Source organism: Frigidibacter oleivorans, from assembly GCF_003993775.1.
Taxonomy (GTDB): Bacteria; Pseudomonadota; Alphaproteobacteria; order Rhodobacterales; family Rhodobacteraceae; genus Frigidibacter; species Frigidibacter oleivorans.
On record NZ_RJRZ01000014.1, the window covers coordinates 1 to 54,981 of the forward strand.

Annotated in this window: 53 protein-coding genes (1 of these 53 only partly in view); 27 read left to right on the plus strand and 26 right to left on the minus strand. The window is 70.0% G+C overall.

All coding sequences use genetic code 11. The features are described from left to right. The first annotated feature begins 266 nt into the window (after positions 1–266). Positions 267–1,139 carry a hypothetical protein gene (locus EEY80_RS15130; RefSeq protein ID WP_126977835.1) on the plus strand — a complete coding sequence of 291 codons (873 nt, stop codon included), beginning with the start codon at positions 267–269 and terminating at the stop codon, positions 1,137–1,139. A gap of 3 nt (positions 1,140–1,142) precedes the next feature. Continuing rightward, on the plus strand, positions 1,143–1,670 hold the full coding sequence (locus tag EEY80_RS15135) for a hypothetical protein (RefSeq protein WP_126977837.1): 528 nt from the start codon (positions 1,143–1,145) through the stop codon (positions 1,668–1,670). Between the two features lie 109 nt (positions 1,671–1,779). Here EEY80_RS15135 and EEY80_RS15140 read toward each other — a convergent pair whose 3' ends face one another. Beyond that, a complete protein-coding gene (locus EEY80_RS15140; protein ID WP_126977839.1) occupies positions 1,780–2,406 on the minus strand; it encodes a DsbA family protein in 627 nt (208 codons plus the stop codon). A 125-nt stretch (positions 2,407–2,531) separates the two neighbouring features. Between EEY80_RS15140 and EEY80_RS15145 the strand changes: the two genes are divergently transcribed. Next, positions 2,532–3,710, plus strand: a complete 1,179-nt coding sequence (locus tag EEY80_RS15145; RefSeq protein WP_126977841.1) for an AGE family epimerase/isomerase — start codon at positions 2,532–2,534, stop codon at positions 3,708–3,710. A 12-nt stretch (positions 3,711–3,722) separates the two neighbouring features. On the opposite strand, the gene EEY80_RS15150 is transcribed toward EEY80_RS15145, so the two are convergent. Then, positions 3,723–5,354, minus strand: a complete 1,632-nt coding sequence (locus EEY80_RS15150) for a P-loop ATPase, Sll1717 family (protein WP_126977843.1) — start codon at positions 5,352–5,354, stop codon at positions 3,723–3,725. Positions 5,355–5,464: 110 nt separating this feature from the next. Between EEY80_RS15150 and tgt the strand changes: the two genes are divergently transcribed. Further along, entirely contained in the window at positions 5,465–6,592 is a 1,128-nt protein-coding gene (tgt, locus tag EEY80_RS15155; RefSeq protein WP_126977845.1) for a tRNA guanosine(34) transglycosylase Tgt, read from the plus strand. On the opposite strand, the gene EEY80_RS15160 is transcribed toward tgt, so the two are convergent. Continuing rightward, complete coding sequence (locus EEY80_RS15160) at positions 6,589–7,296, minus strand: exopolysaccharide biosynthesis protein (RefSeq protein WP_164738274.1); 708 nt, start codon at positions 7,294–7,296, stop codon at positions 6,589–6,591. The genes tgt and EEY80_RS15160 overlap by 4 nt on opposite strands. Positions 7,297–7,476: 180 nt before the next feature. Here EEY80_RS15160 and EEY80_RS15165 point away from each other — a divergent pair, with 180 nt between their 5' ends. Then, positions 7,477–8,580, plus strand: a complete 1,104-nt coding sequence (locus tag EEY80_RS15165; RefSeq protein WP_126977849.1) for an alkene reductase — start codon at positions 7,477–7,479, stop codon at positions 8,578–8,580. A gap of 108 nt (positions 8,581–8,688) precedes the next feature. On the opposite strand, the gene tyrS is transcribed toward EEY80_RS15165, so the two are convergent. Beyond that, positions 8,689–9,939: a tyrosine--tRNA ligase gene (gene tyrS, locus EEY80_RS15170; RefSeq protein ID WP_126977851.1), complete on the minus strand. Its 1,251-nt coding sequence runs from the start codon at positions 9,937–9,939 to the stop codon at positions 8,689–8,691. A gap of 65 nt (positions 9,940–10,004) precedes the next feature. Here tyrS and EEY80_RS15175 point away from each other — a divergent pair, with 65 nt between their 5' ends. The 4 genes from EEY80_RS15175 to EEY80_RS15190 all read left to right on the plus strand — a co-directional run bounded on the left by EEY80_RS15175 (position 10,005) and on the right by EEY80_RS15190 (position 13,397). Beyond that, complete coding sequence (locus tag EEY80_RS15175) at positions 10,005–11,138, plus strand: anhydro-N-acetylmuramic acid kinase (protein ID WP_126977994.1); 1,134 nt, start codon at positions 10,005–10,007, stop codon at positions 11,136–11,138. Between the two features lie 85 nt (positions 11,139–11,223). Then, positions 11,224–11,745 (plus strand): PRC-barrel domain-containing protein, encoded by a 522-nt coding sequence (locus tag EEY80_RS15180; protein WP_164738275.1) that lies wholly within the window; start codon positions 11,224–11,226, stop codon positions 11,743–11,745. 68 nt (positions 11,746–11,813) lie between these two features. Beyond that, the gene (locus EEY80_RS15185; RefSeq protein ID WP_126977855.1) at positions 11,814–12,626 is read left to right on the plus strand and encodes a sulfotransferase family protein; all 813 of its coding nucleotides are present in this window, start codon (positions 11,814–11,816) and stop codon (positions 12,624–12,626) included. Between the two features lie 105 nt (positions 12,627–12,731). After that, positions 12,732–13,397 carry an ankyrin repeat domain-containing protein gene (locus tag EEY80_RS15190; RefSeq protein ID WP_126977857.1) on the plus strand — a complete coding sequence of 222 codons (666 nt, stop codon included), beginning with the start codon at positions 12,732–12,734 and terminating at the stop codon, positions 13,395–13,397. A gap of 54 nt (positions 13,398–13,451) precedes the next feature. On the opposite strand, the gene eno is transcribed toward EEY80_RS15190, so the two are convergent. The 3 genes from eno to EEY80_RS15205 all read right to left on the minus strand — a co-directional run bounded on the left by eno (position 13,452) and on the right by EEY80_RS15205 (position 16,523). Continuing rightward, the gene (eno, locus tag EEY80_RS15195; RefSeq protein ID WP_126977859.1) at positions 13,452–14,729 is read right to left on the minus strand and encodes a phosphopyruvate hydratase; all 1,278 of its coding nucleotides are present in this window, start codon (positions 14,727–14,729) and stop codon (positions 13,452–13,454) included. A gap of 77 nt (positions 14,730–14,806) precedes the next feature. Then, the gene (locus EEY80_RS15200) at positions 14,807–15,664 is read right to left on the minus strand and encodes a DMT family transporter (RefSeq protein ID WP_328590532.1); all 858 of its coding nucleotides are present in this window, start codon (positions 15,662–15,664) and stop codon (positions 14,807–14,809) included. 97 nt (positions 15,665–15,761) lie between these two features. Continuing rightward, positions 15,762–16,523, minus strand: coding sequence for an endonuclease/exonuclease/phosphatase family protein (locus EEY80_RS15205; RefSeq protein WP_126977863.1), 762 nt, complete (start codon positions 16,521–16,523; stop codon positions 15,762–15,764). Positions 16,524–16,572: 49 nt separating this feature from the next. On the opposite strand from EEY80_RS15205, the gene EEY80_RS15210 reads away from it, so the two are divergent. Continuing rightward, the gene (locus tag EEY80_RS15210; protein WP_126977865.1) at positions 16,573–17,265 is read left to right on the plus strand and encodes a hypothetical protein; all 693 of its coding nucleotides are present in this window, start codon (positions 16,573–16,575) and stop codon (positions 17,263–17,265) included. Positions 17,266–17,269: 4 nt separating this feature from the next. On the opposite strand, the gene EEY80_RS15215 is transcribed toward EEY80_RS15210, so the two are convergent. The 4 genes from EEY80_RS15215 to mazG all read right to left on the minus strand — a co-directional run bounded on the left by EEY80_RS15215 (position 17,270) and on the right by mazG (position 21,737). Beyond that, on the minus strand, positions 17,270–18,724 hold the full coding sequence (locus tag EEY80_RS15215) for a protein adenylyltransferase SelO (RefSeq protein WP_126977867.1): 1,455 nt from the start codon (positions 18,722–18,724) through the stop codon (positions 17,270–17,272). Between the two features lie 52 nt (positions 18,725–18,776). Continuing rightward, positions 18,777–19,718 (minus strand): nucleoside hydrolase, encoded by a 942-nt coding sequence (locus tag EEY80_RS15220; RefSeq protein WP_126977869.1) that lies wholly within the window; start codon positions 19,716–19,718, stop codon positions 18,777–18,779. A gap of 117 nt (positions 19,719–19,835) precedes the next feature. Then, on the minus strand, positions 19,836–20,846 hold the full coding sequence (locus tag EEY80_RS15225) for a Fe(3+) ABC transporter substrate-binding protein (RefSeq protein WP_126977871.1): 1,011 nt from the start codon (positions 20,844–20,846) through the stop codon (positions 19,836–19,838). 102 nt (positions 20,847–20,948) lie between these two features. Continuing rightward, entirely contained in the window at positions 20,949–21,737 is a 789-nt protein-coding gene (gene mazG / locus EEY80_RS15230; RefSeq protein ID WP_235829873.1) for a nucleoside triphosphate pyrophosphohydrolase, read from the minus strand. Between the two features lie 157 nt (positions 21,738–21,894). Here mazG and EEY80_RS15235 point away from each other — a divergent pair, with 157 nt between their 5' ends. The 3 genes from EEY80_RS15235 to EEY80_RS15245 all read left to right on the plus strand — a co-directional run bounded on the left by EEY80_RS15235 (position 21,895) and on the right by EEY80_RS15245 (position 25,976). After that, a complete protein-coding gene (locus EEY80_RS15235; protein WP_126977875.1) occupies positions 21,895–23,058 on the plus strand; it encodes a M20 aminoacylase family protein in 1,164 nt (387 codons plus the stop codon). A gap of 126 nt (positions 23,059–23,184) precedes the next feature. Further along, entirely contained in the window at positions 23,185–23,943 is a 759-nt protein-coding gene (locus tag EEY80_RS15240; protein ID WP_126977877.1) for an RNA methyltransferase, read from the plus strand. A gap of 248 nt (positions 23,944–24,191) precedes the next feature. Further along, positions 24,192–25,976, plus strand: coding sequence for a sensor histidine kinase (locus EEY80_RS15245; protein ID WP_126977879.1), 1,785 nt, complete (start codon positions 24,192–24,194; stop codon positions 25,974–25,976). 20 nt (positions 25,977–25,996) lie between these two features. Here the strand turns inward: EEY80_RS15245 and EEY80_RS20680 are convergent, their stop codons facing one another. Then, entirely contained in the window at positions 25,997–26,416 is a 420-nt protein-coding gene (locus EEY80_RS20680) for a hypothetical protein (RefSeq protein ID WP_328590531.1), read from the minus strand. A gap of 229 nt (positions 26,417–26,645) precedes the next feature. Between EEY80_RS20680 and lipA the strand changes: the two genes are divergently transcribed. From lipA to EEY80_RS15265, 3 genes are all read left to right on the plus strand, one after another. Next, a complete protein-coding gene (gene lipA / locus EEY80_RS15255) occupies positions 26,646–27,596 on the plus strand; it encodes a lipoyl synthase (RefSeq protein WP_126977881.1) in 951 nt (316 codons plus the stop codon). 77 nt (positions 27,597–27,673) lie between these two features. Next, positions 27,674–27,928 (plus strand): type II toxin-antitoxin system CcdA family antitoxin, encoded by a 255-nt coding sequence (locus tag EEY80_RS15260; RefSeq protein WP_126977883.1) that lies wholly within the window; start codon positions 27,674–27,676, stop codon positions 27,926–27,928. A gap of 3 nt (positions 27,929–27,931) precedes the next feature. Continuing rightward, complete coding sequence (locus tag EEY80_RS15265; protein ID WP_205749138.1) at positions 27,932–28,225, plus strand: CcdB family protein; 294 nt, start codon at positions 27,932–27,934, stop codon at positions 28,223–28,225. A 34-nt stretch (positions 28,226–28,259) separates the two neighbouring features. On the opposite strand, the gene EEY80_RS15270 is transcribed toward EEY80_RS15265, so the two are convergent. The 6 genes from EEY80_RS15270 to EEY80_RS15295 form a co-directional block, all read right to left on the minus strand. Further along, the gene (locus EEY80_RS15270) at positions 28,260–30,368 is read right to left on the minus strand and encodes a DEAD/DEAH box helicase (protein WP_126977885.1); all 2,109 of its coding nucleotides are present in this window, start codon (positions 30,366–30,368) and stop codon (positions 28,260–28,262) included. Between the two features lie 212 nt (positions 30,369–30,580). Beyond that, on the minus strand, positions 30,581–30,964 hold the full coding sequence (locus EEY80_RS15275) for a hypothetical protein (RefSeq protein ID WP_126977887.1): 384 nt from the start codon (positions 30,962–30,964) through the stop codon (positions 30,581–30,583). A gap of 150 nt (positions 30,965–31,114) precedes the next feature. After that, positions 31,115–31,999 carry a 3-hydroxyisobutyrate dehydrogenase gene (gene mmsB, locus EEY80_RS15280; RefSeq protein WP_126977889.1) on the minus strand — a complete coding sequence of 295 codons (885 nt, stop codon included), beginning with the start codon at positions 31,997–31,999 and terminating at the stop codon, positions 31,115–31,117. 3 nt (positions 32,000–32,002) lie between these two features. After that, positions 32,003–33,040 carry a 3-hydroxyisobutyryl-CoA hydrolase gene (locus EEY80_RS15285; protein ID WP_126977891.1) on the minus strand — a complete coding sequence of 346 codons (1,038 nt, stop codon included), beginning with the start codon at positions 33,038–33,040 and terminating at the stop codon, positions 32,003–32,005. After that, positions 33,037–34,182 carry an acyl-CoA dehydrogenase family protein gene (locus EEY80_RS15290; protein ID WP_126977893.1) on the minus strand — a complete coding sequence of 382 codons (1,146 nt, stop codon included), beginning with the start codon at positions 34,180–34,182 and terminating at the stop codon, positions 33,037–33,039. The genes EEY80_RS15285 and EEY80_RS15290 overlap by 4 nt, the downstream gene beginning before the upstream one ends. Before the next feature lie 65 nt (positions 34,183–34,247). Beyond that, on the minus strand, positions 34,248–35,747 hold the full coding sequence (locus EEY80_RS15295) for a CoA-acylating methylmalonate-semialdehyde dehydrogenase (protein WP_126977895.1): 1,500 nt from the start codon (positions 35,745–35,747) through the stop codon (positions 34,248–34,250). A 108-nt stretch (positions 35,748–35,855) separates the two neighbouring features. Here EEY80_RS15295 and EEY80_RS15300 point away from each other — a divergent pair, with 108 nt between their 5' ends. The 4 genes from EEY80_RS15300 to coaD all read left to right on the plus strand — a co-directional run bounded on the left by EEY80_RS15300 (position 35,856) and on the right by coaD (position 39,114). Continuing rightward, positions 35,856–37,037, plus strand: a complete 1,182-nt coding sequence (locus EEY80_RS15300) for a glycosyltransferase family 4 protein (protein WP_126977897.1) — start codon at positions 35,856–35,858, stop codon at positions 37,035–37,037. Continuing rightward, positions 37,034–37,942 carry a LysR family transcriptional regulator gene (locus EEY80_RS15305; protein WP_126977899.1) on the plus strand — a complete coding sequence of 303 codons (909 nt, stop codon included), beginning with the start codon at positions 37,034–37,036 and terminating at the stop codon, positions 37,940–37,942. The genes EEY80_RS15300 and EEY80_RS15305 overlap by 4 nt, the downstream gene beginning before the upstream one ends. Before the next feature lie 104 nt (positions 37,943–38,046). Beyond that, the gene (locus EEY80_RS15310; RefSeq protein WP_126977901.1) at positions 38,047–38,481 is read left to right on the plus strand and encodes a CBS domain-containing protein; all 435 of its coding nucleotides are present in this window, start codon (positions 38,047–38,049) and stop codon (positions 38,479–38,481) included. A gap of 135 nt (positions 38,482–38,616) precedes the next feature. Next, positions 38,617–39,114: a pantetheine-phosphate adenylyltransferase gene (gene coaD / locus EEY80_RS15315; RefSeq protein WP_126977903.1), complete on the plus strand. Its 498-nt coding sequence runs from the start codon at positions 38,617–38,619 to the stop codon at positions 39,112–39,114. Here coaD and EEY80_RS15320 read toward each other — a convergent pair. Then, entirely contained in the window at positions 39,111–41,831 is a 2,721-nt protein-coding gene (locus EEY80_RS15320) for a cation:proton antiporter (protein ID WP_126977905.1), read from the minus strand. The two genes, coaD and EEY80_RS15320, sit on opposite strands and share 4 nt — an antisense overlap. A 236-nt stretch (positions 41,832–42,067) precedes the next feature. Between EEY80_RS15320 and EEY80_RS15325 the strand changes: the two genes are divergently transcribed. Continuing rightward, positions 42,068–42,556: a VOC family protein gene (locus EEY80_RS15325; protein ID WP_205749139.1), complete on the plus strand. Its 489-nt coding sequence runs from the start codon at positions 42,068–42,070 to the stop codon at positions 42,554–42,556. 39 nt (positions 42,557–42,595) lie between these two features. Further along, positions 42,596–43,213 carry a YdeI/OmpD-associated family protein gene (locus EEY80_RS15330; RefSeq protein ID WP_126977907.1) on the plus strand — a complete coding sequence of 206 codons (618 nt, stop codon included), beginning with the start codon at positions 42,596–42,598 and terminating at the stop codon, positions 43,211–43,213. On the opposite strand, the gene EEY80_RS15335 is transcribed toward EEY80_RS15330, so the two are convergent. Next, positions 43,210–44,190, minus strand: coding sequence for a DUF808 domain-containing protein (locus tag EEY80_RS15335; protein ID WP_126977909.1), 981 nt, complete (start codon positions 44,188–44,190; stop codon positions 43,210–43,212). The two genes, EEY80_RS15330 and EEY80_RS15335, sit on opposite strands and share 4 nt — an antisense overlap. Before the next feature lie 243 nt (positions 44,191–44,433). Here EEY80_RS15335 and gap (EEY80_RS15340) point away from each other — a divergent pair, with 243 nt between their 5' ends. The 3 genes from gap (EEY80_RS15340) to gap (EEY80_RS15345) all read left to right on the plus strand — a co-directional run bounded on the left by gap (EEY80_RS15340) (position 44,434) and on the right by gap (EEY80_RS15345) (position 46,736). After that, entirely contained in the window at positions 44,434–45,438 is a 1,005-nt protein-coding gene (gene gap / locus EEY80_RS15340) for a type I glyceraldehyde-3-phosphate dehydrogenase (protein ID WP_126977911.1), read from the plus strand. A gap of 45 nt (positions 45,439–45,483) precedes the next feature. Continuing rightward, positions 45,484–45,627 carry a hypothetical protein gene (locus EEY80_RS20150; RefSeq protein ID WP_164738276.1) on the plus strand — a complete coding sequence of 48 codons (144 nt, stop codon included), beginning with the start codon at positions 45,484–45,486 and terminating at the stop codon, positions 45,625–45,627. A gap of 107 nt (positions 45,628–45,734) precedes the next feature. After that, positions 45,735–46,736 (plus strand): type I glyceraldehyde-3-phosphate dehydrogenase, encoded by a 1,002-nt coding sequence (gene gap / locus EEY80_RS15345; protein WP_126977913.1) that lies wholly within the window; start codon positions 45,735–45,737, stop codon positions 46,734–46,736. Positions 46,737–46,814: 78 nt separating this feature from the next. Here gap (EEY80_RS15345) and tkt read toward each other — a convergent pair whose 3' ends face one another. After that, the gene (tkt, locus tag EEY80_RS15350; protein WP_126977915.1) at positions 46,815–48,833 is read right to left on the minus strand and encodes a transketolase; all 2,019 of its coding nucleotides are present in this window, start codon (positions 48,831–48,833) and stop codon (positions 46,815–46,817) included. 229 nt (positions 48,834–49,062) lie between these two features. On the opposite strand from tkt, the gene EEY80_RS15355 reads away from it, so the two are divergent. Both EEY80_RS15355 and EEY80_RS15360 read left to right on the plus strand, forming a co-directional pair. After that, positions 49,063–49,638, plus strand: a complete 576-nt coding sequence (locus EEY80_RS15355; RefSeq protein ID WP_126977917.1) for a hypothetical protein — start codon at positions 49,063–49,065, stop codon at positions 49,636–49,638. Then, positions 49,631–50,032: a cell division protein ZapA gene (locus EEY80_RS15360; RefSeq protein WP_126977919.1), complete on the plus strand. Its 402-nt coding sequence runs from the start codon at positions 49,631–49,633 to the stop codon at positions 50,030–50,032. The genes EEY80_RS15355 and EEY80_RS15360 overlap by 8 nt, the downstream gene beginning before the upstream one ends. 65 nt (positions 50,033–50,097) lie before the next feature. Here EEY80_RS15360 and grxD read toward each other — a convergent pair whose 3' ends face one another. The 5 genes from grxD to EEY80_RS15385 form a co-directional block, all read right to left on the minus strand. Continuing rightward, on the minus strand, positions 50,098–50,502 hold the full coding sequence (gene grxD / locus EEY80_RS15365; protein WP_126977921.1) for a Grx4 family monothiol glutaredoxin: 405 nt from the start codon (positions 50,500–50,502) through the stop codon (positions 50,098–50,100). Between the two features lie 58 nt (positions 50,503–50,560). Continuing rightward, complete coding sequence (locus tag EEY80_RS15370) at positions 50,561–50,803, minus strand: BolA/IbaG family iron-sulfur metabolism protein (RefSeq protein ID WP_126977923.1); 243 nt, start codon at positions 50,801–50,803, stop codon at positions 50,561–50,563. Positions 50,804–50,922: 119 nt separating this feature from the next. Continuing rightward, positions 50,923–53,082, minus strand: coding sequence for a phosphoribosylformylglycinamidine synthase subunit PurL (purL, locus tag EEY80_RS15375; RefSeq protein ID WP_126977925.1), 2,160 nt, complete (start codon positions 53,080–53,082; stop codon positions 50,923–50,925). A gap of 306 nt (positions 53,083–53,388) precedes the next feature. Next, a complete protein-coding gene (locus tag EEY80_RS15380) occupies positions 53,389–53,817 on the minus strand; it encodes a hypothetical protein (RefSeq protein ID WP_126977927.1) in 429 nt (142 codons plus the stop codon). 390 nt (positions 53,818–54,207) lie between these two features. Continuing rightward, a protein-coding gene (locus tag EEY80_RS15385) for a LysR family transcriptional regulator (RefSeq protein WP_126977929.1) crosses the window boundary here: on the minus strand, positions 54,208–54,981 show its 3' portion. 135 nt of this gene lie beyond the right edge of the window; 774 of the gene's 909 nt are visible here — the last part of the coding sequence; its start codon lies off the right edge, out of view — the gene reads right to left on this strand; the stop codon is at positions 54,208–54,210.

Sequence of the window (54,981 nt, forward strand, 5' to 3'; positions counted from 1 at the left end):
ACGGTGCCGCGCTGCCCGGCCGGGCGGAGGCCGCGGCGCTGCTGGCGGCCGAGACGGGCGCGGCGCCCGGAACGGTGCCGGTCCTGCCGCCCGGCCCGGCCCCGCGCGGCTGGTGAGCAGGCGTAGTCCCGCCGGAACCTGACACGGAGGGCGCCGGTTTCACGCCGGCGCCCGTTCTTTTGCCGCAGCTTTCACGGGCAATTCACGCGCCCGGGCGACTCAGGGGTACGGCCTGCGCGACCGGGCCGGAACAGAGGAGACGCCCGATGAAATCGCATCCGCTCGGACCGGCCTTCTTCGTGCCCGCCGCATCCTGGGAAGGGTTTCTCGAGGATGCATCCCCGGCCCACGAACCCCTGCTGTGCGAGGAGTTCGGTGCATCGCAGGGGCCAAGCGTCCTTGCGGCGGCGCGGCGGGTGCTGTTCGGCATGGCCCTGCTGGACGATGCCGAACTGGCGACACGGCTGGCGCGAATCCTCGAACGGATGGACCAGCGCGAGGTGCAGGGCTTCACCGACTGCCTGAAGAGCGTGGCCGAGGCACTGGATCAGGCCGGGGCGGCAGTGCGCGCGGCCCGCCAGTCGCTGGACCTGCCGGCGCTGCCGCCGCTGGACGGCGGGGATGACCGGCGCCGCGGCAAGCCGCCGCGCCTGCCCGGGGCCGATCCGGACGGCGCCCCGCCGCGACCGCTGTGGCAGGGCGAGGGCGGCGAGGCAGTGCCGCGCCGGCCGACCCGCAGCACGGACAGCGCGCGTCGGCAGGGGGCGATGGCCGGTGCCGCGGCCCACGAGATGTCAGAGCCGCGCCTGCCGGACCTCGTGCCGCAGGCGGTGGCGCGGGCGATCGACCGGGTGCTGCCCGGCCCCGCGCCCTTCGGCCCCGCCGAATATCGCGGGCTGGTGCGGCTGCTGGCGCTGTTGCAGCGGCCCGAGGTGCAGCAGGGCCTGATCAATGCCGCCGCGGGCCTGCCGGGCCGGGTCAGCAACGCGGCGGGGTCCGGCTTCGACAGCGGCGATCTGGTGGTGGCCCTGCGCGACGAGGTGCAACGGCTGGCCGACCAGCTGCTGTTCCTCGGCCCCGCGGCGCCCGGCCGGCGGCCGGACGAGGACGCGCTGACGGACTGGCTGCGGGGGCGGTAGGCGATGGCGCGACGGCGGCGGCCGGGCGGTCCCGGGGGCGCCACGCGACCCGGTGGCAGCGGCGACCGGACAGAGGACTGCGGCGCCACGCCTTCCCCGGCGGAGGACGGCGCCACGGAAGGCGCGGACCGGCCCCTGCCGGCCCTGCGCGACACACTCGAGATTCTCGGCGCATCGCCCCGGACCGGCGCCGAGGACCCGTTGCTGCGGGCGCTTCATGCGCTGGCGGCGGCGGGCAGCGGGGCCGGCATCCCCCCCGTCCCTTCCGGGGGTGCCGGTCCCGCAGGCGGGGGCGAGACGCCTGCCCCGGGCGGCGAGCGCATCGCGCTGCTGGCCGCGGCGCTCGGCGCCTGTCCCGCCTGCTGGGGCGAGGTGCCGGACTGTCCGCTTTGCGGCGGCCGCGGCACGCCTGGGCACCTGCCGCCGGAAGAGGCGAGCTTCGTGCATTTCGTGATGCCCGCGGTGCGGCGGCTGCTGGCGGGGCGGGACCAGGCGGGGGACGTGATCCCCGACGGCGAGGAGGGCCGGTGATGCATCCAGCACGGCTGAGCGACAGCGATCTGCGGCAACTGGCGCGCCTGGTGGCGCTGCTGGACGGTCTGACGGCGGGCGCGGAGCCCGGCCCGCTGGAGACGGCGGCTCAGCCGGCGCGGGCGCTGCGGATGGCGGCGCGCAGGTTGGCGCGGCCAACGGTGCCGGGGAAGAGGTCGCGCCCCACAAGATAGGCGGGCGTGCCGATCAGCCCGAAGGCCTCGGCCTGCAGCAGGTTGCGCCGCAAGAGCCCGGCCCAGAGGTCGGCCGCGGCCCGATAGGCGCGCTCCGCCTCGGCCGGGGCAATGCCCGCGCGGGCCAGCCCGCGGTCGATGCCGGCGGGGGTCAGACGGCCCCGCGCCCGCATCAGCGCATCGAGCGCGGGGGCATAGCCGCCCTGCCGCACCGTCCCCAGCACCCGCTGCGCCGCCAGCAGCGACAGCGGCCCCAGCAGCGGCAGGTCCTTCATCACCAGCCGCAGGCCGGGATCGCGGTCCAGTTCCGCCATCAGCATCGGGTATTCGGCCTTGCAATACGGGCACTGGTAGTCGAACCAGCAGACCACCGTCACGTCGCCCTGCGGATTGCCGAGCGCGGGGGCGTCGGGGTCATGGGTGACCGCGCGCGGCTCGGGCAGGGGCGGCGCCTCGAGCAGCGGCCCCTCCTGCGCGCGGGCGGCGAGGGGCAGCAGCGCCGCGCCGAGGGCGAGGCGGATGGTCTGGCGTCTGTCGGGCATCGGCGCTCCTCTCTCCGCTTTGCAAGGACCATAGCGGAGCGGGCGGCGGGCGCCAGCGGATCGGGCATTTCGCCGCGGCGGGGCAGCGGCTAGAACGGCACCAACCCGCGACCCGAGGACTGCCGATGCCCCACGATACCGACGCCACCCCCGACACGCCCTGGACCCGACGCCCCGCCCATCGCGCCTGGCTCGCCGATCAGGCAGACCGGCTGTGGCGCTTCTTCGAGGGCGCGGCGGACTCGGCGGGCGGGTTCCACACGCTGGATACCGAGGGCCGGCCCCGGCCCGGCGACGGCTTTCGCGACATCCACGACACGACGCGGATGGTGCATTGCTTCGCGCTGGCGGAGATCGCCGGCCGCCCCGGTGCCGCGCCGGTCGTGGAACATGGGCTGCGCTTCCTGCGCGACGCGCATCGCGATCCGGATCGCGGCGGCTGGCTGTGGTCGGCCCGGGCGGACGGGGCGCGGCGGGGGCGCAAGACCGCCTATGGCCATGCCTTCGTGCTGCTGGCCGGGGCCAGCGCCGCGCGGGCGGGCCATGCGGCGGGCCGCGACCTGCTGGACGAGGCGGCGGCGGTGATCGACCGGCACTTCTGGGACGAGGCGGCGGGCGCGCTGCGCGAGGAGTTCGAGCCGGACTGGACCGAGATCCGCGGCTATCGCGGCCAGAACAGCAACATGCACATGGTCGAGGCGCTGATGGCCGCCCATCGCGCCACGGGCGACGCGCTGTTCCTGACCCGGGCCGAACGCATCGCCGACCTGATCGTCAACCGGCTGGCGCGGGCGACGGGCTGGCGGCTCGGCGAGCATTTCGACGAGGACTGGCAGCTCGACCGCGGCTATCGCGGCGACCCGATGTTCCGCCCCGCGGGCATCACCCCCGGCCACGGGCTGGAATGGGCGCGGCTGCTGGTGGAGCTCGACCGCGCCACCGGCGGGCGGCCCTGGATGATCGAGGCGGCGAAGGGCCTGTTCGCCCGCGCGCTGGCGCTCGGCTGGGACGCGGATCGCGGCGGCATCGTCTATACCGTCGGCTGGGACGACCGGGTGGAGATCGCCGACCGCTTCTGGTGGCCCGTCTGCGAAGGCATCGGCGCCGCCCGCGCGCTGACCCCCCACCTGCCCGAGGCCGAAGGCTGGTACCGCCGCCTCTGGGACCTGGCCGCCACCCGCTTCATCGACCACCGCCACGGCGGCTGGCACCCCCAGATCGACGCCGAGGGCCGCCCCTCCAGCGACCCGTTCTTCGGGAAGCCGGATCTCTATCATGCCTTGGGGGCGTGTCTGGTGGGGTGAGGGGGAGGGGGCCTATTTCCCCCTGATGCCAAGAGCTACAAACAACATTGGGTGCACGCGAAACTTGGTAGAGGAGTCGATTTGCTCTTCGGCTACTGGTCGGTTTGTATCGAAGATCCAGTCCCAAGGCCGCTCTTCTCGAAGCTTAAGGCCTATCGCGCCAATTAGGTGCAGCCTGTAGAGAATCTGGCGCGCCAGAGAAAGCGGTTCCAAGTGGTGTACGTTGTTTATCGAATCATTGATTTGTCCCCATATTTCATCATTGTGATTCTCTTGTTCGGCGCCTAACAGATAATATGCCTCGTCAATGAAGTGACTGTGCAAAAATTCGGCGGCTTTACGGTAAACAGGCTTGTCTCGAAGCAGTTCAATCAATGGTCTTATTGCGGGAAATGTCCCTGACCACTCGTGCACCAGCGTCTCGTAACGAAGATTCGAATAACTTGCCTCTCCCTGCAGAAAGTTGTTCTTACTGACTGCAGACTTTCCCACCGAAGCTTGTAGGGCAAGGTTTATGAAATTGATTACGTCTCGTGGCCGGCGAAGCGTTCGGTCGAAAATATAATCCCAAGGGGATGTCCGACTGTCGGGATACTGTTTAAAGATATCGTCGAAATCAACGTTGACTGACGAATACTTTCGCTTGAAAATCTCTCGAATGCGTTTATCTGCGAGCTCCCTCAGCTGTGCTTTGCTCCACTTCATGCGGATGATTAGATCTTCATACTTCTCGATTTGGCGCTGAGAGGCAGGAGTTTCACGGATCATTTTAATGTAGAGGTCATTTCTAAGTGCGACAACTACTTGAAAATTACGGAGACTCTTTAGGGCTTTCAGTGCCTCAAACATCGCTTGCAGAAGCTGAAACTTGATATTGTCATCGACCCAGTGTTCGTCCAGGCCGTCGACGGTGATATAGAATCGGTCCTGTCGGCCGCGTGTATATTCTGCGAGGGCATCAGTCACCGCTGGAATTTCTGACAGCGAAGAACGATTTATAAACTGTTTGGCCCGTTGCTGGAGTTGTACTTTCTGCTGGCTTCCCAATGTATGGACGTAACCGGCTTTAGCTGAGAACTTTCTCACTTCTCCACCAAATTCGGCGTTGAAGGACCGTTCAAGTTCTTGGGCTAGTTCAACAACGTTCTCGTCAATAGTATTCCAAAAATTGGTTTCATGGCGCTCAACAAATTTTTCCAGTTTCTCTCGCTTCTGACTTATTCCAATTGCTGCGACTATGTTTGAGAACCTGAAGCTGAACTGATCTTTGGTCTGACAGTTTAACGCTAGTTTGATATATTCGATTACAAATACATGCCTCCATAGAGCTTGGAAATATAGCGTCAGATCAACATCAAGCGTTTTTAAAAACAAGATGGTGTCGCTGCTGGCGATGTGGTTCATCGCCATGTCGTGAATTGCAAGTGGTGCGGTATGGTCTTTTCGCTGCTGAATCATGCGCAGGATGGCGGTTTTACCTGATCCAGTACTTCCGAGCAGAAAGGTCTTTGACGTATTGACCTCTGTAACTTCTGCATATGCGGGGTGATCGACGAAACAATTGAATAAGAGGTCATCATCATGTTCGGCACCATTTTGGCCGATGTTTATTCCATCTTTCAGTACAATAGTGTTCGCGCTCATTTGATCAATTTCTCTTCGCTGCCTTGGTCGGAATCTATTTGATGCGAAGTTTGCTTGTCTAGCGGGAACCCCTTCCCCCACCGCCCCCCGCCCGCTATACCCCCCCGGCCATGACCCGCTTCGCCTTCCAGATCGCCGCCACCGACGGGGCCGCCCGGACCGGGACCATCTCCACCCCCCGGGGCGAGATCCGCACGCCGGCCTTCATGCCCGTGGGCACCGCCGCCACCGTCAAGGCGATGCTGCCCGACAGCGTGCGGGCGACGGGGGCGGATATCCTGCTGGGCAACACCTATCACCTGATGCTGCGGCCCACGGCGGAACGGGTGGCGCGGATGGGGGGGCTGCACCGCTTCATGAACTGGGAGGGGCCGATCCTGACGGATTCCGGCGGCTTCCAGGTGATGAGCCTCGCCGCCCTGCGCAAGCTGACCGAAGAGGGCGTGACCTTCGCCAGCCATATCGACGGCTCGCGCCACATGCTCAGCCCCGAACGCAGCATGGAGATCCAGCGCCTGCTGGGGTCCGACATCGTGATGGCCTTCGACGAATGCCCGGCGCTGCCCGCGACCGAGGATGAGGTGGCCCGCGCGATGCGGCTGTCGATGCGGTGGGCGGAACGGTCGAAGGCGGCCTTCGGCGACCGGCCGGGCCATGCGCTGTTCGGCATCCAGCAGGGCGGGGTGACGCAAGAGTTGCGCGCCGAAAGCGCCGAGACCCTGCGCGCCATCGGCTTCGACGGCTATGCCATCGGCGGGCTGGCGGTGGGCGAGGGGCAGGCGGCGATGTTCGGGGTGCTGGACTATGCGCCCGGGATGCTGCCCGAAGACAAGCCGCGCTACCTGATGGGCGTGGGCAAGCCCGACGACATCGTCGGCGCGGTGGAACGCGGCGTCGACATGATGGATTGCGTGCTGCCCTCGCGTTCGGGCCGGACCGGGCAGGCCTGGACCCGGCGCGGGCAGGTCAACATCAAGAACGCCCGCCATGCCGACGATCCGCGCCCGCTGGACGAGGACTGCAGCTGCCCCGCCTGCCGGGGCTACAGCCGCGCCTATCTGCACCACGTCTTCCGCGCGGGCGAGATGATTTCCGGCATGCTGCTGACCTGGCACAACCTGCATTACTATCAGGAGCTGATGGCGGGCCTGCGCGCGGCCATCGCGGCGGGGCAGCTGGCGGAATTCGTGACCGGCTTCCACGCCGCCCGGGCCGAGGGCGATATCGAGCCGGTCTAGAGGACTCCGGTGACCGTCAGCAGCACCGCCGCCGCGCCTGCCACGAATGCCAGCCCGATCAGCGCCAGCAGCCCGTCGCGCACCAGCAGCGCCAGCGACATGATGGTGATCGCGGCGCCGAGGATCGACGAGGTGAAGGGCACCAGTTCCAGCAGCGGCATCACCCCGCCGCTGACCATGCAGGCCAGCAGCAGCAATTGCCGCCCCGGCGCCCGCGTCAGCCAGCCGATGCGCTTGCCGGTATGGGCGTCGATCCAGCGGGCCGGCCGCTCCACCCAGGCCAGGGACTGATCCAGCCGCCCTGCCGGCAGGGTGCGGCGCAGGATCACCCCGGGCAGCCACAGGCTCTGTCGGCCCACCAGCATCTGCGCCGCGATCAGCGCGATGATCATGCCGCAAACCGAGGGCAGGATCGGGATGCCGCTGAGCGGCGAGAAGACCAGGAGCGCCGGCAGCATCATCACCGGGATGAAGGAGGCATGGCCCATCGCCGCCACCGCCTCCTCGACCGAGATGCGGCCGTCATGGGCGCCGTTGCCCTGGTGGTCGCCCGGGGGGCCGTCCTCGGGATCCGCGGCCTCTGCCTGCGCCGCCAGCCGTGCGCGCGACAGGATCTGCATCAGCGACCGGGGCTCTTCTCCCGCGCTGCCGGTCTCCGCCCCGGTCTCCGGCGCCTCCGGCGGCTGCCCGTCCCGCTGCTGCATCCTCGACTCCCATTCGTGCCGGCCGACGCCGCCGGTCCGGTCTCTCATCCGGGGCCGGGGCGGCGCAAGCACCTCTGCGCCAACCGGCACGCTGCCGCAGGGTTCCGGCGGGCCGGCCCTTCCTCTGGCCCGCGGCGCGCCCTATCTCGACTGCCGGGGGGGACGGAATGAGGACCGACGATGACAGACGCATTGTTCACCCCGACGACGCTGGGACAGATCCCGCTGAAGAACCGCGTCGTGATGGCGCCCCTGACCCGCAACCGCGCCAGGCCCGAGGATGACACGCCCCACGACCTGCACGCGACCTATTACGCGCAGCGCGCCGGCGCCGGGCTGATCGTCAGCGAGGGCACGCAGATCTCGCCCGAGGGCAAGGGCTATGCCTGGACGCCCGGCATCCACAGCCCGGAACAGGTGGCCGGCTGGAAGCGGGTGACCGAGGCGGTGCATGCCAAGGGCGGGCGCATCGTCGCGCAGCTGTGGCATGTGGGCCGGATCAGCCATGTGTCGCTGCAGCCGGGCGGGGCCGCGCCGGTCGCGCCCTCGGCCCTCGGGGCCGGGTCGAAGACCTTCGACGGCACCGGATTTGTCGAAACCTCGGTGCCGCGCGAACTGACCGAGGCGGAGATCGCCCGCATCGTCGCCGACTATGCCCATGCCGCGCGCTGCGCCGAGGAGGCCGGCTTCGACGGGGTCGAGATCCATGGCGCCAACGGCTATCTGATCGACCAGTTCCTGCGGGACAGCTCCAACCACCGGACCGACGGCTATGGCGGCAGCATCGAGAACCGCGTCCGCTTCCTGCGCGAGGTGGTGGCGGCGGTGACGGGGGTCCTGGGCGGCGGCCGCACCGGCATCCGCATCAGCCCCTGGTCGAACGCCAACAATGTCGGCATCGACAGCGACACGCCGGCGCTGTTCGGCCGCGTGGTCGAGGTGCTGAACGGCTTCGGCCTAGCCTTCCTGCATGTGGTCGAGGGCCAGACCGGCGGCGACCGCAACGCCCCGGCCGAGGAACTGGCGAAGCTGCGCGCCGCTTTCGATGGCCCCTGGATCGCCAATAACGGCTATAACCGGGCGATGGCGATCGCGGCGGTGGCCGAGGGCCGGGCGGATGCGGTGGCCTTCGGGCGGCCCTTCATCGCGAACCCCGACCTTGTCGAGCGGCTGGAGCGCGACGCGCCGCTGGCCGAAGGCGACCGCGACACCTATTACGGCGGTGGCGCGGCGGGCTATACCGACTATCCGACGCTGCAAGGCGCTGCGGAAGGCGCGGCCTGACCGCATTCGGGACGGGTGGCGCCGGGGAGGGCTGTCCGCCCTCCCCGGACCCTTTCGACCCCTCCCGAGGATATTTCCGTCGACAAGACGGGGCGGCGCGGTCGCGGCTCAGCCGGTCGTCACCAGCGCGTGCCGCTTGCGCCCCGCCGACAGCTTCACCGGCGCGGCCAGATCGGCGGCGGTGAAGATGCGCCCGGCATCGGTTTCCGCCGCATCGTCCACCCGCAGCCCCCCTTCCGCGATCAGCCGCTTGGCATCCTTGCCGGATTTCGCCAGACCCGACCGCACCACCAGCTGCGCAAGGCTGATGCCCTCGGTCAGTTCGGCGGCGGGCAGGGCGAGCGTCGGCAGATCCTCTCCGATCCCGCCCTTCTCGAACACCTCGCGCGCCGTGGCCTCGGCCGCCGCCGCGGCATCGGCCCCGTGCAGAAGCGCCGTCACCTCATTGGCGAGGATCGCCTTGGCGGCATTGATCTCCGACCCCGCCAGCGCGCCCAGACGGTCGCATTCCTCGACGGGAAGTTCGGTGTAGAGCTTCAGGAACCGTCCGACATCGGCATCGGTGGTGTTGCGCCAGAACTGCCAGAACTCGTAGGGCGACAGCATCGCCGCGTTCAGCCAGACCGCGCCGCCCTGCGATTTGCCCATCTTGCGCCCGTCCGAAGTCGTCAAGAGCGGCGAGGTCAGGCCGAAGATCTCGTGATCCAGCACCCGCCGGGTCAGGTCGATGCCGTTGACGATATTGCCCCACTGGTCCGACCCGCCCATCTGCAACAGGCAGCCATAGCGGCGGTTCAGTTCGAGGAAATCGTAGGCCTGCAGGATCATGTAGTTGAATTCGAGGAAGGACAGGCTCTGTTCCCGGTCCAGCCGCGACTTCACGCTCTCGAAGCTGAGCATGCGGTTGACGCTGAAATGCCGCCCGATGTCGCGCAGGAAATCGAGGTAGTTCAGGCTGTCGAGCCATTCGGCATTGTTCAGCATCAGCGCGCCGGTCGCGCCCGCATCATAGGACAGGTAGCGGGCGAAGACCTGCTGCATTCCGTCGATATTGGCGTCGATCTGCGCGGGCGTCAGCAGCGGCCGCTCCTCGCTGCGGAAGGAGGGATCGCCGACCTTGGTGGTGCCGCCGCCCATCAGCGTGATCGGGCGATGCCCGGTCTTCTGCAGCCAGCGCAGCATCATGATGTTCAGAAGGTGCCCGACATGCAGCGAGGCCGCGGTGGCATCGTAGCCGATATAGGCCGGTACCACCCCGCCCATCAGCGCCTGGTCCAGCGCCTGAAGGTCGGTGCAGTCGGCCATGTATCCCCGCTGGATCATCACCTGCAGGAAATCGGACTTCGGATGCCAGGTCATGGTTGTCCCCTTTCTTTGCAGGCGGATATACCTGTCGCGACAGCGGAGGGAAAGCCATGGCGGCGATGGTGCGGAATGCGGGTCATCGCGCGGGTCCGGTGGCGGGCAGCGGCCCGGTCTGGGCGCTCGGCTGCATGTCGGGCACCTCGCTGGACGGGGTGGATGCGGCGATGGTGCTGACCGACGGGCAGCGCATCCTCGACTTCGGCCCCACCGCCTTTCGCCCCTACAGCGCCGGGGAAAGGGCCGTTCTGGCCGCGGCGCTCGGCCTCTGGCCGGGGGACCCGGGCGTGGCGGCGGCGGCAGAGGTGGTGGAGATCGCGCATTGCGAGCTGCTGTCGCGCTTTTCGGGGGCCGATCTGGTGGGGTTCCACGGCCAAACGCTGGCCCATGACCCGCAGGGCGGGCGCACCCATCAGGCGGGCGATGGCGAGGTGCTGGCCCGGGCGCTGGACCTGCCGGTGGTCTGGGATTTCCGCTCGGCCGACATGCGGATGGGCGGGCAGGGCGCGCCGCTGGCCCCCTTCTACCATTTCGCCTGTGCCGGGCGGATCGGGGCCACCGCGCCGCTGGCCTTCCTGAACCTCGGGGGGGTGGGCAACCTGACCTTCGTCGATCCCGCCCGCAGCGCGCCCGAGGCGCCCGGCGCGCTGCTCGCCTTCGATACCGGGCCGGCCAATGCGCCGGTGAACGACCTGATGCAGGCGCGGCGGGGGCTCGCGCAGGACGAGGGCGGGGCGCTCGCGGCCGGGGGGGCGGTGGACGATGCGGTGCTGGAGGCTTTCCTCGACCATCCGTTCTTCTGGAAGATGCCGCCGAAATCGCTGGACCGGAACGCGTTCCACGCGCTCTTCGACCGGGTCGCGGGGCTGGCGGATGCCGATGCTGCGGCGACGCTGACCGCGGCCTGCGCGGCGGCGGTGGCGCGGGGGATGGAGCATCTGCCCGCCCGGCCCGCGCGGATGCTGGTCGGGGGCGGCGGGCGGCACAATGCCACGCTGATGGGGATGCTGGCGGCGCGGCTGCCCGGCATCGCGGTCGAACCGGTCGAGGCGGCAGGGCTGGACGGCGACATGCTGGAGGCGCAGGCCTTCGCCTTTCTCGCGGTGCGGGCGCTGCACGGGCTGCCGACCTCTTGCCCCGGCACCACCGGGGTGGCGGCGGCGGTGGGCGGGGCGCGGATCTCGCGGCCGGCCTGAGGCGACTTTCCGGGAACCGGCGCGGGCCGGGGCCGGTTTCCCCATGGAAGCCCCGGCTGCCGGCCGGGCCGATGCAGGAGCCATGATGACCCGTCCCATCCTTCGCCCCGTCCTTCTGTCCCTGCCGGTCGCGCTGATGGCGGCGCTGCCGGTCGCCGCGCAGGACGCGACCACCGCGCCGCCCGCCGAGGCGGCCGCCCCCGAATCCGCGGCCGCCGCGGGCGAAGGGGCGCCCGTCGCCGCCCCGGCGCTGGCCGGATCGGACCTGTCCGGCCTTTGGCCCGCCAGCGAGGCGATCGACAAGCCGCTTTATGCCGTGTCTCTGCCCAATGGCGACTGGTCGCTGGCCGACACCTTCACCGCCGTTCCCGCCGAATGGGTGGAAATCGGCGAGGTGGAGGACATCATGCTGGACCCCGAGGGCCAGGTCGTGGGCGTGCTGGCCGAGATCGGTGGCTTCCTCGGCCTCGGCGATCACGAGGTGCTGCTGGAGCCGGCCGAACTGCGCGCGGTGCGGGTGAACAATGACATCTTCTATGTCACCCGCTATTCCGAGGATGCGCTGCGCGAGCTGCCGCAGGCCGAGGGCCAGTGGTGGGATGACTGACCGCCCGCTTGCGGGCACCGCCGCGCCCGCCTAGGGTCGCGGTGACCGCAAGCCGCGCCCGAGCCCGGATGACCGCCGAGACCGACCCTCCCGCCGCCCGCCCGGCGCCGAAGATGCCGCCGCGCGGGGCCGCCCATGACGGGCTGGTCACCGCGATGGGCAACCGGCTGCTGCCCTTCTACCGGCGTTTTCCGGTGGCGGGGCCGCTGGCGCTGACCACGCTCGACCCGCGGGGGGCGATCCTGCCGGCGCAGCGGGTGTTCTACAGCCGGATGCCCAAGGTCGCCAATTCCACCATCAGCCGGGCGCTGGCACTGCAGGGCGGGCATGGCGCGGCGCTGGCGCGCGGCGGGCGGGCGAAAGAGCTGATGACCCGGCCCTCGCGCCTCGGCCCACGCCGTGCGGCGGAACTGGCCGATCCCGACAGCGGCTGGTTCCGCTTCACCGTCGTCCGCAACCCCTATACCCGCACCCTGTCGGCCTTTCTGGGCAAGATCCTCAGCCGGGCGGCGCAGTCGCGGCCCTTCTATGCCTGGTTCGACCCGCCCGCGCCGCGCCCCCCGGTCTTTCGCGATTTCGTCGAATTCCTCGCGGCGGGCGGGCTGTGGCATGACATCCATTGGGCGCCGCAAAGCGATGTGCTGCTGCTGCCGGTGGACCGCTTCGATTTCATCGGCCGGTTCGAGACGTTGGAGGCCGATCTTCAGACCGCGCTTCATCGCGGTTTCGGCGCCGATACGGTTCTGGACCTGCGCCCCGCCGGACCCAGCACCGGCGCCTCGGCCAAGCGGGCGCAGCATTACGACGCCGAGACGCGGGCGATGGTCGCGCGGCTTTATGCGCGGGATTTCAGTATTTTCGGCTACGATCCTGACGCATAGTCTGCCGCGGCGGGTCTGCCGGGCAGACCCGGGGCCTGCCACCCCAAGGCTTGCCACGGGCCGCCGTTTCGGCATGGTCGGCAGAACATGACCCGAGGTTCGCCCATGCTTCTTCGCCGCTTGGCGATCGCCCTGATCGCCCTCGCCCCTGGCAGCGCCTTCGCCGCCGATTGCCCGATCTGCGGGCCGCAGAGCCTGATCATCGACTTCACCGATATCGGCCCCACCCGGGTCGAGACCCGCTTCGACCCGATCGTGCCTTGGCTGGACGCAGGGCGGGGCACGGGGCTGATCCTGTCGCAGGACGATGCCTTCGCCTTCTGCAACGCGGTGGGGCATCCGGTCGGCGACAGCGAGTTGCGCAGGGACGTCTTCAACCGGATGTTCGACATCTACCGGGAGAAATACCAGGCGGGTCATGTGCTTGACCTCTATCCCGGCATCCGCTGCTCGCCCGGCGTCTCGCTGCTGTCCACCGCCGTCACCTATGGCAACTTCGAGGCCGCAATCGAGATGTACAAGATGCACGTCCCGCTGAACACGGTCAACGAGCGGGGCGAGACGGAGCTCGACTACCTGGTGAACGTCATCGGCCAGATCCGCGACGGCCGGCCCGGCAACCTGATGTGGTACCGGCCGTTCTTCCGGGCCTTTCGCGGCGACAGGCCGAATTACGACATCCCGCTCATGACCTGCGAGGTCGAGGGCACCTGCCGCTGCCCGTTCTCCTTGCCGGAATACGGCGCGGAATGCGTGCCCGCGCAAAACTGACCGGCACCGCCCGGGGCGCGCGCGCGCGGCCCGGGCGGTGCCGTGTTGCGTGTCTCAGCCCTTCAGGATCGAGCGGCCGGCATAGTCCGCCGTCTCGCCCAGCATTTCCTCGATCCGGATCAGCTGGTTGTATTTCGCCAGCCGGTCCGACCGGGCAAGGCTGCCGGTCTTGATCTGCCCGCAATTGGTGGCGACGGCCAGATCGGCGATGGTGGCATCCTCGGTCTCGCCCGACCGGTGCGACATCACGTTGGTATAGCCGGCGCGATGCGCCATCTCGACAGCCTGCAGCGTCTCGGTCAGGGTGCCGATCTGGTTGACCTTGACCAGCATGGAATTGGCACAGCCGCGCCGGATGCCCTCTGCCAGACGCGCGGGGTTGGTCACGAAGAGGTCGTCGCCGACCAACTGCACCGTGCCGCCCAGACGGTCGGTCAGCAACTTCCAGCCCTCCCAGTCATCCTCGGCGCAGCCATCCTCGATCGAGATGATCGGATAGTCGGCGCAGAGCGCGGCGAGGTAATCGACATTCTGGGCGGCCGACAGCGTCTTGCCTTCGCCTTCAAGTACATAGGAGCCGTTCTTGAAGTATTCGGTCGCTGCGCAATCCAGCGCCAGATAGATGTCCTCGCCGGCCTTGTAGCCCGCCTTGTCGATGGATTTCAGAATGAAATCCAGCGCATCGCGGGTGGAGCTGATGTTGGGCGCAAAGCCGCCCTCGTCGCCGATGCCGGTGGACAGGCCCGCCGCCGACAGTTCCTTCTTCAGCGTGTGGAAGACCTCGGAACCCATGCGCACCGCCTCGCGGATATTCGCGGCGCCGACGGGCATGATCATGAATTCCTGGATGTCGATCGGATTGTCGGCATGGGCACCGCCATTGATGATGTTCATCATCGGCACCGGCAGCATCCGGGCGGAAGTTCCGCCCACATAGCGGTACAGCGGCTGGCTGGTGAAATCCGCCGCCGCCTTGGCGACCGCGAGGCTGACGCCGAGGATCGCGTTGGCGCCGAGCCGGCCCTTGTTCGGGGTGCCGTCGATCTCGATCATCATGCGGTCGATGGCCACCTGCTCGGTCGCGTCCTCGCCCACGAGGTTCTCGGCCAGTTCGCCGTTGACCGCAGCCACCGCCTCGAGCACGCCCTTGCCCAGGTAGCGCCCCTTGTCGCCGTCGCGCTTTTCCACCGCCTCATGCGCGCCGGTCGAGGCGCCCGAGGGCACCGCGGCCCGGCCCATCGTGCCGTCTTCGAGGATCACGTCCACCTCGACGGTCGGGTTGCCCCGGCTGTCGAGAATTTCGCGCGCGTGGATGTCGATGATCGTGCTCATGGTCGATCTGCCTCCTCAGGCTGTCCCGGCTTCGCGCCCTGCTTAGCGCGGGGACTTTGGCAAGGAAAGCCGCGGCATCACCGTTTGCGCTGCCGTTTGCGCTCGCGCCAGGCAGCATAGAGGCCCGATCCCACGATCAGCCCGCTGCCGGCCAGGGTCAGGGCGTCGGGGCGTTCGGCGAAGACCGTCGTGCCGATGACAAGCGCGAAGACCAGCCGCATGTAGCGGAAGGGCGTCACCGCCGACACCTCGCCCACGCGCATCGCCGCGGTGATCGCCCAGTATCCGGCGATGCCGCAGACGGTCGCCGCCGCGATGGGCCAGGCGCCGGCCGGTCCGGGCCAGACCGGCGCATCGCCCGCGAGGACCAGGATCAGACCCAGCAGCGCCACCGATCCCATGCCGGAACTGGCCACCTGCATGGTGCCGATGCCGTCCGGGATGCGCCGGGTGGCGATGTCGCGCACCGTCAGCCCGGCCACGGCCAGCAGCGGCCACAGCAGCGCCGCGCTGAAATCGGCGCCGCCCGGCCGGATGATCAGCAGCATGCCCATGAAGCCGGTGCCCACCGCCAGCCAGCGCCGCCAGCCCACGGTTTCGCCCAGAACCAGCGCCGCGGCCATCGTCACCGCCAGCGGGATCGCCTGGAACACCGCGGTGGCCGTGGTCAGCGGGATCGTCGCCAGCGCGGTGACGAAGCCCCATGTGCCGATCATCTCGCCGATGTTGCGGGCCAGAAGCGCGGGCGAGGCCAGGGCGGGGGTCAGCACCCGCTGCCCCTCGCGCGCGGCCAGACGAGCGAAGATCACCGCGCCCACGACACCCAGGATCAGCAGCACCTGACCCAGCGGCTGCCGTGCCAGCGCCAGTTTCAGGAACATGTCTTCCAGCGCGAACAGCGCCATCGACACGACCATCAGCACGATGGCGCGCATGTTGTCCAAGTCGGGGGCCTCCCTCAGCCGCGGCGCGGCCTGTCGCCGCCACCCCTATCCCGGCGGCGGGAGGAAGGCCAGACGGAGAGAAAGGGGATCAGCCGGCGCGGGTGGTGTCGCCGGATGCCTCGGCCCCCACCGCGGATACCCCGACCGCCGGCGCCTCGACCCGCAGGTCGGCCCAGATCGGCAGATGGTCCGAGGCCACGCGCGCCACCGGCGTATCCAGCACGCCCGCATCCAGCAGATGCAGCCCGCGCCCCGTCGCCACCCGGTCCAGCCGGCCGAGCGGCTGGCTGGCCGGAAAGCTGCGGCCCGGGGCGTGGACATGGAAGCCGTCGCTCAGCGCCTCCATCCCGCCCGAGGCAGACCATTCGTTGAAATCGCCGAGGATCGCGGTCGGCAGGGGGGGCATCGCCTCCAGCGCGTCGCGGATGCGCGCCAGTTGCAGCCGGCGCCAGCGGCGGATCAGCCCCAGATGCACCGCCACCATGCGAAAGGCCGGATCGCCGTCCTCGGGCGCCACGTCCACGACCAGCGCCCCGCGCGGTTCCAGTGCGGGCAGGTCCAGCCGTTCCACCGCCGCCGCGCGCAGGCCGGCCCGCAGCAGCACCGTCTGCCCGTGCCAGCCGAGGCTGACGGGGCTGGTGGCCGCGGTGACCGGGGCGAAGCCCGTGCGCGCGCCGATCAGCTCGGGCGGCAGGGCAAAGGGGCGCGGCCCCATGCGGCGGTCCACCTCCTGCAGGGCGATGGCATCGGCGCCGAGCGCGTTCAGCACGTCGACGGTGCGTTCGGGCAGGCGCGCGCCGTCGCTGCCCAGACATTTGCGGATGTTGTAGCTGGCCAGACGGATGCGCATGTCCCCAGTATAGGCGCGCCCGGCAGGGGCGAAAGCGGAAAGGACGCGAATGGCACGGATCGGCCACTGGGTGACGAAATTCCGGCAGCAGCCGGAGGTGGTGCAACTGATCTGGGCAAGCCTCGCGCTGGCCTTCCTCGGCGCGCTGGCCACGGCGCGCTGGTCGCTGGCCTTCGTCGCGCTGGCCACCTTCGCGCTGTCGCTGGCGCCGCTGGTCTTCGTGCGCCGGCTGGGGGTTCGGCTGCCCATGGCCTTCGTCGCCGGGATCGTGATCTTCATCTACTTCACGATCTTCCTGGGCGAAGCCTTCGACTTCTATGAACGGTATGTCTGGTGGGATGTGCTGTTGCATGGCGGGTCGGCGCTGGCCTTCGGCCTGATCGGCTTTCTCTTCGCCTATACGCTGTTCGAAGGCGACCGCTATGCCGCCCCGGCCTGGGCGCTGGCGCTGATCGCCTTCAGCTTTGCCGTGACCATCGGCGCGGTCTGGGAGATCTTCGAATTCGCCATGGACCAGACGTTCGGGCTGAACATGCAGAAATCTGGGCTCGTTGACACGATGTGGGACCTGATCGTGGACGTCACCGGCGGCGGCATCGGCGCCTTTTGCGGCTTCCTGTTCCTCAAGGGGCGGGAACTGGGCGGGCTGACGGCGGTGCTGCACGACTTCGTCGAGAAGAACCGCGCCTTCTATCGCCGCCACCGGCCGCATCGCCGCGCCCGCCGCGGACAGCGCGACTGATCCCTCAGGTGCCGCAGAAGGTGCGCAACACCCGCTGTTCCGGCCAGGGCGCGGCGCGATACGGGCTGTCGGGCGCGGCATCGAAGGGGGCGGCCAGCGCCGCGTTCAGGGCGTGGAACGGGGCGAAATCGCCCTCCACCGCCGCCGCGATCGCCTCTTCGACCCGGTGATTGCGGGCGATGATCGCGGGGTTGGCCCGCGCCATCGCCGCCTTCGCCCCGTCGATGCCCCCCGGTTCCTGCGCCAGCCGCGCCTGCCAGCCCGCCTCCCACGCGTCGAAGGCGGCGGGGTCGAGGAACTCGTCGCGGGCCTTGCCCTCCAGCAGCGCGCGGAAGGTGCGGGTGAAATCGGCCTGCCCCCCGGCCATCCGGGTCAGCAGATCCTCGATCAGCGGCCGGTCGGCCTCGGTCGCGGCGGACAGGCCGATTTTCGCGCCGAAGAGGGCCAGCCATTCCGCCTGATAGATCTCGGCGAAGCCATGCACCACCGCCGTCGCCTCCTCGACCGCGGCGGCGGGCTCGCCCCCGATCAGCGGCAGCAGGCAGGTCGCAAGCTGTGCGAGGTTCCAGACCCCGATCTGCGGCTGGTTCGCCCAGGCATAGCGCCCGAACTGGTCGATCGAGGAAAACACCGTCTCGGGGTGATAATCGTCCATGAAGGCGCAGGGGCCATAGTCGATGGTCTCGCCCGACACTGCCATGTTGTCGGTGTTCATCACCCCGTGGATGAAGCCGAGCGCCATCCATTGCGCGATCAGCCGTGCCTGCCGGTCCACCACCGCCGCCAGCAGCGCCATCGGACCCTCGGCCCCGGGATAGTGCCGGGCGATGACATGGTCGGTCAGCAGGCGCAGCGCCTCGGTATCGTTGCGGGCGCGGAAGAACTGGAAGGTGCCGACGCGGATATGGCTGGCCGCCACCCGCAACAGCACCGCGCCCGGCAGCGGACCCTGTTCGCGCCAGACCTGCTCGCCGGTCGTGGCCGCCGCCAGCGCCCGGGTCGTGGGTACGTTCAGGGCCGCCATCGCCTCGCTGACGATCCATTCGCGCAGGACCGGCCCCAGCCAGGCCCGCCCGTCGCCGCGGCGCGAGAAGGGCGTGGGGCCGGAGCCCTTCAGCTGCAGATCGAAGCGGCCCCCTGCGAGGGGTGAGTCCGCCGGCGCCACCACCTCGCCCAGCAGGATCGCGCGACCGTCGCCAAGCTGCGGGTTGAAGCCGCCGAACTGATGCCCGGCATAGGCCTGGGCCAGCGGCTCCGCCCCCTCGGGCAGCCAGTTGCCGGCCACCATCGCCACGCCCTCGGCCCCGGTCAGCGCCTCGGGGTCGAGCCCGAGCGCGCGGGCCAGCGCCGCATTGACGGCGATGGGGCCGGGGGCGGCCACGGGGACCGGGGCCTGCCGCACATGAAAGCGGTCCGGCAGGCGGGCATAGCTGTTGTCGAAGGGGATGTGCAGGGTCATGGGCCAGATATGGGGCCTGTGCCGGCGCGGGTCCAGCCCGGCGGGCCGGCCGCTACAGCCGTCCGATGCGGTCGGTCAGCAGCGCGAAGAAGCCCTCGCGGTCGATCCCGCCCATGAACATCGCATTGGCCGGCCGGCCCGACACGCCCCACCAGTCGGCGACCGTCATCCCCAGCGTATATTCGCCGCGGGTCTCGATCTCGACATTCACATGCCGCCCGGTGAACAGCCCGGGCTGCAGCAGATAGGCGATGACGCAGGGGTCGTGCAGGGGGGCGCCCTCCTGCCCGTATTTCTGCTTGTCGTAGCGTTCGAAGAAATCGGTCCAGCCCGCCACCGCCGCGCCCGCCTTCGTGCCCATGGCGCGGAAGGCCTCGACCTTGCTGCGGTCGGTCAGCGCCTTGTGCGTCACGTCCAGCGGCATCACCACCAGCGGCACGCCGGCGCGGAACACGATCTCGGCCGCCTCGGGATCCACATGGATGTTGAATTCGGCGGCGGGGGTGATGTTGCCCACCTCGAAATAGGCCCCGCCCATCAGCACGATGCCTTCCAGCCGCGAGGCGATGTCGGGCGCCCGGGTGAAGGCGGTGGCGATGTTGGTCAGCGGCCCGAGCACGCAGAGCGTGACGGTGCCGGGCGTTTCGGCGCGCAGCGTGTCGATCAGGAAATCGACGGCATGGCGGTCGGCCAGCGGCATTTCGGGTTCCGGCAGGTCGGCGCCGTCCAGCCCCGACTTGCCGTGCACATGTTCGGCGGTGATCAGACGGCGCACCATCGGTCCGTCGCAGCCGGCGAAGACCCGCACATCGCCGCGCCCCGCCAGTTCGCAGATCATCCGCGCGTTCCGCTGGGTCAGCGACAGCGGCACGTTCCCGGCGACGGCGGTGATGCCCAGCACCTCCAGTTCCGGCGAGGCCAGCGCCAGCAGGATCGCCACGGCGTCGTCCTGCCCGGGATCGGTGTCGATGATGATCTTGCGCGGCGTGGTCATGGGTCCCTCCAGTCGCGCGGAAGCGTGACCGTCCCGCCCCGCAAAGTAAAGGACCGGCGGGCCGAAAAAGCCCGCCGGTCCCGGCGTCAGTCAGGAAACGCGATCAGCAGCAGTTAGTTATCCGTCGAAGTTCACTTCCTCGATCAGCTTCAGCGCCGCCGGGCGCGCCGCCGCCACCTCGGTCAGACTCAGCCCGTCGGGGGTGAACTCGCCCCAGCCCGCCACCAGCTCCGACCGCTCGACGCCCGGCTCGACCGGGAATTCGTGGTTGGTGCCGGCATAGATCTCCTGCGCGGTGTCGCTGGCCAGGAATTCCATCAGCTGCAGCGCCGCCTCGCGGTTCGGCGCGGCCCGGGTCATCGCGACGCCCGAGATGTTCATATGGGTGCCGCCGCCCTCGAAGACCGGAAAGACGATGCGGACCGAATTGGCCCATTCCGTCTGTTCGGGATCGGCCAGCATCTGCCCCATGTAATAGGTGTTTCCGAGGCTCACGTCGCATTCGCCCGCCCAGATCGACCTGACCTGGCCGCGGTCGTTGCCCTCGGGCTTCTTCGCCAGATTGGCCTTCACCCCTTCCAGCCAGGCGCGGGTCGCCTCTTCGCCGTGATGGATCAGATGCGCGGCGGTCAGCGCCACGTTGTAATCGTTGGTGAAGGGGCGGGTGCAGATACGGCCCTGCCATTTCGGATCGGCCAGATCCTCGTAGGTCGTGACCTCGCCATCGGCCACGCGTTCCTTGCTGGCATAGAGGATGCGCGCGCGGCTGGTCAGGCCGAACCAGTGGTTCCCGGCATCGCGAAAGCCTTCGGGGATGTTCTCCGTCAGGACCTCGGACTCGACGGGCTGGGTCACGCCCGCCGCCACCACCTCGGCCAGGCGGGCGATGTCGACCGTCATCACCAGATCGGCGGGCGAGCGGTCGCCCTCGGCCACCAGCCGCTCGACCATGCCCTTGTCAACGAAGGCCACGTTGACGGTGATGCCGGTTTCGGCGGTGAAGGCATCGAACAGCGGCTGCACCAACTCGGGCTGGCGGTGCGAATAGACATTCACCTCCGCGGCCAGCGCGGGCGCGGCGGCAAGGCCGGCGCCGCAGGCCAGCAGCGCGGAAATACGGGACAGCATCGGACTATTCCTCCCTGACATATCGGGCGGAGTCTGGGCCGAAACCGGACTTTCCGTCAATACCTGATCGAACTAGTCATGATTTATCAGCGACGGGGCGGATCAGGGGGTGCGCGCCGCCTTTTCCGCCGCCTTCGCCGCGTTCCACAGCGCGTCCATCTCGGCCAGGTCGCTGTCCTCGGGGCGGCGGCCGTCGCGGGCCAGCGCCGCCTCGATGGCGCGGAAGCGGCGGGTGAACTTGGCATTGGCGCGCCGCAGCGCGGTTTCCGGGTCGACCTTCAGGTGCCGGGCGAGGTTCGCCATCACGAACAAGAGGTCCCCCATCTCGTCCTCGATCTCGTCGGCGGACAGGCTGTCGCGCGCTTCGACCAGTTCGCGCGATTCCTCGGCGATCTTGTCCAGCACCTCGCCGGTCGTGGGCCAGTCGAAGCCGACCCGCGCCGCGCGCTTTTGCAGCTTCACCGCCCGCATCAGCGCGGGCAGGCCCACCGCCACCCCGTCCAGCACCCCGGTTTCCGCCTTTGCGGCGCGTTCGGCGGCCTTGATGCGTTCCCAGTCCGCCACCTGCTGGTCGGCGGACTTGTCGCGGCTGTCGGCGCCGAAGACATGGGGATGCCGCGCCACCATCTTGTCCGATACATTCCGCGCCACGGCGGCGAAGTCGAAATGCCCCGCCTCCGCCGCCATCTGCGCGTGATAGACCACCTGCAGCAGCAGGTCGCCCAACTCCCCCTCCAGTTCGCCCCAGGCCTGCCGCTCGATCGCGTCGGCCACCTCATAGGCCTCTTCGATGGTGTAGGGCGCGATGGAGGCGAAGTCCTGTTCCAGATCCCAGGGGCAGCCGCCGGCCGGGTCGCGCAGCCGCGCCATGATCGCCAGCAGGCGCGGCATCCCGCCCTTAGGATCGCGGATCAGCGCCTCGTCGGACGCGAGGGCGGACGCGAGGTTAGACGTCGGGTCAGGGGCGGCGGGTCGGGGGAGGGTCATTGCGCAAGCCTCGCGGATGGCGTCATCTGCGCCTAACAGAAACAGCGCGCGAGAGTCCATCATGCCCGTCCTGAACCGGATCGCCGACCTGTCGCCCCGGATGACCGAATGGCGGCGCCACCTGCACCGGCATCCGGAACTGGGGTTCGACTGCCGGCAGACCGCGGCCTATGTGGTCGAGCGCCTGCGCGAGATCGGGGTGGACGAGATCCACGAAGGCATCGGCCGCACCGGCGTCGTGGCGATCCTGAACGGGCAGGGCGAGGGGCCCACCATCGGGCTGCGGGCCGACATGGACGCGCTGCCCATCGACGAGGCCACGGGCAAGGACTGGGCCTCGACCGTGCCGGGGCGGATGCATGCCTGCGGCCATGACGGCCATGTGGCGATGCTGCTCGGCGCGGCGGCCTATCTGGCGGAAGCCCGGCGCTTCGCCGGCCGGGTCGCGCTGATCTTCCAGCCGGCCGAGGAGGATGGCGGCGGCGGGCTCGCCATGGTCGAGGACGGGATGATGGACCGGTTCGGCATCGCCGAGGTCTATGGCATCCACAATTCGCCCAACACGCCCTTCGGCCATTTCCACACCTCGCCCGGCGCGCTGATGGCCGCGGTGGACACGGCCTATGTCTACCTGACCGGCAAGGGCGGCCACGGCGCCACCCCGCACGAGACGGTGGACCCGATCCCGGCCGCCATCGGGATGATCGCGGGGCTGCAGACCATCGTCAGCCGCAACGTCCATGCGCTCGACGAACTGGTGGTCTCGGTCACGCAGGTCCATGCCGGCACAGCCAGCAACATCATCCCCGAAGAGGCGTGGTTCTGCGCGACGATCCGCAGCTTTCGCCCCGAGGTGCGCGAGATGGCCAAGCGCCGCTTCCACGAGATCGTGGCGGGCCATGCCGCGGCCTATGGCGTGACGGCGCGGGTGGACTACGACTGGGGCTATCCGCCGACCGTCAACCATGCGGCGCAGGCGGGCTTCGCCGCCGGGGTCGCGGCCGAGATTTCCGGCGCCGACTCGGTCCTCGCCGATGCGGGCAAGGAGATGGGGGCCGAGGATTTCAGCTACATGCTGGAGGCGCGCCCCGGCGCCTACCTGTTCCTCGGCACCGGGCCGGGGGCGGGGCTGCACCACCCGCAGTTCGACTTCAACGACGAGGCTGCGCCCTACGGGGCGAGTTTCTTCGCGCGGCTGGTGGAACGGGCGCTGCCGCTGGCCTGACCGTCTTCCGTTCGCACATATTCCCGGGGGGCGACTTGCGGCGGCAGCCGCGAGAGGAGCCCCCTTCCTGCTTTCCCCGCCCCGCGCCAGCCGCTATCAGCGCAAGGGTCCGCGAGAGGAGAACCGATGCCCGCCAGCCCCGACCCGACCCCGCAGCCCGCCTTCGTGCTGGTCCGTCCGCAGATGGGCGAGAATATCGGCGCCGCCGCCCGGGCGATGCTGAATTTCGGGCTGGCGCGGATGCGGCTGGTGGACCCGCGCGACGGCTGGCCGAACCCGCGGGCGGTGGCCACCGCCTCGGGCGCGGCGGGGCGGGTGCTGGACCATGCCGGCATCTTCCCCGATGTGGGCGCGGCGCTGGCCGATTGCGACCATGTCTTCGCCACCACCGCCCGCAACCGCGACCTGACGAAGCCGGTCTTCACCCCCGAGGCGGCGATGGCCCGGGCCGGTGAGATGCTGGCGCAGGGACGGCGGGTCGCGGTGCTGTTCGGGCCGGAACGCGCCGGGCTGGAAAACGAGGATCTGGTCCGTGCCGACGCGCTGATCTCCGTCCCCGTCAACCCCGGCTTTCCCTCGCTGAACCTGGCGCAGGCGGTGCTGCTGCTGGCCTATGAATGGCGCCGGGCGGGTGATGCCACCCCGCCCGAACGGATGGCGATGGCCGGCACCGAATTCGCCAGCAAGATCGAGGTCGAGAAGCTGGCCGAACATTACGAGGCGGAACTGGACCGGGCGGGCTTCTTCTTCCCGCCCACCAAGGCCGAGGGGATGAAGCTGAGCCTGCGCAACCTGTGGTTCCGGCTGGGGCTGACCCGGGCCGAAGTTCAGACCTTGCACGGGATGTTGCGTCAACTGCTGCGCCGCGGCGGGTCAGCGGGTTGAACCGCGCCGTTTCGCCAGTATAGGTTGCCTGTCATGGTTGTGTCGGCAGGCCCGGTTCTCCGGACGCGGGATGCCTGTGTCTTGCGGATGTTCCGCTTCCATGGCTGTCAAACCCGAACGGGTCGCGTGAACAGGACGAAGGCATCATATCGGGGTCCGTGCCACGGGCAGGGTCCGGCGGCGGAGGGTCTGCGGCTGCGGGCGCTGCGGGCGCGCCATGCGCGGCTCCGACGCGGGGTCGAACCGCGATGCCGGTGAGCGCCTGCCTCGATTTCGGGCCACCGGACCTCGCGGTGCGCATCGCCGCCGGCGTCTTCGCGGGGATCGCGCTCATCACCTTCTGGCTGGGCCGCCAGCACAGCGTGCCGGGCAAGCCCGTCTTCATGGCGGCGCTGGCGGGGATGATGCTGTGGCTGGCCGGCTCGGCGGCCGAGATGGCGGTGACCGACCTTCACTGCAAGATCTTCTGGTCCGGCGTCACCTGGCCCGCGATCGTGCTGGTTCCCACCGCCTGGACGCTGTTCCTGTCCGACTATCTGATGGGGACCGAGGGGCAGGGGCATGCCCTGCGGCTGGTGGTGCTGGCCGGGGTGCCGCTGCTGCTGGCGGCGGTGGTTCTCAGCAATCCGTGGCATGGGTCGTTCTACGGGCCGGACACGGATCTGGTGATGGTCGAGGGCCGGCTGTCGGCCCGCTATGACCACGGGCCGCTGTTCTTTGTGGCGGCGGGCTATCTTTACCTGTTCCTCGCCGCCGCCGTCGCGATGGTCGTGCTGGCGCTGCCCCGGGCACCGGCCAGCTTTCGCGGCTTTCTCGTGGCGCTGCTGGCGATCACGCTGGTGCCGGTGGCGGGCAACCTTGCCTATATCCTGAACGGCTCCACGATCTTCGGCTTCGATCCGACGCCCTTCATGTTCGCCTTCGTCTTCGCCACCTTCGGGTCGCTGCTGGTCGGCAACCGGCTGATGGACGTGAACCTGATCGCGCGCGAGATGCTGTTCTACCAGTCCTCCGACCCGATCCTGATCTTCGACATGGACCGTCAGCTGGTGGGCGCCAATCCCGAGGCGCGGCGCGTCTTCGGGGCCGATCTGCCGCCGCTGAACCGCCCGCCGCGCGGCGACTGCCCGGTGTCGGGGCTTTGTGCCGGGGCGACGGCCGAACATCCGCTGCCGGCGGTCCGCCGGGACGGGCGCAGCTTCGACCCGCGGGTGACGGTGCTGCGCAATCCCATCGCCCGCAACCACGCGCCGCTCGGCTGCGTGATCGCGCTGGTGGATATCAGCGTGCAGGAACGCATCGCCGCAGCCCTGCGCATCGCCGCCGAGGAGGCGGAGGCGACGAGCCTCGCCAAGTCGCAATTCGTGTCCACCGTCAGCCATGAACTCCGCACGCCGCTGACCTCGATCAAGGGATCGCTGGACCTTCTCGATGCCGGGGCGATGGGCAACCTGCCCCCGGCGGCGCAGCGGGTGGTGCGGATCGCGCGGTCGAACAGCCAGCGGCTGGCGCTGCTGATCGACGATCTGCTGGACGTGCAGCAGATCGAACAGGGGCAGATGCGGATCCGCCATGAGCTGGTGGATCTGGCGCGGGTGGTGCGCGACGCGGTCGAGGCGAACGAAGGCTATGCCCGCTCGCTCGGCGTGCAGCTGGAGCAGGACTGCGTGTCGGGGCCGGTGGAGGTGATGGGCGATGCGCAGCGGCTGATGCAGGTGATGGCCAACATGCTGTCCAACGCCTGCAAGTTCTCGCATCGCGGCGGGGCGGTGACGGTGCGGCTGCAGGTCGAGGGGCGGCAGGCCCGCGTCTCCGTCGCCGACCGGGGCACCGGCATCCCCGAGGGCGCGCGGGAACGGGTCTTCGGCCAGTTCTCGCAGATCGACAGTTCCAACACCCGCCGGATCGGCGGGTCGGGCCTGGGCATGCATATCGCCCGCCGCATCGTCGAACGTCTGGGCGGGCGGATCGACTATGAAAGCCGTCTGGGCGAGGGCACGACCTTCTATGTGGACCTGCCGCTGGCCGGCTAGCGCCGGCTGAAGCCCGGGGCCTACATCAGGCCGCGGCCGATCGCCTCGTCCACGGCGATGTTGTACTCGTCGTGGTAATAGTCCTGCGGATAGCCCGATCCGGCCGGCATCTCGCCGAATTGCGCCATGTTGTCGATATGCGACAGCAGCTGTTCGTCGCTGAACCCCGACATCCACTGCGCGTTCTCGGCGACCTGTCCGTCGTTCATGTAGTGGCGGTTCCAGTCGCCGGCGGCCCGGCCGGCGCTGCCGCCCTCCTCGGCGAAGAGGTCGCCGACGCTGCCCATCGCCGTGGCGATGCTGCTGCCCTGCACGCCCACCGCGGGGCCGATGGCGGCCATCGCGACGATGCCCAGCCCGACGGTCGCGGCGGTCAGCACAACCCAATCCACGGTGACGGCGCCGTCCTCGGCGTCACGGAACGTCTTCAGGGCCTTCATCGCTGTCTCCCTATGCCAATGCGTTTCGTCCTGTCCGGCGCGATCTTCGGAGCCAAGCAAGGCGGAATTCGGGCCGCGCGGGGGTATCTCTCCGGCGTTGTGCGGGTTTCGCGGCCCGGTTCGGCCCGCAAGCCATGTGCGGCGCAGGGGGCTGCCCCGCGCCCCGCTGCATTGCCAAGGCGACGCAAAGGGCATACATCCGTCCGAGCATCTCCCGAAGGAGGTTCCGGTGCGCGACCTGAAGATCCCCGGCGAACGTCATCCCGAAAAGGCTCATCGCCCCGATCAGGAGCAGCCGAAGAAGCCGTCCTGGATCCGGGTCAAGGCGCCCACCTCCGCCGGCTACAGGCAGACCCGCGACATCCTGAAGGAAAACCGGCTCGTCACCGTCTGCGAGGAGGCGGGCTGCCCCAATGTCGGCGAATGCTGGAGCCAGGGCCACGCCACCATGATGATCATGGGCGAGATCTGCACCCGGGGCTGCACCTTCTGCAACGTGGCGACGGGCAAGCCGCAGACGCTGGACGCCTTCGAGCCGGGGCGCGTCGCCCATGCGGTGCAGACGCTGGGGCTGAACCATGTGGTCATCACCAGCGTGGACCGCGACGATCTGGAGGATGGCGGGGCCGAACATTTCGCCCAGACCATCCGCGCCGTCCGCCACCGCTCGCCCGGGACCACGATCGAGGTGCTGACGCCGGACTTCCTGAAATGCGCCCCCTCGGCGGTGGAGAAGGTGGTCGAGGCGCGGCCCGACGTGTTCAACCACAATCTGGAAACCGTGCCCGGCCTCTATCCCGCGGTGCGGCCCGGTGCGCGCTATTTCCATTCGCTGCGGCTGTTGCAGCGGGTGAAGGAACTGGACCCGACGATGTTCACCAAGTCGGGGATCATGGTCGGCCTCGGCGAGGACGGGCAATCGGTCCGGCAGGTCATGGACGACATGCGCTCGGCCGATGTCGATTTCCTGACCATCGGCCAGTATCTGCAGCCGACGCCCAAACATCACCGCGTGGACCGTTTCGTGACGCCCGAGGAATTCGCCGCCTATGAGAAGGCCGCCTATGGCAAGGGCTTCCTCATGGTCTCGGCCACGCCGCTGACCCGGTCCTCCTATCACGCGGGCGACGATTTCGCCCGGATGCGCGACGCGCGGCTGGCAAAGCTCGGCCGGGCCTGAGCCGGGCCGCGCCTGTCACGGCCGCTTGATCCGGGGCCATCGCGTGGTATCTTCCGTCGCATCCGTGAGGAACCGCCATGACCGCCCCCGCCCGCCGCACGACGTCGCTCAGCCTCGATGCCGAGGCCGTGGATTCGGCGCGGGCCTTGGGTCTGGATGTGTCGGCGGTGGCCGAGGCGGCGCTGCTGCGCGCCGTGGCCCGCGCGCGGCAGGACGCCTGGCGCCACGAACATGCCGACATCTTCGCCGCACAGGCGCGCTGGCACGATGAACACGCGCACCCGCTGCGCGACATCCTCGCCGATCCCGACCTCGCCGGCTGGACACGCTAGACGGTGGAGTCGTTCCGACGCTTCGATGTGGCCGTGCATCGCGGGGTGGCGATGGTAACGATTGAAAGCGATCTGCTGCCGCCCGATCCCGCGATCGTGGTCATCCCGCTGCTTGCGGACTATCCTGCCGTGCCGCTGCTGAACCCCGTGCTGCGGCTGGAAGATGGCCGGCAGCTGGTGCTGGCGACCCGCTTGATTGCGTCGGTCCGACGAGGGGCGATCCGGCGCATCGGCAGCGTCTCTGATCAGGGCGAGCGGATCACCCGGGCCATCGACATCCTGATGGCCGGGGTCTGAGCGGACGCAGGCCCGCTCTGCCGGGCACCGAGGATCAGCCCCGGCCCTTGCCTTTCGCCCCGCCCGGTTTGCCGGTGGCAGGTCCGTATTTCGCGCCCTTCGCCCCGGGCTTGCCAAAGCTCTTGCCGGCGGGCTTGCCGCCGGGTTTGGCCGCGGCGCCCTTCGGCTTCGGCTTGGCCCAACCGGACTTCGGTTCGGGTTTGGGTCCGGTCTTGCGCGGCCGGGTGGCGGGAATGCCCTCGGCCTCGGCCGGGGGCGCGCTGTCCCGCGCGGGGTCGAAGGACGGTTCGGACGGATCGCGACCGCCCGGCTTCGGGCGATAGCTGTCGGCCTTGGCCGGGCGCGGCGGGCGCGGGCTGTCGGCCTCGTCGCGGGGGCGATAGGGACGATCCTCGCGCTCCGACCGTGGCGGGCGGGGGGCGCGGTCCGCACGCTCGGGGCGATCCCCGCGTTCGGGCCGATCCCCGCGCTCGGGGCGCGGGCCCTTGCGGATGGTGGATTTGGGCGCGCCGCGGGTTTCGTCGGGGGTGCCGGCGATCCGGCTGACGGCGATCCCCTGTTCCAGCTGCATCGGTTTCCCGAGCGCCTCGAAGAAGCGTTCCTCGGCGCTGGCCGCGATCTGCACCGCGGTGTCGTTCAGCCCGACGCGGATCGCGCCGATCTCGGCCCGGGTGATGCCGCCCGCGCGGCACAGCATCGGCAGCAGCCAGCGCGCCTCGGCCCGGCCGGCATGGCCGACGGAGAGCGAGATCCAGAAGGCCGGGCCGAAATCGGCGTGGTCACGCCGGGGTGCGCCGGCCTCGGGCAGGGGACGCAGATCCTCGGGCGCGCTGCGGCCGGCCGACCACAGCCGGAAATAGCCGGCGGCCAGCTGGCGTGCGGGCATCTCCATCAGCCGGGCCATCAGCGCCGCCTCGTCCTCGGTCACCGGGGCAGACAGCGCGGGATCGGACAGCATCCGCTCGGCATCGGCGGCCAGCACCGCCTCGGCGGCGGGGGCGGGGCCCCATTCGGCGGTGACGCCCGCCCAATGCAGCAGCCGCTCGGCCTTCTTGCGCTGCGACAGCGGCACGATCAGGGCGCTGATCCCCTTGGCGCCCGCGCGTCCGGTCCGGCCGGACCGGTGCAGCAGCGTTTCCTTGTTGGTGGGCATGTCGGCATGGACCACCAGTTCCAGCCCCGGCAGGTCGATGCCGCGCGCCGCCACGTCGGTGGCGATGCACAGCCGCGCCCGCCCGTCGCGCATCGCCTGCAGCGCCTGACTGCGTTCCTGCTGGCTCAACTCGCCCGACAGCGCCACCACCGGGAAGCCGCGGTTGACGAAGCGCGCCGTCAGATGGCTGACCGTGGCGCGGGTGCCGCAAAAGACGATGGCGCGCGAGGGGTCGTGAAAGCGCAGCAGGTTGACGATGGCATTCTCGCGGTCGGCGGTATCCACCAGCACGCCGCGATAGGCGATGTCCCCATGCGCGGCCCGGTCGGACTGGGTGGCGATGCGGCGGGCATCGCGCTGGTAGGTGGCGGCCAGTTCCGCGATCTCGGGCCGGACGGTGGCGGAAAACATCAGCGTGCGCCGGTCGGCGGGCGCGGCCTCCAGCAGGAATTCCAGATCCTCGCGGAAGCCGAGGTCCAGCATCTCGTCGGCCTCGTCCAGGACCGCGACCTTCAGGGCCGAGATATCGAGCGCGCCGCGCCGCAGATGGTCGCAGAGGCGTCCCGGAGTGCCCACGACAAGATGCGCGCCGCGCTCCAGCGCCCGGCGTTCCGCCCGCGCATCCATGCCGCCCACGCAGGAGGCGATCACCGCCCCCGCCTGCGCGTAAAGCCATTCCAGTTCGCGGCGCACCTGCATCGCCAGTTCCCGCGTCGGCGCGATCACCAGCGCGCGCGGCAGGTCGGGCGGGCCGAAATGATCGGCCCCTTCCAGCAGGTCGGCGGCCATGGCGATGCCGAAGGCCACGGTCTTGCCCGAGCCCGTCTGCGCCGAGACCAGCAGATCCTGCCCGGCCAGAGCCGGGTCTGACACGGCCGCCTGCACCGGGGTGGGGTCGGCATAGCCCTTCGCGGCCAGTGCCGCGGCCAGGGGCGCGGGAAGGTCGGAAAAGCCGGCGGCGGGGCCGGTGGAGGCGGAATCGGCAGACATGCGGAACTTTCGGCGGATGGCCCGCGCAGCACAGGGGGCGGGCAGGGGCGGACAGGAACGGAAGGCGGGCAGGGCCCGGACCCGCCGCCTCTACAGGCTTTCCCCCCATCTGTCGAGGCATCTTGCGGCGGCTGGCGGTGTATTGCGGCATGGCAGGACCCGGACCGCCTGTCGAGCGTCCGGGCCGTGCCTGGTTTCGCGGTCGCGCCGGATCAGTTCAGCGCGCGGATCAGCGAGACGATCTGCAGCGTGTCGCGGTCGATCTGCACGATCTGGTCGTCGACGATCGCATAGACGCTGTCGCCGCCCGCCGGGGCAAGGCCGTAGCGGCCGTAATCCTCGACGATGCGATAGTCGCGGCCGCGCACGCTCTCGCCCGGGCGGATCACGACATAGTTGCTGTCGCCGCGACCGTTGTGGACGGTGATCTCGGCGTCCTTGTCGATCTTCCGGGCGACGTCCTTGGGCAGGCAGTGATTGTCGCGCTCGCGCATGCCGCGCGGGCAGTCGTTGTCGGCCAGCGCCGGCGTGGCGAGGGCGGTGACGCCGAGGCTGAGGGACAGCACGGCGGGGATCAGGGTCTTGAGACGGGACATCTTGGCCTCCGGTGTTGCATCCATTGCGGCAATAACACCGAGGCCGCCCCGCGGGTTTCCGTGCGGGGCCGGGCGGGGGACGGACCGGCGGCCGCCCGCCCGGCATGTTGCAGGCGGCTGACGCGGGCGTGAGCGGCGGTGCCGACAGCCTCAGCCGCGGCTCCGGTCCCGGCCCCGCGCGGCGAGGCGCGGCAGCATCGCCGAAAAGTCGCGGCCGCGGCCATCCTCCTCCTCGACGAAGCGGGCGTACAGCTCCGCCGCCAGCGTGCCGATCGGCGTGTCGGCATCGGCGCCCTCGGCCGCCTGCAGGGCCAGCCGCAGGTCCTTCAGCATCAGTTCCGCCGCGAAGCCGGGCTTGTAGCCGGAATCGGCGGGGCTGGCCGGTCCGACGCCGGGGGCGGGACAATAGGCATTCATGCTCCAGCTGTAGCCCGAGGAGGTGGAGACGACGTCGAACATCTTCTGCCGGTCGAGCCCCAGCTTGTCGGCCAGGGCGAAGGCTTCGCAGGTGACGATCATCGTGGCGCCGAGGATCATGTTGTTGCAGATCTTCGCGGCCTGTCCGGCGCCCGCACCGCCGCAATGCACCGCCTTCTGGCCCATGATGTCGAACAGCGGCGCGACCCGGGCGAAGGCCTCGTCCGGCCCGCCCACCATGAAGGTCAGCGTGCCGGCCGCGGCGCCGCCGATGCCGCCCGACACCGGCGCGTCCAGCGCCATCAGCCCCGCCGCCCCGGCCTCGGCCGCGACGGCGCGGGCGCTGTCCACGTCCACGGTCGAGCAGTCGCACAGCACCGCGCCCGGCGACATCGCCGGGATCGCTTCGGCCGCCACCGCGCGCAGGATCGCGCCGTTCGGCAGCATGGTGATGACCACCTCGGCGCCCGCCACCGCCTCGGCCAGCGCGGCGGCGGGGCTGACGCCCTCGGGCATCGGGGCGGCCGGGTCATGGCCCGTCACCCGATGCCCCGCCGCGGCGAGGTTGCGGGCCATCGGCGCGCCCATGTTGCCCAGCCCGATGAATGCGATCTTCATGCGTCAGCCCTCCCAGTCGAGTCCCTGTCCCGCCGGCAGCGGGGACAGCAGCGCCGCCACCTCCTGCGGCGTCACCGCCGCGGCATCGGCGTGCCGCCAGCGCGGCTGGCGATCCTTGTCGATGATCTGCGCCCGCACCCCTTCGAGGAAGTCGGTCGCCGACAGCGCCCGGGCGGTGAAGCGGAACTCGCGCCCGAGCGCCGCGCGCAGGTCCAGATCGCGCGCGCCGCGCACCAGCGCCAGCGTCGCCGCCATCGACAGCGGCGACATCCGCGCCAGCGTCTGATGCGTCGCCGCGGCGAACGCGCCCGGTTCCGCCGCCAGCGCGGCGAGGATCGCGGGCAGGTCCGGCAGGGCGAAGATGCGGTCGATCAGCGGCCGATGCGGGGCGAGGTCGGGCTGCGGCGCGGGCCGGTCGGGCAGGGCGGGCGTGCCCGTCCGTTCCATCGCCGCGATGGCCGCAGGCCAGTCGGCTTCGGGCAGGTAGCGGTCGGCGAAGCCCGCGAGGATCGCGTCGCCCGCCGCCATCCGGTGCCCGGTCAGCCCCAGATATTCACCAAGCCGCCCGGGCGCGCGCGACAGCAGCCAGCTGCCGCCCACATCGGGGATCAGGCCGATGCCGGTTTCCGGCATGGCGATGCGGGTGCTGTCGCCCGCGATCCGCACGGCCGCATGGCCGCCCACCCCCACGCCGCCGCCCATGACGAAGCCCTGCATGAAGGCGATCACCGGTTTCGGGAATTCCGAAATCTTCGCGTTCATCCGGTATTCGTCGCGCCAGAAGGCGATGGCGGCCGCGGCCTCGACCCCGCCGGCGCGGCCCGCGTGATACATCGCGGCGATGTCGCCCCCGGCGCAGAAGGCGCGGTCGCCCTCGGCGTCGATCACCACGAGCGCCACCGCCGGATCGTCGCGCCAGCCGTCCAGCGCCGCCTCGATGGCCAGGCTCATCGCGTGGTTCAGCGCGTTCAGCGCCCTGGGCCGGGTGAAGGTGATGCGCCCGGCCCGGCCGGCGACGCGGATATGCAGGTCGCCGCTCATGTCCGCCCCTCCACCAGCCCGCGCGCGATGATCACGCGCATGATCTCGTTGGTGCCTTCGAGGATCTGGTGCACCCGCAGGTCGCGGACGATCTTCTCGATCCCGTAATCGGCCAGATAGCCATAGCCTCCATGCAGTTGCAGGCACTGGTTCGCCACCTCGAAGGCGGCGTCGGTCACCATCAGCTTGGCCATGGCGCAATGCCGGCCGGCATCGGGGGCGCGCCGGTCGAGCTTCCATGCCGCCTGCCGCAGGAAGACCCGCGCCGATTGCAGCCGCGTCTCCATCTCGGCCAGCCGGAACTGCAGCGCCTGGAACCGGTCGAGGCTCTGGCCGAAGGCGCGGCGTTCGCCCATATAGGCCAGCGTCGCGTCGAAGGCCGCCTGCGCGCCGCCAAGCGCCGTCGCGGCGATGTTCAGCCGCCCGCCGTCGAGCCCCGCCATCGCGTAGGAAAAGCCGCGTCCCTCCTCGCCCAGCAGATCCCCGGCCCCGACGGCGCAACCATCCAGCTGCACCTGACGGGTGGGTTGCGCGCGCCAGCCCATCTTGTCTTCCAGCCCGCCGAAGGACAGGCCCGGCCGGTCCGCGGTCACGAGGAAGGCCGAGATGCCGCGCGGCCCGTCATCGCCCGACCGCGCCATGACGATATAGGCATCGGAATAGCCGCCGCCCGAGATGAAGGCCTTGGTGCCGGTCAGCCGCCAGCCGTCATCCTCGCGCGTGGCCCGGGTGCGCAGCGCCGCCGCATCCGACCCCGAGCCCGGTTCGGTCAGGCAGTAGGACAGCACCGTCCGCATCGCGCAGGCCTCGGGCAGCACCCGCGCCTTCATCTCGGACGAGCCGTAGCGGTCGATCATCGCCGCGCACATGTTGTGGATCGACAGGAAGGCCGCGACCGAGGGGCAGGCCATCGCCAGCGCCTCGAACACCAGCACCGCGTCGAGCCGGGTGAGGCCCGATCCGCCCTGGTCTTCCGACACGTAGATGCCGCCCAACCCCAGGTCCGCCACAAGCGGCCACAGCGCGCGCGGGATCGTTCCCTCCGCCTCCCATGCGCGGGCATGGGGGGCGATGTGTTCGCGCCCGAAGTCCCGGGCCATCGCGACGATGGCCTCCTGCTCCTCGCTCAGACCGAAATCCATCACAGCCTCCCCGCTGCGGCCTCTGTCCGTGTCGCCCCCGCCGGTGCGGGCGGGGCCGGATATCCTCAGTCCAGCGCCTTGAAGTTCAGCGCCGCCCCCTCCTTGATGCCCGAGAACCAGCGCGCGGTGACCGTCTTCGTCCGGGTGTAAAAGCGGAAGGCATCGGGCCCGTACTGGTTGAGGTCGCCGAAGGCCGATTTCTTCCACCCGCCGAAGCTGAAATAGCTCAGCGGCACCGGGATCGGGAAGTTGATGCCGACCATGCCGACATTGACCCGGCTGGCGAAATCGCGCGCGGTGTCGCCATCGGCGGTGAAGATCGCGGTGCCGTTGCCGTAGTCGTTCTTCATCACCAGGTCGAGCGCGTCGTCATAGCTGCCCGCGCGCACGGTGGTCAGGACCGGGCCGAAGATCTCTTCCTTGTAGATGTCCATGTCGGGCGTGACCCGGTCGAACAGCGACGGGCCGAGGAAGAAGCCGTTCTCGTAGCCCTGCAGGCGGAAGTCGCGGCCGTCCACCACCAGATCGGCCCCCTGCGCCACGCCTGAATCGATCAGCCCGCGCACCCGCGTCATCGCGGCGCCGGTGATCAGCGGGCCGTAATCCACATCGTCGCCGCCGGTATAGGGGCCGACCTTCAGCCTCTCGATCTTCGGGACCAGCTTCTCGATCAGGCGGTCGGCGGTCTCCTCGCCCACCGGCACCGCGACCGACACCGCCATGCAGCGTTCGCCCGCCGCGCCGAAGCCCGCGCCGATCAGCGCATCCGCCGCCTTGTCGAGATCGGCGTCGGGCATGATCAGCATGTGGTTCTTGGCGCCGCCGAAGCATTGCGCGCGCTTGCCGTTGGTGGCGGCGCGGCCATAGATGTATTGCGCGATCGGGGTGGAACCGACGAAGCCCACCGCCTGCACCGTCTCGTCATCGAGGATGGTGTCGACCGCCAGCTTGTCGCCGTTGACCACCTGCAGCACGCCGTCGGGCAGCCCCGCCTCCTTCAGCAGTTCGGCGAGGATCAGCGCGGTGGAGGGCGTGCGTTCCGAAGGCTTCAGGATCACCGCATTGCCGGCGGCGAGCGCCGGCGACATCTTCCACAGGGGGATCATCGCCGGGAAGTTGAAGGGCGTGATGCCCGCGACGACGCCGAGCGGCTGGCGCATCGCGTAAAGGTCGATGCCCGGACCGGCGCTGTCCATGAACTCGCCCTTCAGCATCGCGGGCGCGCCCATGCAGACCTCGACGACCTCCAGCCCGCGCTGCACGTCGCCGCGCGCATCGGGCAGGGTCTTGCCATGTTCGCGGCTGACGGCTTCGGCCAGACGGTCCATGTTGGCGTTGATCAGCGCGCCGAAGGCCATCATCACCCGGGCGCGGCGCTGCGGGTTGGTCGCGGCCCAGCCCGGCTGCGCGGCGGCGGCGGCGGCGATGGCCTGGGTCATCTCCTCGACGCTGGCGAGCGCCACCCGGGCCTGCACCTCGCCCGTGGCGGGGTTGAACACATCCGCGAACCGGCCCGAGGTGCCGGCGACGCGGCGTCCGTTGATCCAGTGTCCGATCTCTTCCATGACGTTCCTCCCGCACGATCTGCCGTCTCCGCCTACACTAGCCTTGCAGATTTGCCCGGTGAAGCGGTAGATGCACAGGTTGGTTTTGCAGAATTGCAAGGATCCCCGATGCGCATCTGCATCCTGTCCCGCGCGATGGAACGGCACCGGCCCGGCTATCTCTGGCCGTTCGAGATCCTGTCGAAGGATTTCGCCCGCGCCGGGCATGAGGTGACGGTGCTGACGACCGGGCTGCCGGACGGCGCGCCCGCGGTCGACCGCATGGCGGGGCGCGAGGTGCATTATCTGCCGGGCACCCGGCCGGAACGGGTGGACGCGGCCTTCTGGCGCGACAGCGCCGCGACCTTTGCCGCGATGCAGGCCGCGGCGCCCTTCGACATCGTCATCGGCCGGGGCGCGTCCAGCTGGGGGCTGGTGCAGGCGGGGCTGGCGGGCGGAACCCCGGGCCGCAGGGCTGGCCTGCCGCTGATCTCGCATGAGGGCACCTATCCTGCCTGGATGCACGGCCGGGCGCTGCATCCGCGACCGTGGAGCGGGGCCGTCACGGCGCTCGACGCGGGCCTGCACGCGCTCCGGGCGAAGGAACGGCCGCTGCGGGCCTGTCTCGCCGCCTCGGCCCGGGTCGTCTGCCTCTCGCCGGGGCTGGAACGGGCGGTGCGGCGGATGGCGTGGTGGGCGCCGCCGCGCACGGTGACGCTGCCCTATGCGCTGGACCTGTCGCGCTGGCCGGAGCCCGCCGCCCGGCCCGAACCGCGGCTCGTCTATGTGGGCCGCCTGTCCGAGGCGAAGGGGGCGGCGGCGATGCCGGCGATCCTCGCCCGGATGCGGCGGCCCGCGGTGCTGGAGGTGATCGGCGGCGTCACCGATGCCGAACGCGCGGCGATGGAGGCGCATGCCGCCCGTGCGGGCGTGGCGGACCGGCTGCGGATGACCGGGGCGCTGCCCCATGAGGCGCTGCCCGGCCGGCTGCACGGGGCGACGGCCTTCCTCTTCCCCTCGACCCATCCCGAGGGGCTGAGCAAGGTGGTGATGGAGGCGATGGCCGCCGGCCTGCCGGTGGTCGCCTGGCGGCTGCCGGCGCATGAGGGGCTGGTGGAACCGGGGCGCACCGGCTGGCTGCTGCCGCCGGGCGACATCGCCGGCACCGCGGCGCGGCTGGACGCGCTGCTGGCCGATCCGGCGCGGGCGGCGGCGACGGGGGCGGCGGGCCGCGCCCATATCGCCCGCCATCACGCGCCCGGCGTCATCGCCGCGCGCTGGCAGGCACTGTTCGACGCGGTGCGGCGATGATCGCGCCCGACTGGGACGACCTGCGCATCTTCCTCGCCGTCGCGCGGGGCGACAGCCTGTCGGCGGCGGGGCGGTCGCTGCGGCTGGACCCGGCGACGGTGGGGCGCCGGATCACCCGGCTGGAGGACGGGCTGGGCCAGCCGCTGTTCCTGCGCTCGGCCCAGGGCTACCGGCTGACCGAGGCGGGACAGCGGCTGATGCCGCACGCCGAATCGGCCGAACGCGCCATGGCGGGCGCGGTCGAGGCGACGGCCGGGGTGGCGGCGGGACTGGGCGGGCAGATCCGCATCGGCGCCCCCGACGGCTGCGCCAATTTCCTGCTGCCGCAGGTGACGGCCGAGATCTGCGACGCCAACCCGGGGCTCGAGGTGCAGATCGTGGCCCTGCCGCGCATCTTCAACCTGTCGCGGCGCGAGGCCGACCTCGCCATCGCGGTCAGCCGGCCGCAGCAGGGCCGGCTCGCGGTGCAGAAACTGTCGGACTACCGGCTGAGCCTTGCCGCGGACGAGGGCTATCTGGCGCGACATCCACCGGTGCGGGCGCTGGCGGACCTGACGGCGCATCGCATGGTGGGCTACATCCCCGACATGATCTTCGACAAGGAACTGGACTACCTCGCGGGGATCGGCGCGGGGGCGGTGCCCCTGGCCTCCAACTCCGTCGCGGTGCAGCTGATGTGGCTGCGCGCGGGGGCCGGGATCGGGGTCGTCCACGACTTCGCCATGCCGGTGGCGCCCGGCCTGCGGCGGGTGCTGCCCGACGCGGTGACGCTGACGCGCAGCTTCTGGCTGATCCGGCACGAGGATGACCGCCGCTCCGACCGGATGACGCGGTTCTGCGAGGCGCTGTCGCAGGGGATGCGGCGGGAAATCGCCCGGCTGGAGGCGCTGGCCTCGGCGCAATGACGCGGGCGACCGGGCATTGTGACGCCGGTCGCGGCCCGACGCTTGACAGGGGCGCCCCCTCGCCGGACGCTTTGACAGACGCTTACGGGTAGAGGAGGACTCGCATGCTGGTGCAGCAGATTCTGAAGGCCAAGGCCGATGACGGGGTGGTGACGGTCGCCCCCGGCTGGAACCTCGCCGCGGTGGCCGAGGTCCTGTCGGCACGCCGGATCGGCGCGGTGGTGGTGTCGAGCGACGGCAAGACGGTGCAGGGCATCCTGTCGGAACGCGACATCGTGCGCGAACTGGGCCGGCGCGGCACGACCTGCCTGACCGATGCCGTCGATCAGGTGATGACCCGCACCATCGTCACCTGCACCCGGTCCGACACCGCCCAGCATGTGCTGGAGCGGATGACGGCGGGCCGGTTCCGGCACATGCCGGTCGTCGAGGATGGCGAGATGGTGGGCCTGATCTCGATCGGCGACATCGTGAAGGCGCGGCTCGAGGAGCTGGAGACCGAGCGCGAGGCGCTGACCGGGATGATCATGGGCAACTGACGCCCGCGGCCGGTCCGGGCCTCGGGCGGCGGGTATCGCTGCGCTTGCATTCCGGCACGGGCTGTTGTTCCGTGCCGGCCGGGGGCGGCGCGGGCGGGCGCAGGGAGACCTCCAGACAGGCCTCCGGAGGAGCTCATGCGCATCGGCCTTTACCCCGGCACCTTCGATCCGGTGACGCTCGGCCATATCGACATCATCCAGCGCGCGGCCCGGCTGGTGGACAGGCTGGTGATCGGCGTCGCGATCAACCGCGACAAGGGGCCGATGTTCACGCTCGAGGAACGGGTGGCGATGGTGGGCGCGGAATGCGCCGCCATCGCCAAGACCTCGGGGACCGAGATCCTCGTGCATCCGTTCGAGAACCTGCTGATCGACTGCGCCCGCGACGTGGGCGCCAGCGTGATCGTGCGCGGGCTGCGGGCGGTGGCGGATTTCGAATACGAATTCCAGATGGTGGGCATGAACCGGGTGCTCGATTCCCGGGTCGAGACGGTGTTCCTGATGGCCGATGCCCGGCGGCAGGCGATCGCCTCGAAGCTGGTGAAGGAGATCGCCCGCCTCGGCGGCGACGTGTCGCAATTCGTGCCGGCCGCCGTGGACGTCGCGCTGCGCGAGCGGCTGGCCCGCGCCTAGGAGGCGGCCGCGGGGCGCGGCGCGGGTTCTGGTGCCGGCTCTGGTTCGGGGTTCGCCGCGCTGCCGGTTCCGGCGGGCGGGGGCGCGTCGGAGGCGGCCTCCGGCGGTGCATCCGGCGGTTCGCTCCCCTCCGCCTGCGGCAGCGCCGGCCCCGGCAGATCGGCGGGCGCGCCGGGTGCCGCATCGGCCGCCAGCGGCGCGGGCTGCGGCATCTCTCGCCCGCCGAACAGCACGGGATCGACCTTGACCCCGCGCCGCGCCGCGCTGTCCACCACTGCCTGGCGCAGTTCCGGGCTCTGGTCCAGCAGCTTGCGGAACCGCGTCTCGTCCAGCGCCAACAGCGTGCAGGGCGTGATCGCCACCACCTGCGCCCGCCGCCGGACCCGCGCCAGCAGCGCGAGCTGCCCGAACATCTCGCCCCGGCCCAGCCGGTGCCGGGTGCTGGCGGTGATCGCCTCCACCGCGCCCGAGGCGATGAACCAGACCTGCCGGGGCGGCGCATCGCGGGGCAGGATCACCTGACCGGGCCGGGCATAGACGGTGCGCAGCCGGCGCGCCAGCATCCGGCGCACGCCTTCGTCCAGTTCCGAAAACAGCGGAAACTGCGCCACAAGGTCCGACTTCTGCAGCTTCAGGTCCAGCGTCGGCCGTTCCGCCAGCCTGCCGCGCCGCCGGCCGATCTCTTCGGCGAGCCGGGCGCGCAGTTCCGGGCCGATCAGCCCGTCCTCGGTCAGCGCGTCGTATTCGCGTTCTTCCAGCTGCAGGGTGGTGCGGCGGATCAGGCGGCGTTCCAGCGTCTCGGCATAGCCGGGGAATTGCAGGCGCAGGCCTTCCAGCTCTTTCTGGACCTCTTCCTGCCGGCGCTCCAGCAGCTCGTGCAGCAGTTCGGCCACCCGCCGGCCGTGGATGCGGTAGATGCGGTCGTCGATGAAACCGTGCAGCTGCGGCAGGATCATCCCGAGCGCCACCAGTGCCTCGAACCGGTCCTCGGTCAGGCGGGCGAGGGGGCGGCCCATGCCGGTGCGGTTGTGCAGGGCGCTCGCCAGCCGGTGCAGCCGGCCCGGCGCCAGCGCCTTGCGCGCCGCGGCGCGATAGGCGTTGCGGCCGCCGATCCGCGTCGCCTCGATCACCCCGTCGGCCCCGGCCAGCAGCCGTTCGGCCAACTGCGCCGGAATGACCTGCGCCCGGAATTCCTCGAGGATCAGGTCGCGCTCGCGCCCCGCCAGCGCCACCAGACCCAGCGTGATCCGGTCGCGGTCCTGGATCTCCTGCGCCTCGTCGGCCTGGCGCACCGCATCGTCCAGCCGCTCGCCGAAGCGCTTGGCCTCCTCGCGCACGATCTCGCGCGTCAGGCCGAAGTCGCGGGCGGTTTCCGCCACGCCCTCGCGCACCGTCTGCAGCGCGACGGCGATGACCTGCCGGCTGAGCGCGCGGTCGATCGGCGACAGCAGGTCCAGCCCCAGCCGGTGGATGACCCATCTGAGCGTCGTGCCCTGCACGATCAGCGTGAACAGGGTGAAGCCGGTGGCGACGATGCCGACCATCCGCTTCACGTCGGCGGGGACGAACCGGCTTTCGGTCACCGCCAGCGCCAGCGCCAGCGTCACCGCGCCGCGCAGCCCGCCCCAGAGGATCGCCAGCCGGTAGGGCCGTTCCACCCGCGGCGACAGGCGCAACAGCGTCAGCAGCGGCAGCACCCCGAACAGGATCATCGCCCGGGCCGCCAGCGCCGCCAGCGCCACCACGCCCACCAGCACCAGATCGAAGGCCTGCACGGTGGACAGAAGCCGCGGGATCAGGAGCGCGGCGAGGATGAAGATCAGCGAGCCCGCCCAATGGGCCAGCAGGTCCCATGTATCGCGCAAAAGAGCCGTCAGCGCCGGCGAAAAGCGACCCGGCGCCATCAGGTTCATCACCAGCCCCGCCGCGACCACGCCGACGACGCCCGAGGCCGCCAGCAGCTGTTCGGCGCCGATATAGGTCAGATAGGGCAGTGCGACCGAGACCGAGATCTGTCCCAGCGGGTGATCCGGCATCCGCGCCATCAGCCCCACCGCCAGCCGCGCCGCGACGATCCCGGCCAGTGCCCCGCCCGCGAGGATCCAGGGAAAGCGCAGCAGGCCGCCGGCGAGGTCGGCATCCTGCCCCACCACGGTGACGAAGCCGAGGAACAGCCCGAACAGGGCGATGGCGGCGGCGTCGTTCAGCAGGCTCTCGCCCTCGACGATGCGGGCCAGCCGCTGTGGCGCGGCCGTGGCGCGGAAGATCGACACCACCGCCGACGGATCGGTCGTCGAGACGATGGCGCCGATCAGCAGGCAGGCGGCCAGCGGCAATCCGGCGAAGGGCAGCAGCGCCAGCCCGATCACCACCGTCGCCACCAGCACCGCCAGCACCGCCAGCACGAGGATCGGCACCCAGTCGTCGAGGATGCGGCGCAGGTTCAGCCCCAGTGAGACCTGAAAGACCAGTGTCGGCAGAAAGACATAAAGGAAGACGTTCGACCGGATCGGCAGGTTCAGGATCGCCAGCGCCAGCGGGTTCAGCGCATCGGTCAGGTCCGTCCGCCAGAAGAAGGTCGCCGCCGCGCCGATGGCCACGCCCACCGCGGCCAGGATCACCGTATAGGGCAGGCGCAGCCGCGCCGCCAACGGCTCGCACAGGCCGATGACCATGAACAGCGCGGCAGTGACGGCGACGATCACGAGAAGGTCCATACCTGTCGATAGCGCGCATGGCCCCGGCCGGTAAGTCCTTGGCCGCCCTGTTGGGGATAAGTTTTCGTGACGGGCGTGAAACATGCCGCCGCAAGGCGCGGCCGGCGGTGCGACCGGCGCGAAGGCGGGCAGGGCGGGGATGATCGGCGGCCGGATGCCGGCCGGACCGCGCGCCCCCTTGCGCCCGGGCCGGTCCTGACGCTCAATCCCGCCCGTGGATCAGGGAGGATCGCGCGATGATGCCCAAGAACACCGTCTGCATCTGGTATGACACCGAAGCCGAGGCCGCCGCCCGCTTCTATGCCGAAACCTTCCCCGACAGCGCCGTCCATGCCGTAAACCGCGCCCCGTCAGACTTTCCCGGCGGAACGGCGGGGCAGGTGCTGACGGTGGACTTCACCGTGGCGGGGCTGCGCTGCATCGGGCTGAACGGCGGCCCGGTCTTTCCGCAGACCGAGGCCGTCTCGTTCCAGATCGCCACCGACGACCAGGCGGAAACCGACCGCTACTGGACCGCCATCGTCGGCAATGGCGGGCAGGAAAGCGCCTGCGGCTGGTGCAAGGACCGCTGGGGCGTCAACTGGCAGATCACCCCCCGCGTGCTGACCGACGCAATGGCCGCGGGCGGGGATCAGGCCGCGCGGGCCTTCGCCGCGATGATGACCATGCGCAAGATCGACGTGGCGGCGATCGAGGCCGCTGTCGAGGCAGCGCGCCGGGGCTGAGACCCGGCTCGACCCACCGGCCACCCGCGAGGCAGCCCGATGATCACCGAGATCGAGGAGTATTTCACCAAGGGCTGCGGCCGCTGCCCCCGCTTCGATACCGCCGACTGTTCCACCCGTCACTGGGCGGCGGGGCTGGCGGAACTCCGGCGGCAATGCCGGGCGGCGGGGCTGGCCGAGACGGTGAAATGGGGGCATCCCTGCTATATGCATGCGGGGCGCAACATCGCGATCCTCGGCGCCTTTCGCGGCGATTTCCGGCTGAGCTTCTTCGATGCCGCGCTGCTGTCCGATCCCGAGGCGGTGCTGGAACCGCAGGGGCCGAACAGCCGCCCCGACATGATCCGCTTCACCGACGATGCGCAGCCCGCCGCGATGGCGCCGGTGATCGGCGCCTATCTGGCCGAGGCGATGGGCCATGCCGAACGGGGGACCAGGCCGCCGAGACGCGCCGAGGAGGTGGATCTGCCCGAGGAACTGCTGGACGCGCTCGACGCCGACATCGCGCTGGCCGAGGCCTTTCGCGCCCTGACGCCGGGCCGGCAGCGCAGCTACGCGATCCACCTCGCCTCGGCCAAGACCTCGGCCACCCGCACCGCCCGGATCCTGCGGGCGCGCGACCGGATCCTTGCCGGCAAGGGCGCGAACGAGCGCTAGTGCCCGCCGGCCGTTCCCGGCTTCTTGCCCCGGACCGCCGCCACCGCCGGTTCGATCACCCGCGCCGCGACCGGGATCAGCAGCATGCCGAGGATCAGCCCGAAGATGCCGTCGAAGAAGGCGGTGACCGCCCAATGGACGAAGCCGCCCGCCACCGGCAGCGCATGGGCCGCCACCTCGGCCATGTGCTCAATGGCATGGCCGGGCTGGGTCAGGCCGAATTCCTCCAGCCCGTGGATGACGATGGCGCCGCCCACCCAGATCATCGCCGCCGTGCCCACGACCGACAGCACCGCCATCAGCCGCGGCATCGCCCGGACCAGCCCCCGGCCCAGACCCCGGCCCGCGCCGGTCCGCGCCTCGCGCGCCAGATGCAGGCCCACATCGTCCATCTTCACGATCAGCGCGACGCCGCCATAGACCAGCGCGGTGATCGCCACGCCCACCACGGCCAGCGTCACCGCCTGCATCACGAAGCTGCCCGGCCCGATCTCGTTCAGGGCGATGGTCATGATCTCGGCCGACAGGATGAAATCGGTCTTGATCGCGCCCGCGACCTTCTCTTCTTCCAGATGCGCGGGGTCCTTCACGTCCAGATCGCGTTCGACCATCGCGGCGGGATGCGGGAACAGCCAGTGATGGACCTTCTCCGCCCCCTCGAAGCACAGATAGGCGCCGCCGACCATCAGCAGCGGCGTGATCGCCCAGGGGGCGAAATGCGACAGGATCAGCGCCAGCGGCAACAGGATGACCAGCTTGTTGCGCAGCGACCCCAGCGAGATGCGCCAGATGATCGGCAGTTCGCGGCTGGCCTCGAAGCCGTGGACGTATTTCGGCGTCACCGCCGCGTCGTCGATGACCACGCCCGCGGCCTTCATCCCGGCCTTGCCGGCCATGCCCGCCACATCGTCGACCGAGGCGGCCGCCGCCTTGGCGATGCCCGCCACGTCATCGAGAAGCGCCAGAAGACCGCTCATGCCCGCATCCGTCCTGTTGCCGGGCACGCGCGCCCCTTTCGGGAAGCCTAGCGCAAGCACCGCCGGCTGCAAGGCCGTGCCGCGCCGCGGCATCGGCGGCCCGGGACGGTGCCGTCGTTAGCGCCACCAGCCGATGTTTTCGCTAACATGTTGATCTGGCGGGTTTTCTGCGGTGCAGCCCCGGGTTATATGCAGCAGACTATCGCGCGATCGGCCCCGTTGCGGCCCGGACAGGAGAGCCTGATGACCATCACCGTCGGAATCAACGGCTTTGGCCGGATCGGCCGCTGCACGCTTGCCCATATCGCCGAGGCCGCGCGCAACGACGTGCAGGTGGTCCGCATCAACGCCACCGGCCCGATCGAGACCAACGCCCATCTGCTGAAATACGACAGCGTCCACGGCCGTTTTCCGGGGCCGGTCAAGGTGACGGGCAGCACGCTGGACCTGGGCCGCGGCCCGATCGAGGTCATGTCCACCTATGAACCGCGCGAGCTGGACTGGGAGGGCGTGGACGTGGTGCTGGAATGCACCGGCAAGTTCAACGACCGCGAGGCGGCGGCGGTGCACCTGACCCGCGGCGCCAAACGGGTGCTGGTCTCGGCCCCGGCGAAGAATGCCGACAAGACCGTGGTCTATGGCGTCAACCACCGCAGCCTGACGCCCGACCATCTGGTCGTGTCGAACGGCTCCTGCACCACCAACTGCCTCGCGCCGCTGGCCAAGGTGCTGAACGACGCCATCGGCATCGAGTCGGGGATCATGACCACGATCCATTCCTATACCGGCGACCAGCCCACGCTCGACCGCCGCCACAAGGACCTCTATCGCGCCCGCGCCGCAGCGATGGCGATGATCCCCACCTCGACCGGGGCGGCCAAGGCCATCGGCGAGGTGCTGCCGGAACTGAAGGGCCGGCTCGACGGCTCGGCGATCCGGGTGCCCACGCCCAATGTCTCGGCGGTGGACCTGACCTTCGTGGCGGGCCGCGACGTGACCGTGGCCGACGTGAACGAGATCGTGCGCGAGGCGGCGGCGGGGCATATGGGCCATGTGCTGGCCTACGATCCGGAACCGAAGGTCTCGATCGACTTCAACCACACCACGCATTCGTCTATCTTCGCCCCGGACCAGACCAAGGTCGTGGGCGGCCGCACCGTCCGCGTGCTGGCCTGGTACGACAACGAATGGGGTTTTTCCTGCCGGATGGCCGATGTGGCCGGGGCGATGGGGCGGCTCCTGCACTGAGGAACCGCCGGGGGCATCGTCCCCCGCCCATGCCACCGGGTGACCATGACCGACCGGATCGCTCTCGTCCTCGGCATCCTGATCGCGCTCGTCTTCGTCATCGACGCGCTGGCCTTCGGCGGCAGCCTGCCCCTGTTCCTGGGGCGGCGCCTGGCAGGGCTGATCGAGTATCTCGCCTTCTGGAGATAGCCGCGCTAACCTCCGCCTTGACCTTTCCGGCGCTGGCTGGATGTTAGCGCCAACGGCGCGCGGCGACGGCCCGCGCGCCGCAGCGGCAATTGCCAGAGGAGACGGACATGACGGTCAAGGTGGCGATCAACGGCTTCGGTCGGATCGGGCGCAACGTGCTGCGCGCGATCGTGGAATCGGGGCGCACCGACATCGAGGTGGTGGCGATCAACGATCTGGGCCCGGTCGAGACCAACGCCCATCTGATCCGCTTCGACAGCGTGCATGGCCGCTTTCCGGGTGAGGTGACGACGGGCGAGGACTGGATCGACGTGGGCCGCGGCCGGATGAAGGTGACGGCGGTGCGCAACCCCGCCGAACTTCCCTGGGACGGGGTGGACATCGCGCTGGAATGCACCGGCATCTTCGCCGACCGCGACAAGGCGGCAGCGCATCTGCAGAACGGGTCCAAGCGGGTGCTGGTCTCGGCCCCGGCGACGGGCGCCGACAAGACCATCGTCTTCGGCGTCAATGACGGCTCGCTGACGGCCGGGGACCTGGTGGTGTCGAACGCCTCCTGCACCACCAACTGCCTCGCCCCGGTGGCCAAGGTGCTGAACGACTCCATCGGCATCGCCAAGGGCTTCATGACCACGATCCACAGCTATACGGGCGACCAGCCGACGCTCGACACGCTGCACAAGGACCTGTACCGCGCCCGCGCCGCGGCGATGAGCATGATCCCCACCTCGACCGGCGCGGCCAAGGCCGTCGGTCTGGTCCTGCCGGAACTGAAGGGCCGGCTCGACGGCGTGTCGATCCGGGTGCCGACGCCCAATGTCTCGGTCGTGGACCTGACCTTCGAGGCGGCGCGCGAGACCACGGTCGAGGAGATCAACGCCGCAATCCGCGGTGCGGCGGACGGCCCGCTGAAGGGCATCCTCGGCTATACCGACCGGCCGAACGTGTCGATCGACTTCAACCACGACCCCCACAGCTCGACCTTCGCGATGGACCAGACCAAGGTCATGGAGGGCACCTTCTGCCGCATCCTGACCTGGTATGACAACGAATGGGGCTTCTCGAACCGGATGAGCGACACCGCCGTGGCGATGGGCAAGCTGATCTGATCCCAAAGGGGGGCGGCCTTCGCGCCGCCGCCCCATCGCGGCACGGGCGCGGCGACGGATGCCGCCGCGCCGCTGGCGTCAGAGCAGCGCCTTCACCTTCGCCGCCACCGCCTCGGCGGTGATGCCGAACTCGCGGTACAGCGTCTCGGCCGGGGCCGAGGCGCCGAAGCCCTCCATCCCCACGAAACCGGCCTTGGCCTCTTTGCCGCGCTCGGCCAGCAGCCAGCGGTCCCAGGGCATGCGTACCGCCGCCTCGACCGCGACGCGTACCGGGCCGGCGGGCAGCACCTTGCGCCGCCAGGTCTCGTCCTGCGCGGCGAACAGCTCCATGCAAGGCATGGACACGACGCGGGTGCCGATGCCCTCGGCCTCCAGCAGGTCGCGCGCCTTCATCGCCAGTTCGACCTCCGACCCCGTCGCCATGACGATCGCCTGACGCTTGCCCGTCGCCTCGGCCAGCACATAGCCGCCGCGGGCGGTCAGGTTCTGGTTCGTGTGCTCGCGCCGCAGGGTCGGCAGGTTCTGCCGGCTCAGCGCCAGCACCGAGGGCGTGCGTTCGGCCGTCAGCGCCAGTTCCCAGGCCTCGGCGGTCTCGATCACGTCGGCGGGGCGGAAGGTCCAGGTGTTGGGCGTGGCGCGGCAGATCGCCAGATGCTCGACCGGCTGGTGGGTCGGCCCGTCCTCGCCCAGACCGATGGAGTCATGCGTCATCACATAGACCGCCGGCACGCCCATCAGTGCCGACAGCCGCATCGCCCCCCGCGCATAGTCGGTGAAGCAGAAGAAGGTGCCGCCATAGGGCCGCACGCCGCCATGCAGCCACAGCCCGTTCATCGCGGCGGCCATGCCATGTTCGCGGATGCCGTAATGGATGTAGCGGCCCTTGCGGTCGGTGGCGCTGAAGACGCCCAGATCGGCGGTCTTGGTCAGGTTCGACCCGGTCAGGTCGGCCGAACCGCCAAGCGCCTCGGGCACCACCGGGTTGACCGCGGCCAGCACCATCTCGCTCGCCTTGCGGGTGGCGACCTTCGGCGCGGCTTCGGACTGGGCCTTCTTGAAGGCGCGGATCGCGCCGGACAGCTTCTTGGCCATCCCGCCCGACATCTGCCGTTCGAACTCCGCCCGCTTGTTGGCCGGCAGCTCTGCCAGCCGGCCTTCCCAGGCGGCGCGTTCGGCACCGCCGCGCGATCCGATCTCCAGCCAGGCGGCGCGGATGTCCTCGGGGATCTCGAAGGCACCGTGCGGCCAGCCGTACAGATCCTTGGTCGCCGCGATCTCGGTATCGCCGAGCGGCGAGCCATGGGCGGCATAGCTGTCGGCCTTGGTGGGCGCGCCAAAGCCGATGATCGTCTTGCAATCGACCATCACCGGGCCCTCGGCGGCCTTCGCTTCGGTCAGGACGCGGTCGATATCTTCGGGGTCATGGCCGTCGCAATGCAGCACCGTCCAGCCCGAGGCGGCGAAGCGGGCGCGCTGGTCGGTCGAATCCGACATCGACACCCGGCCGTCGATGGTGATGTCGTTGTTGTCCCACAGCACGATCAGGTTGTTCAGCTTCAGGTGGCCCGCCAGGCCGATCGCCTCCTGGCTGATGCCCTCCATCAGGCAGCCGTCGCCCGAGATGACCCAGGTGCGGTGATCGACGATCTTCTTGCCGAAGCGCGCCTGCAGCGACTGTTCGGCGATGGCCATGCCCACGGCGGTGGCGATGCCCTGGCCCAGCGGGCCGGTCGTCGTCTCGATCGCCTCGACCAGGAAATTTTCCGGGTGGCCCGCGGTCAGCGCGCCCCATTGCCGGAAGGACTTGATCTGGTCCAGCGTGATCTGCGCATCGCCGCACAGGTGCAGCAGGCCATAGATCAGCATCGAGCCATGGCCCGCCGACAGCACGAAACGGTCGCGGTCGGCCCAGTGCGGCGCGGTCGCGTCGAACTTCAGATGCTTGCCGAACAGCACGGTCGCGACATCGGCCATGCCCATCGGCATGCCGGGATGGCCGGAATTGGCGGCCTGCACCGCATCCATGGCCAGCGCGCGCAGGGCGGCGGCCTTCATCCAGTGATCGGGGTGGCGCGCGCGCAGCGTGGCGATATCCAAGGCAGGCGTCCTTCGGCAGGGGTGGTCGCGTTTGCGCGTTCAATAGCAGCAACGCCCCCGATATCAAGCGCGGCGGGACGGAACGGCGGCGGAGAGCCGGCGAAACCGGGGGTAAACCCCCGGCCACTTTCCGCTAAGATCGCGTGAAACGCCCACGGCGTCCGATTCGCCAGCAGGCGGCGACAAGGGGACCGGCGGGCCGAACGACACCCGGAACGGGGATGAGCGGATGAGTGACATTACCGAACTGGAACGGCGGCTGAGCGCCGCGCTCGACCGTATCGGCGCGGGGCTGGACGATCTGGCGGCGCGGCCCCGGCCGGGCCCGGGCGAGGCGCCGGTCATGGCGCCCGTCGCGGCGCCCGACGCAGGCCCCGGCGATCACGGCGGCGAGTTCAACGGCGACGAACGCGGCGCGGCCGAAGCCGAGATCGCCGCGCTGCAAGAGGCGCTGGAGGCCGAGCGCACCGCCAACAAGCAGCTGACCGAGCGCGTGCGCGCCATCCGCGAACGGCAGGAAACGGCGGTGGCGGCGCTGGAACAGCGGGTGCAGCGGCTGACGGAACTGCTGGACCGGGGCGGGGCGGAATCGGCGCGGCTGCGCCGGGCCAACGGCCAGCTGCGCGAGATGAACCAGAGCCTGCGCGCCGCGATGGAACAGGGCCTGCCGGAGCCGCATCTGATCAACCGCGCGATGATGGCGGAGCTGGAGGGCCTGCGCGCGGTGCGCGCCGCCGAGGCGGCCGAGATCGACGAGATCCTGTCGGAACTGCGGCCCCTGATCGGCGAGGTGAGCCATGCCTGAGATCACGATCCATATCGGCGGGCGGGATTTCGCCGTCGCCTGCCAGGACGGCGAGGAGCCCTTCCTGCAGGCCGCGGCAGCGATGCTGGACGGCGAGGCGCAGTCGCTGACCGGCCAGTTGGGCCGGATGCCCGAGGCGCGGATGCTGCTGATGGCGGGGCTGATGCTGGCCGACCGCACCGCCGGTCAGGATGAACGGCTGGCGGCGGCCGAGGCGCGGGCGGCGGCGGCCGAGGCGGCGCTGGCCGCGATCAAGGCCGATCCGCCGCGGGTCGAGGTGCCGGCGATCCCGCAGATCGTCATCGATACGCTGGCGGAACTGGCCGCGCGGGCCGAGGCGCTGGCGGACAGGGCCGAGGAACAGGCGGCAGAGGATCAGGCGGCACCCGTCTGACGGCAGCGGTTCCAAGGCGGCGGTGCGACGGCGGGGGCGGGGGCTTGGCGGCCCCCGATCCCGGGTCAGGCGTTGGCTTCGCGGATCTTGTCGGCGGCGGCCTTGTCATAGGGCACGCCGGCCTGTTCGAACAGCGCGTCGAGCTCGCCGGACAGCGTCATCTCGGTGATGATGTCGCAGCCGCCCACGAACTCGCCCTTCACATACAGCTGCGGGATCGTCGGCCAGTCGGAGAAATCCTTGATCCCCTGACGGATCGACGGGTCGGCCAGCACGTCGACATCGGCGAAATCGACGCCCATGTAGTTCAGGACGCCCGCGACGCGGCTGGAAAAGCCGCATTTCGGCATCGACTTGCTGCCCTTCATGAACAGCACCACGGCATTGGTCCCGATCAGGCTGCGGATGCGGTCCAGCGCGGGATTGTCGGCGGTTGCGTCGGCGGTGACTTCGGGGGTTGCTTCGGACATGGGGTTTCCTCGGGTGGGGCCGCGCGCCCCGGGGGCGGCGGCCGAGTGGGGTGGTCCCTCAGGCGGGAACCTTCGTCGTCAGCGCAAGCGCGTGCAGCGCGCCGTTCGGACCGTCCATCTTGCCTTTCAGCGAGGCGTAGACCGCCCGCTGCTGCTGCACCCGGTTCATGCCGCGGAAGCTTTCGTCCACGACCTCGGCCGCCCAGTGGTTGCCGTCGCCGGCGAGGTCGGTGATCGTGATTTTCGCATTCGGGAAGCTCTCGCGGATGAGGGCCTCGATGTCATGCGCTTCCATCGCCATGGGTGGAGTCCTTGCTGCCTGATGCCCAAGATGTAGCCCTTGCGCCGGAACGGGACAAGGGCCGCGCCGGCCCGAATGCCGCCGGGCGGGCCATGGACAGGGCCGGTGCCGGGGGCGGATCAGGCCACCGCCGCCGCGAAGGCCCCGCGATAGAGCGCCGAGAGTTCCGCCAACGCCGCGTTGTCGCCGCCGAGGCTGACCGCGTCGCCGCCGAACCGGCCGACCCGCGCCACGGGCACGCCCGCCGCCGCGGCCGCAGCCTCCAGCGCCTCGGCCCCCGCGGCGTCGCAGGCGACCAGATAGCGGGCCTGATCCTCGCCGAAGAGGGTGGCGATGTCGGCGGGGTCCAGCGTCACGCCCAGACCCGCCGCCTCTGCCATCTCGAAGGCGGCCAGCGCCATCCCGCCATCCGACAGGTCGGTTGCGGCGCGCAGATGCGCGCGGTTGGCCTGCAGGAAGGTGCCGTGGCGGCGCTCGGCCTCCAGATCCACGGGGGGCGCGTCGCCCGCCTCGATCCCGAAGGCCTCGGCCAGCAGCGCCGACTGGCCCAGATGGCCTTCGGTCGTGCCGATCACCAGCGCCAGATCGCCGTCGCCCGGCAGGCCCGCGATGATGTCGGCGGTGGAGGCCAGCAGACCCACGGCGCCGATGGTCGGGGTGGGCAGGATCGGCTGGCCGTCGGTTTCGTTGTAAAGCGACACGTTGCCCGACACGATCGGGAAGTCGAGCGCGCGGCAGGCTTCGCCGATGCCCTGGATCGCGCCGACGAACTGGCCCATGATCTCAGGCTTTTCGGGGTTGCCGAAGTTCAGGTTGTCGGTCGCGGCAAGGGGCGTCGCACCCACGGCGATCAGGTTGCGCCACGCTTCGGCCACCGCCTGCTTGCCACCCTCGAACGGATTGGCGCGGACATAGCGGGGGGTAACGTCGCTGGTGAAGGCCAGCGCCTTGCCCGAGCCGTGAACGCGGACGATCCCCGCGCCCAGACCCGGCGCGCGGATCGTGTCGGCCATCACCGTGGTGTCGTACTGTTCCCAGACCCAGCCCTTGTGCGCATGGGAGGGCGCGCCGATCAGCGCCCTGAGCGCGTCGATGGCGCCGATACGCGGCACCGGGCCAAGCGGCGCGGCCGGCGGCGTCTCGACCCAGGGCCGGTCGTATTCAGGCGCGTTCGAGGACAGTTTCGACAGCGGCAGGTCGGCCTTCACCTCGTTGCCGTGCAGGATCAGGAAGCGGTCCTCGGGGATCGTCTCGCCCACGATGGCGAAGTCCAGATCCCATTTCTCGAAGATCGCCCGCGCCTCGGCCTCGCGTTCGGGCTTCAGCACCATCAGCATCCGTTCCTGGCTTTCCGAGAGCATCATCTCGTAGGCCGTCATGTTCTTCTCGCGCTGCGGCACGTCGTCGAGCTGCAGCCGGATGCCGAGCCCGCCCTTGTCGCCCATCTCGACCGCCGAACAGGTCAGCCCCGCCGCACCCATGTCCTGGATCGAGATCACCGCGCCCGAGGCCATGAGTTCGAGGCAGGCCTCCAGCAGCCGCTTTTCGGTGAAGGGGTCGCCCACCTGCACCGTCGGGCGCTTCTCCTCGATGGTATCGTCGAATTCGGCGCTGGCCATGGTCGCGCCGCCGACGCCGTCGCGCCCGGTCTTGGCCCCCAGATAGACGACGGGCATCCCCACGCCCGAGGCGGCGGAATAGAAGATCGCGTCGGTCTCGGCCAGGCCCGCCGCGAAGGCATTCACCAGGCAGTTGCCGTTGTAGGAGGGGTGAAAGCGCACCTCGCCCCCCACGTTCGGCACGCCGAAGGCATTGCCATAGCCGCCGATGCCCTCGACCACGCCCTTGACCAGATGCGCGGTCTTGGGATGCGAGGGCGCGCCGAAGCTCAGCGCGTCCATGGCGGCGATGGGCCGGGCGCCCATGGTGAACACGTCGCGCAGGATGCCGCCCACCCCGGTCGCCGCGCCCTGATGCGGCTCGATGTAAGAGGGGTGGTTGTGGCTTTCCATCTTGAAGATCACCGCCTGCCCGTCGCCGATATCGACGACGCCGGCATTCTCGCCCGGGCCGCAGATCACCTGCGGGCCGGTGGTGTGCAGGGTCCGCAGCCATTTCTTCGACGACTTGTAGGAACAGTGCTCGTTCCACATCGCCGAGAAGATGCCGAGTTCGGTGAAGGTCGGGGGGCGGCCGATGATGTCGAGGATCCGCTGGTATTCGTCGGCCTTCAGGCCATGGGCGGCGATCAGCTCGGGGGTGATCTGCGGGTCCTGCATGAATCCGTCCTTGCATCGGGGGCGCGGGTAAAGTGCGGCGCATCTCTAGGGGATGCGCCGGATGCAGGAAAGGGGGTTGTGCCGGCCCGGGCCGCAAATGGCGCGGCGGGCGATAGCCGGGGTGGGGTGAAGACGCCGGGGTGGGGTGAAGACATGGAAAAGGCGCGCACCCGAGGTGCGCGCTCTGTTCCCGCAACGGTCCACCGCGAAGCGGCGTGCCGGAGTGCCGGGACCGTGGCCCCGGCCATTCCCGGACGTCTCCCGCAGGACGCCGCAGGGATCGGCGGGCGAACCCGCCGAAAACCGTCAGTTCATTTGCACCGAGCTTTCGAATTCGGTCCGGCTCATCGGCACCATGTAGCGGCCGTCGCTGTCCATCGAGGGCGACTCGGTCAGCGTCAGCGTGCCTTCGCCCGACATGCCCATCGCGGTATCCGGGGTCAGCACGATGACCGTGCTGCCGCCGTCGACGGTCGCGCTGCTGACAGTGCCCAGGACCACGCCGTCGCTCGACACCACGGTGCCGCCGGCCATGTTGCCGAGATCGCTCGCGGTGGTCATCGAGTTCTGCGGTTCGGCCGCGGCGCTGGTGCCGGCGGTGTTGCCGTCCTGCGCGGGCACGGATTCCTGTTCGGCATCGGTGTTCTGCGCGGTGGCCGCGATCGGCGCGGCGACCAGCCCGGCGATGGCGAGGGGGGCGAGCGAGGCGGCGAGGGTCTTGCGGAGGTCGATCATCTGATTTCCCTTTCTGATCCTTGCGGCTGCGTCGCCCCGGAACCTCTCGGGTGCCTCGGGGACCGGCAGCACGGGCCGGGGTGGCGCCGTTTCAGCAAAGAAATGATCGGGACGGGGCGCAGTTCCTTCACGCCGCCGTGAGCGCACCGGCCCGCGCGGGTGCATCGGCCGCGCAGCGCGAAAAAAAAGGCCGAGCCTAAGCTCGGCCGAAGTCCAACAGGGAGGTATGAAGTCGCGCAGAGTTTCCTCACGAACGCGTCTTCGCAGATGCATTTATGGGCAGTGTATGAACATATCAAGGCGAAAGGCCCGAGCTGCGCGCAGGTCCGCTATGCGCGGCGGGAATACCACAGGTTGTGGCTCGCCGCGCGGCGGGCAGCTGCGACCGGCTCAGCCCTGGCCCGCCTCGTCGATCTGCCGCTTGCGATAGGCAAGGATTTCCTCGGTCACGAAATCGCGGAACGCGCCCACGCGCTTCGACTGGCGCAGCTCCTCGGGATAGGCGAGGAAGACCGGCACCTCTGCCGACAGCACCTCGGGCAGGACATGCACCAGATGCGGGAAATCGTCGGTCAGATAGTCGGGCAGCACCCCGATGCCCACGTTGTTCAGCACGCCCTGCAACACGCCGAAATAGTTGTTCACGAACAGATGCGACGGGATGTCGAAGCCCATCAGCTTCTGCACCAGCAGCGCCCCGGCCGCCACCTGCACCGAGGTCGGGTTCTGGCAGATCAGCCGGTGGTTCTGGATGTCCTCCAGCCGTTCCGGGGTGCCGCGCGCCTCCAGATAGGCCTCGGTCGCGTAAAGGCGCATGCGGATGTTCAGCAGCCGCTTGCGGATCAGGTCGGCCTGGCTCGGCTCCTTCATCCGGATCGCCACATCCGCCTCGCGCATCGGCAGGTCGAGCACGCGCTCTTCCAGCATCAGGTCGATGGTCAGGTCGGGATAGCGTTCGTAAAGCTTGGTCAGCCTGGGGGCGAGCCACAGCGTGCCGAAGCCCATCGTCGCCGTGACCTTCAGCGTGCCATAGACCTCTTCCTCGCTGTCGCGGATGCGCGCGGCGGCGGCATCGAGCCGCTTGGTCATCGAGCGCGTCGCCTCGAACAGCAGCTCGCCCTGTTCGGTGAGAATCAGCCCCCGCGCGTGGCGGTGGAACAGGGT

Coding starts and splice junctions, on each gene's coding strand:
- EEY80_RS15130 (WP_126977835.1), top strand. CDS start 267: ATGAAATCGCATCCGCTCGGACCGGCCTTCTTCGTGCCCGCCGCATCC.
- EEY80_RS15135 (WP_126977837.1), top strand. CDS start 1,143: ATGGCGCGACGGCGGCGGCCGGGCGGTCCCGGGGGCGCCACGCGACCC.
- EEY80_RS15140 (WP_126977839.1), bottom strand. CDS start 2,406: ATGCCCGACAGACGCCAGACCATCCGCCTCGCCCTCGGCGCGGCGCTG.
- EEY80_RS15145 (WP_126977841.1), top strand. CDS start 2,532: ATGCCCCACGATACCGACGCCACCCCCGACACGCCCTGGACCCGACGC.
- EEY80_RS15150 (WP_126977843.1), bottom strand. CDS start 5,354: ATGAGCGCGAACACTATTGTACTGAAAGATGGAATAAACATCGGCCAA.
- tgt (WP_126977845.1), top strand. CDS start 5,465: ATGACCCGCTTCGCCTTCCAGATCGCCGCCACCGACGGGGCCGCCCGG.
- EEY80_RS15160 (WP_164738274.1), bottom strand. CDS start 7,296: ATGCAGCAGCGGGACGGGCAGCCGCCGGAGGCGCCGGAGACCGGGGCG.
- EEY80_RS15165 (WP_126977849.1), top strand. CDS start 7,477: ATGACAGACGCATTGTTCACCCCGACGACGCTGGGACAGATCCCGCTG.
- tyrS (WP_126977851.1), bottom strand. CDS start 9,939: ATGACCTGGCATCCGAAGTCCGATTTCCTGCAGGTGATGATCCAGCGG.
- EEY80_RS15175 (WP_126977994.1), top strand. CDS start 10,005: ATGGTGCGGAATGCGGGTCATCGCGCGGGTCCGGTGGCGGGCAGCGGC.
- EEY80_RS15180 (WP_164738275.1), top strand. CDS start 11,224: ATGACCCGTCCCATCCTTCGCCCCGTCCTTCTGTCCCTGCCGGTCGCG.
- EEY80_RS15185 (WP_126977855.1), top strand. CDS start 11,814: ATGACCGCCGAGACCGACCCTCCCGCCGCCCGCCCGGCGCCGAAGATG.
- EEY80_RS15190 (WP_126977857.1), top strand. CDS start 12,732: ATGCTTCTTCGCCGCTTGGCGATCGCCCTGATCGCCCTCGCCCCTGGC.
- eno (WP_126977859.1), bottom strand. CDS start 14,729: ATGAGCACGATCATCGACATCCACGCGCGCGAAATTCTCGACAGCCGG.
- EEY80_RS15200 (WP_328590532.1), bottom strand. CDS start 15,664: ATGCGCGCCATCGTGCTGATGGTCGTGTCGATGGCGCTGTTCGCGCTG.
- EEY80_RS15205 (WP_126977863.1), bottom strand. CDS start 16,523: ATGCGCATCCGTCTGGCCAGCTACAACATCCGCAAATGTCTGGGCAGC.
- EEY80_RS15210 (WP_126977865.1), top strand. CDS start 16,573: ATGGCACGGATCGGCCACTGGGTGACGAAATTCCGGCAGCAGCCGGAG.
- EEY80_RS15215 (WP_126977867.1), bottom strand. CDS start 18,724: ATGACCCTGCACATCCCCTTCGACAACAGCTATGCCCGCCTGCCGGAC.
- EEY80_RS15220 (WP_126977869.1), bottom strand. CDS start 19,718: ATGACCACGCCGCGCAAGATCATCATCGACACCGATCCCGGGCAGGAC.
- EEY80_RS15225 (WP_126977871.1), bottom strand. CDS start 20,846: ATGCTGTCCCGTATTTCCGCGCTGCTGGCCTGCGGCGCCGGCCTTGCC.
- mazG (WP_235829873.1), bottom strand. CDS start 21,737: ATGCCGCGCCTGCTGGCGATCATGGCGCGGCTGCGCGACCCGGCCGGC.
- EEY80_RS15235 (WP_126977875.1), top strand. CDS start 21,895: ATGCCCGTCCTGAACCGGATCGCCGACCTGTCGCCCCGGATGACCGAA.
- EEY80_RS15240 (WP_126977877.1), top strand. CDS start 23,185: ATGCCCGCCAGCCCCGACCCGACCCCGCAGCCCGCCTTCGTGCTGGTC.
- EEY80_RS15245 (WP_126977879.1), top strand. CDS start 24,192: ATGCCGGTGAGCGCCTGCCTCGATTTCGGGCCACCGGACCTCGCGGTG.
- EEY80_RS20680 (WP_328590531.1), bottom strand. CDS start 26,416: ATGAAGGCCCTGAAGACGTTCCGTGACGCCGAGGACGGCGCCGTCACC.
- EEY80_RS15260 (WP_126977883.1), top strand. CDS start 27,674: ATGACCGCCCCCGCCCGCCGCACGACGTCGCTCAGCCTCGATGCCGAG.
- EEY80_RS15270 (WP_126977885.1), bottom strand. CDS start 30,368: ATGTCTGCCGATTCCGCCTCCACCGGCCCCGCCGCCGGCTTTTCCGAC.
- EEY80_RS15275 (WP_126977887.1), bottom strand. CDS start 30,964: ATGTCCCGTCTCAAGACCCTGATCCCCGCCGTGCTGTCCCTCAGCCTC.
- mmsB (WP_126977889.1), bottom strand. CDS start 31,999: ATGAAGATCGCATTCATCGGGCTGGGCAACATGGGCGCGCCGATGGCC.
- EEY80_RS15285 (WP_126977891.1), bottom strand. CDS start 33,040: ATGAGCGGCGACCTGCATATCCGCGTCGCCGGCCGGGCCGGGCGCATC.
- EEY80_RS15290 (WP_126977893.1), bottom strand. CDS start 34,182: ATGGATTTCGGTCTGAGCGAGGAGCAGGAGGCCATCGTCGCGATGGCC.
- EEY80_RS15295 (WP_126977895.1), bottom strand. CDS start 35,747: ATGGAAGAGATCGGACACTGGATCAACGGACGCCGCGTCGCCGGCACC.
- EEY80_RS15300 (WP_126977897.1), top strand. CDS start 35,856: ATGCGCATCTGCATCCTGTCCCGCGCGATGGAACGGCACCGGCCCGGC.
- EEY80_RS15305 (WP_126977899.1), top strand. CDS start 37,034: ATGATCGCGCCCGACTGGGACGACCTGCGCATCTTCCTCGCCGTCGCG.
- EEY80_RS15310 (WP_126977901.1), top strand. CDS start 38,047: ATGCTGGTGCAGCAGATTCTGAAGGCCAAGGCCGATGACGGGGTGGTG.
- coaD (WP_126977903.1), top strand. CDS start 38,617: ATGCGCATCGGCCTTTACCCCGGCACCTTCGATCCGGTGACGCTCGGC.
- EEY80_RS15320 (WP_126977905.1), bottom strand. CDS start 41,831: ATGGACCTTCTCGTGATCGTCGCCGTCACTGCCGCGCTGTTCATGGTC.
- EEY80_RS15325 (WP_205749139.1), top strand. CDS start 42,068: ATGATGCCCAAGAACACCGTCTGCATCTGGTATGACACCGAAGCCGAG.
- EEY80_RS15330 (WP_126977907.1), top strand. CDS start 42,596: ATGATCACCGAGATCGAGGAGTATTTCACCAAGGGCTGCGGCCGCTGC.
- EEY80_RS15335 (WP_126977909.1), bottom strand. CDS start 44,190: ATGAGCGGTCTTCTGGCGCTTCTCGATGACGTGGCGGGCATCGCCAAG.
- gap (WP_126977911.1), top strand. CDS start 44,434: ATGACCATCACCGTCGGAATCAACGGCTTTGGCCGGATCGGCCGCTGC.
- EEY80_RS20150 (WP_164738276.1), top strand. CDS start 45,484: ATGACCGACCGGATCGCTCTCGTCCTCGGCATCCTGATCGCGCTCGTC.
- gap (WP_126977913.1), top strand. CDS start 45,735: ATGACGGTCAAGGTGGCGATCAACGGCTTCGGTCGGATCGGGCGCAAC.
- EEY80_RS15355 (WP_126977917.1), top strand. CDS start 49,063: ATGAGTGACATTACCGAACTGGAACGGCGGCTGAGCGCCGCGCTCGAC.
- EEY80_RS15360 (WP_126977919.1), top strand. CDS start 49,631: ATGCCTGAGATCACGATCCATATCGGCGGGCGGGATTTCGCCGTCGCC.
- grxD (WP_126977921.1), bottom strand. CDS start 50,502: ATGTCCGAAGCAACCCCCGAAGTCACCGCCGACGCAACCGCCGACAAT.
- EEY80_RS15370 (WP_126977923.1), bottom strand. CDS start 50,803: ATGGCGATGGAAGCGCATGACATCGAGGCCCTCATCCGCGAGAGCTTC.
- purL (WP_126977925.1), bottom strand. CDS start 53,082: ATGCAGGACCCGCAGATCACCCCCGAGCTGATCGCCGCCCATGGCCTG.
- EEY80_RS15380 (WP_126977927.1), bottom strand. CDS start 53,817: ATGATCGACCTCCGCAAGACCCTCGCCGCCTCGCTCGCCCCCCTCGCC.